The organism is Ruegeria sp. D6, assembly GCF_056534365.1.
Window position 1 is genome coordinate 1 of the sequence record NZ_JBQFPH010000005.1, and the last position, 57,671, is coordinate 57,671.

The following is a 57,671-nucleotide window of genomic DNA, read 5'->3' on the forward strand; positions in this document are numbered from 1 at the left end:
CTGCGGTCAGCGTGGTCTTGCCGTGGTCAACGTGGCCAATCGTGCCGATGTTGACGTGCGGCTTATTACGCTCAAACTTTTCCTTTGCCATGATGGCCTCCTTTTTCGGTAATGAAGGGAGCGCGTTAGCCGCGCTCCCTCAAATCTTCGCTTATGCGTATTTCGCCTGAATCTCGTCCGAGATGTTCTGCGGGACCGGATCGTAGTGATCGAACTGCATGGTGAACTGGGCACGGCCCGACGACATCGAACGCAGAGTGTTGATGTAGCCGAACATGTTGGCCAGCGGAACAAACGCGTCGATCGCGATTGCGTTGCCGCGCGGTTCCTGACCAGACACCTGGCCACGACGCGAGGTCAGGTCGCCGATGATACCGCCGGTATATTCTTCCGGGGTGATCACTTCGACCTTCATGATCGGTTCCAGCAGTTTCGCGCCAGCTTTGCGCATGCCTTCGCGCATACACATCCGCGATGCGATTTCGAACGCCAGAACGCTCGAGTCAACGTCGTGGAACTTACCGTCCAGCAGGGCAACCTTGAAGTCGATCACGGGAAAGCCGGCCAGCGGGCCGCTATCCATGACCGAGTTGATGCCTTTTTCAACACCGGGGATGTATTCCTTCGGAACGGCACCACCAACGATGCGGCTTTCAAACGAATAGCCTTCGCCTGCTTCGGTCGGCTGGATCTCCAGCTTGACTTCCGCGAACTGACCCGAACCACCCGACTGTTTCTTGTGGGTGTAGGTGTGCTCGACCGGCATCGAGATGGTTTCGCGATAGGCCACCTGAGGTGCACCGATGTTCGCTTCAACCTTGAACTCGCGCTTCAGACGGTCAACCAGGATGTCCAGGTGAAGTTCGCCCATGCCCTTCATGATGGTCTGACCCGACTCCAGGTCGGTTTCCACGCGGAAGGACGGGTCTTCGGCGGCCAGACGGGCCAGACCCTGGGACATCTTCTCTTGGTCGCCCTTGGTTTTGGGCTCGACCGCGATTTCGATCACCGGGTCGGGGAAGGTCATGGTTTCCAGAACCACCGGATCCTTCGCGTCACACAGAGTGTCGCCGGTGGTGGTGTCTTTCAGACCCGCCAGCGCGATGATGTCGCCTGCAAACGCTTCTTCGATCTCTTCCCGGTTGTTCGAGTGCATCATCATCATACGACCGATGCGCTCTTTCTTACCTTTGGTCGAGTTCAGGATCGAGTCACCCTTGTTCATGGTGCCCGAGTAGATCCGGGTGAAGGTCAGAGAGCCAACGAAGGGGTCGTTCATGATTTTGAACGCCAGACCCGAGAAGGCCATGTCGTCGTCTGCACGACGGGCGATGTCACGAACTTCTTCCTCGTCGCCGGGTTTGAAGCCCATGTAATCGACAACGTCCAGCGGGCTGGGCAGATAGTCGATCACAGCGTTGAGCAGCGGCTGAACGCCTTTGTTCTTGAACGCCGAACCACCCAGAACCGGAACGAACGCGATTTCCAGAGTACCTTTGCGCAGCAGAGCGCGCAGGGTCGGAACGTCGGGCTCATTGCCTTCCAAGTATTCCATCATCGCGTCGTCGTCCATTTCGACGGCCGCTTCGATCATCTTGCCGCGCCATTCGTCAGCCATGTCTTTCAGGCTGTCGCGGATAGGAGCTTTGATCCAGCTTGCGCCCAGATCTTCGCCCTGCCACAGCCACTCTTCCATGGTGACCAGGTCGATCAGACCTTCCAGCTCGGACTCGGCACCGATCGGAATACCAACCGGAACAGCGCGTGCGCCGGTGCGGTCTTCGATCATGTTGACGCAGTTGAAGAAGTCAGCGCCGATCTTGTCCATTTTGTTGACGAAAACCATACGCGGAACCTTGTAGCGGTCAGCCTGACGCCACACGGTTTCGGTCTGGGGCTCAACACCGGCGTTTGCGTCCAGAACGCAGACAGCACCGTCGAGAACCGCCAGCGAACGCTCAACTTCGATGGTGAAGTCAACGTGGCCGGGGGTGTCGATGATGTTCAGGCGGTGCTTAGGAGTTTCTGCGGTCTGACCGTCCTCGGTGCGTTCCCAGAAAGTGGTGGTCGCAGCCGAAGTGATGGTGATGCCGCGTTCCTGCTCCTGCTCCATCCAGTCCATGGTGGCTGCACCATCGTGCACCTCACCGATGTTGTGGGATTTACCAGTGTAATACAGGATACGCTCCGAGCAGGTGGTCTTACCTGCGTCGATGTGCGCCATGATACCGAAGTTACGGTACAGTTCGAGCGGATATTCGCGTGCCATTGGTCTAAGCCTCTCGGATTACCAACGATAATGGCTGAAGGCTTTGTTCGCCTCGGCCATCTTGTGGGTGTCTTCGCGTTTCTTGACGGCAGTACCGCGGGACTGAACGGCGTCCAGCAGCTCGCCTGCAAGGCGCTCTTCCATGGTGTTTTCGTTGCGGCCGCGCGCAGCAGTGATCAGCCAGCGGATGGCCAGTGCTTCGCGGCGCTCAGGGCGCACTTCGACCGGAACCTGATAGGTTGCACCACCAACCCGGCGCGAGCGAACCTCGACCGACGGTTTGATGTTGTCGAGCGCTTCGTGGAACACTTCGACAGGAGCGCGCTTTACCTTGTTCTCAACGCGGTCAAACGCGTTGTAAACGATGCGCTCTGCGACCGACTTCTTGCCGTCGATCATCAGGTTGTTCATGAATTTGGTCAGTACCTTGTCGCCAAATTTGGCGTCAGGCAGGACTTCGCGTTTTTCGGCGGCGTGACGACGTGACATATCAGCCTCTCCTTCTTACTTGGGACGCTTCGCGCCGTATTTCGAACGACGTTGCTTACGATCTTTGACGCCCTGAGTATCCAGAACACCGCGCAGGATGTGGTAACGCACACCGGGAAGGTCTTTTACACGGCCGCCACGGATCAGAACAACCGAGTGTTCCTGCAGGTTGTGGCTTTCACCCGGGATGTACGAGATGACCTCGAACCCGTTGGTCAAGCGCACTTTGGCAACCTTACGCATAGCCGAGTTCGGCTTCTTCGGTGTGGTGGTGTACACGCGGGTGCAGACGCCGCGTTTCTGCGGGCACTGCTCCAGGTGCATGGACTTCGAGCGTTTTACTTTGGGCTGCCGCGGTTTGCGGATCAGCTGTTGAATAGTTGGCATTCCGGTTTCTTCCCCGTTTTGCAACACACATGACATGCACGCGCGTTGCGTGCGGTTAAATTCGCTGCACTCATGCGTCCACAAGCGCAAAACCCGCGAGCGTTCCCATTCCGAGGTGAACGTCGCGGTTTGTTATCAGAGGGCGCGAACGATAAAAGTGTTCGGGCCTTGACCAGTTCATTACTGAAATCGGTTATGGGGCGGCCCCCGGTACCGAGATGTCGCGCGTATTAAGGGGAGTCGGCCCGAGTGTCAACAGCCCAGCGGGAAAGGCGTGTTGTACATAAGAACTCCGGCGGTCTATCAGGAACTAATGAAGATTCCCACTGCGCCGACGCATTGCAGCACTTCGGCACCGTATGCATTGTGAACATGCCCTGCAAACCATTGGATGCCCCATGCAAGTCTTTGGCCTGTGTCGATTTTCATTCCCTGCTCTGGGCGATTTCCAGATCGAACATGACACGGTCGCAGATCGGCGCGCCCATCTCTACAACCCTGTTCGTCTGGAAGAGCGGTTCCGCTTGTTCGAATCTGTGACGTTGCCCAGCTTTCGCGCGCAGACAGATGGGGACTATCAGCTTCTGGTCGTTGTTGGGGACTGTCTGCCGCAAAAGGCGCTCGACCGGCTTAAGGACCTCACCGCTGACATCAAGCAGGTACGAATTGTCCAAAGACCCGTCGAACCAAGCCATAAACACCGGCAGGTCATGAAACGAATCCTTCAGGAAGCGCGTTCAAACCCGGACCGGCCCTGTCTTCAATTTCGCCATGATGACGACGACAGCATTTCGATTGATTTCATCGAAAGACTGCGCGAGTCCGCCGATGATGTTGCCGGGCTGATTGGAAAAAATCAGGCCATAGGCCTCGATTTCAACAACGGATACCAGGCCAGCTTTGGGCCGAATGGGGTTCGGGCGGCACAAATCTACAAATCTCTGCTTGGGGTGGGCTTGGGCATGCTTATCGCGGGCGGGTGCGACCACACGATCATAAGTTTTACCCACAACCGGATCGGGCGTTTCATGCCAGTGGTCAGTTATCCTGATCGCCCGATGTGGATCAGGACATTGAACAACTCCAACGACTCGCCGCGCGCTGAAAAGCAGAAGGCGCAGCTTGCGCCGATCACGCCCGAAATCGAGACCGATTTTGCCACGCGTTTCGCGCTAAACCCCGGTTTCGTACGTTTGCCTCACTTCTCCGCTTGACGCGACCGTTCGCGAAACAGAGTGAACATCCCTGCCCCAACTACCAATGCACCACCCAGCATTGTGATCGCGTCCGGCCAGTCACCAAACACAGCCCACCCCAGTCCCAGTGCCCAAATCAGGCTGGAATAGCGAAATGGCGCAACAAAACCGACCTCGCCCACGCGCATCACCATGACACTGAACAGATAGCCTATCAGAACAAAGACCGCAGCGCTGGCGATCATCGCTCCAGATGCGGTCGAGACCGGCACCCATCCTTCAAACGTGGAGACGATGATCGCTGCCAATGTGATAGTGAGGGATGTCGCCAGTGTTACCACCATAGAAGGTACTTCAGCTGACATTCGGCGGGTGATCAAATCGCGAACTGTAACGGAAGCAACCGCAATCAATGCGTAAATCGCATAGATGCTGAATCCTTCAGGACCGGGCCGAACGATCAACAACATACCGACGAACCCAAGCGCAATTGCAGCAATACGTCTCCATCCAATTACTTCACCGAAGAATAAGGCAGCACCCAAAGTCACGGTCAGCGGCAACGCCTGTAGAACTGCCGTAACGTTGGCAAGCGGCATGTGCATCAGAGCCGTTAAAAAGAAGATGGTCGCCGCCAACTCTGCCAGGCACCGTAATGCGATAAGCCATTTGTCATGGAGGGGAAAATTCAGGTGAAGCGCCCCAAGATAACGGGCCATTATCAACACAAGAACTGTCGCCAAAACTCCGCGCATGGTCACAAGTTGGAACAGAGGCAGATCTTGCCCCACCACTTTCACCAACGCATCATTGACGGTAAAGGCCGCCATGCTGCCCATCATCAGCAGCGCGCCTTTAACGTTAGGACTCATTTAATCAACACCCGGCCTTCAATATATCGTCGTACTAACTGTTCAATCGATCACGAAGTCAATTTGCGCCTGACAATCCTACAGTAATAGTTCCGACGAGCTACACAAACTGTCGACTTTTCAGTCGTTTCAATCTGTCATCTGGGCGGAAGGCGTAGATTTCGAGATCTCGATCTCATCATCCGTCATCTCCTCTTCTACGCCATCAAACAATGGCGTCGAAAGGTAACGCTCGCCCGTATCTGGCAACATTACCAACATGACGGAACCTTCCGGAGCAGTCTCCGCCAGTTTCATCGCGACCGCAAAGGTCGAGCCACCAGAAATACCGGTAAAAATCCCCTCTTCCGCGGCCAAACGGCGCGACCATGCAATACCGTCGCTACCGGGAACGGGAATCAACTCATCGTAGTAGGAGTTATCAATGGCCTCCTGCAGAACCCACGGAATGAAATCAGGCGTCCAACCCTGTATCGGATGCGGTTCGAAGTTCGGGTGGCTCTCGGTCGGCTGGTTTATTTCGTTGCGGGTGTTTACATACCCCGACGACACAATGGCTGCATTGGCAGGCTCGGTCAGGATGATCTTGGTCTCAGGGCGCGCTTTCCTCAGCACCCGGGCCACGCCCGAGACCGTCCCGCCAGTGCCATAGCCCGTAACCCAATAGTCGAGATTCTGCCCATCAAAGTCACCCAAGATTTCCCTCGCGGTGGTATTTTCGTGAATATCGGCATTGGCTGCGGTTTCAAACTGGCTGGCCAGGAACCAGCCGTTCTGCTCGGCCAATTCCTTGGCTTTTGTATACATGCCGAACCCCTTTTGCGCGCGCGGTGTCAGGACAACTTTTGCCCCCAAAAACCTCATCAGCTTGCGCCGCTCGACCGAGAAACTGTCGGCCATCGTCACAACTAAGGGATAGCCTTTGGCCGCGCAGACCATCGCCAGCCCGATACCGGTATTCCCCGAGGTCGCCTCAACTACTGTCTGACCGGGTTTTAAGCTACCGTCGCGTTCTGCCGCTTCGATGATGTTGAGGGCAAGGCGATCTTTGACAGAACTGGCCGGGTTAAACGCTTCGAATTTTACGTAAACCGTCACGTTTGAGGGCGCGATCCTGTTTATTCGTATGCTTGGCGTGTCTCCAACGGTGTCCAAAATACTGTCATACAGGCGCTTTCGCCCATGCGTTTGACGGGTTGTCATTGCGGCCCCCTCCTCTGTTGACGAAAGCATGCCACAAACCGGGTCACATTAGTAACTATCTTTGTGAGAGTTCGCCTCGGAGCGCTCACAACAAGAAAGGCCCCGCGAAATCGCGGGGCCTTTCTTAGTTATTGAGGGTGCCTATTCGCGGCTTTCCGGTGTTTCCACCAGAACGTCCAGCTCATCACCGACCATGTCGTCGTCGAAGGTCGGAGCGGCCAGAGCAGCGGCTGCTTCGGCCTCTTCCCTGCGCGCTTCGATAACCACGTTGTCACGCGACTGCGCGATGTGGCGGACGGCCTGAGTGGCCCCACCGGTCCCGGCGGGGATCAGACGACCAACGATTACGTTCTCTTTCAGGCCAACCAGCTTGTCTTTCTTGCCCTGAACCGAGGCTTCGGTCAGCACGCGGGTGGTTTCCTGGAACGACGCCGCCGAGATGAACGAACGCGTCTGCAGCGAAGCTTTGGTGATCCCCAGAAGGATCGGCTCACCCTGAGCCGGACGACCGCCACGCGAGATAGTCTTCTCGTTGGCTGCGTCGAACTCTTGCTTGTCGACATGTTCGCCTTTCAGCAGGGTGGTGTCACCTGAATCCAGGATCTCCCACTTCTGCAGCATCTGGCGCACGATGACCTCGATGTGCTTGTCGTTGATCTTAACGCCCTGCAGACGATAAACGTCCTGCACTTCGTCGATCATGTAATCCGCCAGCGCTTCGACACCCATGATGGACAGGATGTCATGCGGAGCCGGGTTACCGTCCATCAGGTATTCACCCTTCTGGATGAAGTCCCCTTCGGCGACCGGGATGTGCTTGCCCTTGGGTACCATGTATTCGATGGTCTCCATGGACTCGTCAGCCGGTTCGATGCTGATGCGGCGCTTGTTCTTGTAGTCGCGGCCAAAGCGCACGTAACCATCGGCCTCTGCGATGATCGCGTGATCTTTCGGACGACGGGCTTCGAACAGTTCGGCCACACGTGGCAGACCACCGGTGATGTCCTTGGTCTTGGCGCCTTCACGCGGGATACGCGCAACAACGTCACCGGCTTCGATGGTCTGACCATCTTCGACGGACAGGATCGCATCCACCGACATCGGATAGTGAACCGGGTTGCCCGCATCGTTGCGGACCGGCTCGCCATCTTCACCGACCAGAATAATCTCGGGCTTGAGGTCGCTGCCTTTGGGGGCCGCGCGCCAGTCGATCACGATCTTCTGGGTCATACCGGTTGCGTCGTCGGTCTCATCCCGGACCGCAAGGCCCGAAACAAGGTCGACATATTTCGCGGTACCGGCTTTCTCGGCGATGATCGGCAGGGTGTAGGGATCCCATTCGAACAGCTTGTCACCACGAGCAACCTTGGTGCCGTCCTTGACAAACAGCTTGGAGCCATAGCCCAGCTTGTGGCTGGCACGCTCTTCGCCGTGTTCGTCGCTGATCACCAGCTTCATGTTCCGGCCCATAACGAGGCTTTCGCCTGCGGCATTGACCAGAATCTGCGGGTTCTCGAAGGAAACGACGCCTTCCTGGCTGGCTTCCTGGAACGACTGCTGACCACCTTGCGCAACACCACCGATGTGGAAAGTACGCATCGTCAGCTGCGTACCGGGTTCACCAATGGACTGCGCGGCGATGATGCCGACAGCCTCACCTGTGTTCACCATCGTGCCGCGTGCAAGGTCACGACCGTAGCAGGTGGCGCAGACGCCTTCCTCGGACTCACAGGTCAGAGGCGAGCGGATGCGCATCGACGCAACACCAGCTTCGTCAATGGTGTCCGCCATGCGTTCGTCGATCAACTGACCAGCGGCCACGATCACCTCATCCGTGCCCGGACGCAGAACATCGTCAGCCGCCACACGACCCAGCACACGTTCGGCCAGCGAGGCAACAACCTCACCGTCATTCACGGCGGCTTCGGCTGTGATCGCACGCTCAGTACCACAGTCGATCTCGCGAACGATGCAGTCCTGTGCGACGTCCACCAGACGACGGGTCAGGTAACCCGAGTTCGCCGTCTTCAGAGCGGTATCCGACAGACCCTTACGGGCACCGTGGGTCGAGTTGAAGTACTCGAGAACGGTCAGACCTTCTTTAAAGTTCGAGATAATCGGCGTCTCGATGATGTCACCGTTCGGCTTGGCCATCAGGCCACGCATACCGCCCAGCTGTTTCATCTGAGTGACCGAGCCACGCGCACCCGAGTGGGCCATCATGTAGACCGAGTTCGGCTCTTGATCTGACCCATCTTCGGCCTTGGCAACGTCCGAGATGGTGCTCATCATCGCTTCGGTGACGCGGTCGTTACACTTCGACCAGGCATCAACAACTTTGTTGTACTTTTCGCCCTGAGTGATCAGGCCGTCCATGTACTGCTGTTCAAAGTCCTTCACCTGACCGCGGGTGTCATCAACGATGCCCCACTTGTCATCCGGGATGACCATGTCGTCCTTACCGAACGAGATGCCCGCCTTGAAGGCTTCTTTGAAGCCCATCGACATGATCTGGTCACAGAAGATAACCGACTCTTTCTGACCGCAGTAACGGTAGACGGTGTCGATCACCTGCTGCACTTCTTTCTTCCGCAGCAGGCGGTTGACCAGCTCGAACGGGGCTTTGTTGTTCATCGGCAGCAATGCACCCAGACGCAGACGGCCCGGAGTGGTTTCATAGCGCTTCTGAACTTCGTTGCCTTCGTCGTCGATCTGCGTGATCCGCGCGGTGATTTTCGAGTGCAGATGCACCTCACCGGCGTCCAGCGCGTGCTGAACTTCTTCGATCGAACCGAAGACCTTGCCTTCGCCCGGCATGCCTTCGCGTTCGAGGGTCACATAGTACAGACCCAGGATCATATCCTGCGACGGAACGATGATCGGTGCACCGTTTGCAGGCGACAGAACGTTGTTCGTCGACATCATCAGAACACGCGCTTCCAGCTGCGCCTCAAGGCTTAGCGGGACGTGAACGGCCATCTGGTCCCCGTCGAAGTCGGCGTTAAAGGCCGAGCAGACCAGCGGGTGCAGCTGGATGGCTTTACCTTCGATCAGAACCGGCTCGAACGCCTGAATGCCAAGACGGTGCAGCGTCGGCGCACGGTTCAGCATGACAGGATGTTCGCGGATCACCTCGTCGAGGATATCCCACACTTCGGGACGTTCTTTCTCGACCAGTTTCTTCGCTTGCTTAACAGTCGAAGACAGACCCTTGGCTTCAAGGCGCGAGTAGATGAACGGCTTGAACAGCTCCAACGCCATCTTCTTGGGCAGGCCACACTGGTGCAGCTTCAGCTCTGGACCGGTCACAATGACCGAACGACCCGAGAAGTCGACGCGCTTACCCAGAAGGTTCTGACGGAAGCGGCCCTGCTTGCCTTTCAGCATGTCCGACAGCGATTTCAGCGGACGCTTGTTGGCGCCGGTGATCACGCGGCCACGACGGCCGTTGTCGAACAGAGCGTCAACGGATTCCTGCAACATCCGCTTTTCGTTGCGGACGATGATGTCAGGCGCGCGCAGTTCGATCAGACGCTTCAGACGGTTGTTCCGGTTGATGACGCGGCGATACAGATCGTTCAGATCCGAGGTCGCGAAACGGCCACCATCCAGCGGGACCAGCGGACGCAGTTCCGGTGGAATGACCGGGATCACGGTCATCACCATCCATTCAGGCCGGTTGCCCGACTCGAGGAAGGATTCAACAACCTTCAGACGCTTGATGATCTTTTTGGGCTTCAACTCGCCGGTTGCTTCGGCCAGATCAGCGCGCAGCTGCTCGGCTTCGGCTTCCAGATCGATCTGGGCCAGCATCTCACGGATGGCTTCAGCGCCGATATTGGCGGTGAACGCGTCCATGCCATAGGCATCCTGCGCGTCCATGTACTCTTCTTCGGTCAGCATCTGGCCGTAGGTCAAGTCAGTCAGACCGGGCTCGATGACGACATAGTTTTCAAAGTACAGAACGCGTTCCAGATCACGCAGCGTCATGTCCAGCATCAGACCGATGCGAGACGGCAGCGATTTCAGGAACCAGATGTGTGCGACGGGCGCGGCCAGTTCGATATGGCCCATACGCTCACGGCGGACTTTCTGCAGGGTGACTTCCACACCGCATTTCTCGCAGACAACGCCGCGATATTTCATCCGCTTATATTTGCCGCATAGACATTCGTAATCTTTGATCGGGCCAAAGATACGCGCGCAGAACAGACCGTCACGCTCGGGCTTGAACGTGCGGTAGTTGATGGTTTCGGGTTTCTTGATCTCGCCATAGGACCAAGACAGGATCCGCTCGGGCGACGCCAGCGAGACCTTGATCTCGTCAAAGACCTTCGGGGGCGTCAGCGGGTTGAACGGGTTGTTGGTGATTTCCTGGTTCATTTTGATACCTCAAATTTTGCGGAAGGGGGGACGGGAGGAAGGGCCGAGGCCCTTACTCCTCAACCTCCGCATCCAGGAGTTCCATATTCAGGCCGAGGCCACGGACTTCTTTAACCAGAACGTTGAACGATTCCGGTACGCCCGCTTCAAAGTTATCCTCGCCCTTGACGATGGACTCATAGACCTTGGTCCGACCGGCGACGTCATCCGATTTCACGGTGAGCATCTCCTGCAGAGTGTAGGCGGCGCCGTAAGCTTCCAGAGCCCAGACCTCCATCTCACCAAAGCGCTGACCACCGAACTGCGCCTTACCACCCAGCGGCTGCTGGGTAACCAGGCTGTACGGCCCGGTCGAACGCGCGTGGATCTTGTCGTCCACCAGGTGGTGCAATTTCAGCAGGTACTTGATGCCCACGGTGACCGGGCGCGCGAATTGCTCACCGGTGCGACCGTCGAACAGAACCGACTGACCGCTTTCCGAGAAGCCTGCACGCACCAGCGCGTCGTTGACGTCAGCCTCTTTGGCCCCGTCAAAGACCGGGGTCGCAATCGGAACACCGCGGGTCACGTTGCCCGCAGCCTCGATCAGGCCATCCTCGTCCAGACCTGTGATGCCTTCTTCGTAGACATTTTCACCATAGGCCAGCTTCATCGCTTCGCGTACCGGGGTCAGATCGCCGGACCGGCGGTATTCACCCAAAGCGTCGTCAATGTTCAGACCCAGACCGCGTGCGGCCCAACCCATGTGGGTTTCAAGGATCTGACCGACGTTCATACGCGAAGGCACACCCAGCGGGTTCAGACAGAAGTCAACCGGAGTACCATCGGCCAGGAACGGCATGTCTTCCATCGGAACAACCTTGGAGATCACACCTTTGTTCCCGTGACGACCGGCCATCTTGTCACCCGGCTGCAGCTTACGCTTCACGGCGATGAAGACTTTGACCATCTTCATCACACCCGGCGGCAGGTCGTCGCCACGACGGACTTTCTCGACCTTGTCCTCGAAACGGGCGTCCAGAGCACGCTTTTGCACTTCGTATTGCTCGTTCAGAGCTTCAACGATCTGTGCATCCTGCTCGCCTTCCAGCGCCAACTGCCACCACTGACCGCGGGTCAGGGTTTCCAGCAGATCCTCGGTGATCACCGACCCTGCCTTGACGCCTTTCGGGCCTTTGACAGCGGTTTTACCCAGGATCAGACCTTGCAGACGCGCGTAGATGTTGCGGTCAAGAATCGCCAGCTCGTCGTCCCGGTCACGGGCCAGACGTTCGACTTCCTCACGCTCGATCTGCAGCGCACGCTCGTCTTTCTCGACGCCGTGACGGTTGAAGACGCGGACCTCAACGACCGTACCGTAGTCACCCGGCTTCACGCGTAGCGAGGTGTCGCGCACGTCAGATGCTTTTTCACCAAAGATGGCGCGCAGCAGCTTTTCTTCCGGGGTCATCGGGCTTTCGCCCTTCGGAGTGATCTTGCCGACCAGAATATCGCCCGGCTCAACATCCGCACCGATGTAAACGATGCCTGCCTCGTCGAGGTTGCGCAGCGCTTCTTCACCGACGTTCGGGATGTCGCGGGTGATCTCTTCCGGGCCCAGCTTGGTGTCACGGGCGGCGACTTCGAATTCCTCGATATGGACCGAGGTAAAGACGTCATCACGCGCGATACGTTCCGAGATCAGGATCGAGTCTTCGTAGTTGTAACCGTTCCACGGCATGAACGCGACGACCACGTTCTTACCAAGCGCCAGTTCACCCATATCGGTCGACGGACCGTCGGCAATGACTTCGCCCTTTTGGACGGTGTCACCCACCTTGATCAGCGGACGCTGGTTGATGCAGGTGTTCTGGTTCGACCGCTGGAATTTGCGCAGACGATAGATGTCAACGCCAGCGTCGCCCAGTTCCAAATCCTCGGTGGCGCGAATAACGATACGCTGGGCATCGACCTGGTCAATGATACCGGCGCGTTTCGCCTGAATCGCAGCGCCCGAGTCGATCGCAACCTTTTCCTCGATCCCGGTACCGACCAGCGGCGCTTCGGCGCGCAGCAGCGGAACCGCCTGACGTTGCATGTTCGAGCCCATCAGAGCGCGGTTGGCGTCGTCATTTTCAAGGAACGGGATCAACGATGCAGCAACCGAGACCAGCTGTTTCGGCGACACGTCGATCAGGTCCACATTCTCGCGCGGGGCGAGGGTGTAGTCACCGGCCTGACGGGTCGAAACCAGATCGTTGATGAACTTACCATCGGCATCCAGCGTCGCGTTCGCCTGCGCCACGGTGTGACGCATTTCTTCGGTCGCGGACATGTAGTGTACCTCATCGGTCACCTCGGCGTCTTTGACGACGCGGTAGGGTGTTTCGATGAAACCATACTTGTTCACGCGGGCAAAGGTGGCCAGCGAGTTGATCAGACCAATGTTCGGACCTTCGGGCGTTTCAATCGGGCACATCCGACCATAGTGGGTCGGGTGTACGTCGCGCACCTCAAAGCCCGCACGCTCACGCGTCAGACCACCCGGGCCAAGCGCCGAGAGACGGCGTTTGTGGGTGACTTCCGAAAGCGGGTTGGTCTGGTCCATGAACTGCGACAGCTGCGACGAGCCAAAGAATTCACGAACAGCAGCCGCAGCCGGTTTCGCGTTGATCAGGTCCTGCGGCATGACGGTGTCGATTTCGACCGACGACATGCGCTCTTTGATCGCGCGCTCCATGCGCAGCAGACCGACGCGGTACTGGTTTTCCATCAGTTCACCGACCGAACGCACACGGCGGTTGCCGAGGTGGTCGATATCGTCCACGTCGCCTTTGCCATCACGCAGCTCAACCAGCGCCTTGATGCAGGCCACGATGTCTTCGCGACGCAGGGTGCGCAGGGTGTCCGGCGCGTCCAAAGCCAGACGCATGTTCATCTTCACACGACCAACGGCGGACAGGTCATAGCGCTCGCTGTCGAAGAACAAGGTGTCGAACAGAGCCGACGCAGCCTCGACGGTGGGAGGCTCGCCCGGACGCATGACGCGGTAGATGTCCATCAGCGCGCTTTCACGGTTCAGGTTCTTGTCCTGAGCCATGGTGTTGCGCATGTAGGGGCCAACGTTGACGTTGTCGATGTCCAGAACCGGGATGTCGGTGATGCCCGCATCCATCAGGTCCTTGACGGTGCCGCCGATCAGGTCGCCGTCTTTATCATACTCCAGGGTCAGCTCATCACCGGCTTCGACATAGATCGCGCCGTTTTCTTCGTTGATGATGTCCTTGGCGACATACTTGCCGACGATGTTGTCGAAGGGCACCAGCAGGTCGGTAACAGCACCTTCGTCGATCAGCTTCTTGACCGCGCGCGGGGTGACTTTCTTGCCCGCTTCGGCAATCACTTCGCCCGATTTCGCGTCGATCAGATCATATGTCGGACGGGTACCGCGCACACGCTCGGGGAAGAAGGGCGTGACCCAGCCTTTCTTCTTGTCCAGCTTGTAGGACACGGTGTTGTAATACGCGTCCATGATCGCTTCCTGATCCAGACCCAGCGCGTACAGCAGGGTTGTCACAGGCAGTTTGCGACGACGGTCGATACGGGCGAACACGATGTCCTTGGCGTCGAACTCAAAGTCCAGCCAGCTGCCGCGATACGGGATGATGCGGCAGGCAAACAGCAGTTTGCCTGAGGAATGGGTCTTGCCCTTGTCGTGATCAAAGAACACACCGGGCGAACGGTGCATCTGGCTGACGATCACACGCTCGGTACCGTTCACGATGAACGTGCCGTTCGGTGTCATCAGGGGCATGTCGCCCATGAACACGTCCTGTTCTTTGATGTCCTTGACCGATTTGGCGCCGGTGTCCTCATCGACATCAAACACGATTAGACGCAGCGTGACCTTCAGCGGCGCGCTGTAGGTCATGTCGCGCTGCATACACTCTTCAACGTCGTATTTGGGTTTTTCCAGATCGTATTTCACGAACTCCAAAACGGAGGTTTCGTTGAAATCCTTGATCGGGAAAACCGACTGGAACACGCCTTTGATGCCTTCGCCGTCTGTGGGCTGTTCTGCATCGCCGGAGCGCAGGAAAAGATCATAAGAAGATTTCTGCACCTCAATGAGGTTCGGCATCTCCAGCACTTCGCGGATTTTGCCGTAATATTTACGAAGACGTTTCTGGCCAAGGAACGTTTGAGCCATGTCAGATGTCACCTTTCGATGTTCTCAGCGGGCAAAGATACCGTCGGGCCCCGGCATCTTGCACATTCGAGACGACACGTCCGGATCAATTCGTGGCCACCGTCCCGAAGGTGGCCTCCCGATCCGAAAACCGTGTCTTAGAAAACGCCCCAGTATTTGAGACCCTTTCTAAGACAGGTTCGGCTGGACCCGGATTTCTCCGGGACCAGCCAAATTCTGCGGTGCATCAGCGATGCACCTGTCGAATGGCTTAGGCCAGCTCGACTTCGGCGCCAGCTGCTTCCAACTTGCCTTTGACTTCTTCGGCTTCGTCTTTCGACACGCCTTCTTTGATCTTGCCGCCAGCTTCGACCAGCTCTTTGGCTTCTTTCAGGCCCAGACCGGTGATGCCGCGAACTTCTTTGATCACGTTGATTTTCGAAGCGCCAGCGTTCTTCAGAACGACGTCGAATTCGGTTTTTTCTTCCTCAGCTGCGCCACCGGCGTCGCCACCAGCTGCGACCATGACGGCGCCACCAGCTGCGGGCTCGATGCCGTATTCGTCTTTGAGGATGGTTTTCAGTTCTTGTGCTTCCAGCAGGGTCAGACCCACGATGCTTTCTGCGAGTGCTTTCAGATCAGCCATTGTATTAGCTCTTTCCGTTTTACAGTGTGTGTTCCAACGTCAGGGGTATTCCCCTACGCAGATCATTCAGTGCCAACCGCTTACGCAGCTTCCGCCTTCTCTTCGATGGTGGAAAGGATGCTTGCGATGTTGCTTGCAGGTGCGCCAATCGCGCCGGCGATGTTCGAAGCAGGTGCGCCAATGCAGCCAACGATCGAAGCAATAAGCTCTTCACGAGACGGCATTTTCGAAACTGTTTCGACGCCTTTGCGGTCCAGAGCGTTCTCGCCCATTGCACCGCCGAGGATCTCAAAATTCTTGTTATCCTTGGCGAAGTCCTCGGCCACCTTGGCTGCTGCCACGGGGTCCTCGGAATAGGTCAGAACGGTCATCCCTGTCAGCAGGTCGGCCATGCTTTCACACGGCTTACCCTCAAGGGCGATTTTGGCGAGCCTGTTCTTGGCAACACGCACGGCACCACCCGCGTCACGAGCACGTGCGCGAAGGTCCTGCATCTCGGCAACTGTCAGACCGGCGTAGTGCGAAACCACTACGACGCCAGAGCTTTCGAAGATTTGGCCGAGTTCCTCGACCACTTTCTCTTTCTGGGCTCTATCCACAGTTCTCTCCAAGTTAGGGGCGATATCTCACCCCGGCTCATATTTGCCGCAGCTTTCGCTCCGGCGTTCAGGTCCGTTGTTACGGGATGGGCCAAAATGCGCCCGAGGATCGTGACCCTCAGAATTCTTTGGTCTTACCCGTCTCAGGCAGGGAATTAAGGGGCCACATGGCACCACCCACCGTCTTGGACGAAACAAAATAAAGCGCACGACGAATCGCACGCTTTATTCCGTGGCTCTACTTAGGACAGATAGGCCGGGTTTCCAAGAGGTAAATTTAGGCGGCTTGCACCTCCCGCGCAGGGGCTGCCACATAGTTGAAACTGTTCTGAGACATCTCGGTTTCCAGAAAACGAGCCGACACTGAGGCTTGCGGATTTCGCTACGCGCACCATAGCTACACGCCTGCTAAGACATCGCTCAATATCTGTGCGCAGAGCTGGCCAAGCATTCTGCCAACTAACCGCTATCGTGCAAATGCGGTCGCTGCTTGAGGGCACTGCGGCGGGGCGCTTTCAACCGCCGGTAAAGTCGTGCCGAAGCATAGGTGCAAACCTGCGGCGCGCAGTCCGCCAACGGAAATGAAAAAGCGGGTCCGGTATTCGCCAGTTTTCACCGTAACTCTGAGCCAGCAATGCTGGCGCGTCCTGCGGCAGCATGATTTCCCCACCATTAAGTGGTTTTAGCGGGAAAATCGCGCTTTCCGGCAAGTCGTTGAGTGAGTACGGGTACACGCTAAAGCGCCCGTTTTCCGTCCACGCCGGAAATAGATCTATATCAATACCCAAATTATTTTTAACTTTGAAGATTGGTATATTACGCTTTAACGAATTGGTATCCAGGCACTCATTGGCGAGCAACTCTCGCTGATAATCAATCCATTTTTCAGCGACGCCTTCAAGCGTAGACTCACCCAGATGCACTGCAAAATCGACATCGTCGTCGTGACCAATCAATCCACCCTCTCGAACGAGACCCAACAACGCGCCAGCGTATAGAATGATCGGCTTCCCTAAACGAATTACGGGTTCAAGCTCGGCGTCAAGTTTTGAAAAGATATCATCGCCAGCCTTTTCTCCGAATGTTCTGTTATAGCCATGTGGTGTAATGTAATCTGGGTGTAGCGTCTGCTTCACGCGCTCAAAAAACGAGGCAAAGCGCGCCTCCATACCCTGTTCTGCATAGCGAATTTCCATATGCTTCAGCCTACCGTGCGTCCGGGCAGGCTTTAATCTTCTGTGGCAGCACAAAAGAAGAAATGTCTCTTCCCAATCATCATAGAGCGACTGGTTCTCCAAGCGCATTATGGGATCCTTTAGCGCCTCAACCGCAAGGCGCGTTTTGCGAGGTCGTGGTAGTGCCGTTTGGGCCGCAGCATGCGTAAAAACATGCTCGCGAAGCGACGCGAGCTCCTTGATCAATTCTGCTTCGGTCATGGTGTTTTTTCATAGATCGCGCGGGCGACGATCGCATCTTCTGTTTTATATTTTGCGAAACCACTGCCTTCGACGCCATAACACTTTCGGAATTCTGAGGCTTCCATTTTTGAATCCAGATCCGTCGCACTTACGTATCGCCGAAAATGCGGCGCCGCAATTTTCGTTGTGGCTCGGTCCGCCAACGTTCGATATTCGAACGCTACGACATCGCCAGGCCTGCACCCGCTCCGCAGCGCCCGGATCAGAGCATCTTCTTCATCATCTGTGATCGCATGCAAAAAGAACCGAGCATAAACGCAAACGATTTCAGATCGTCGCTCGGACAACACACGCTCAACCAATCCATCTTCGAGATTGGTCTGAACAAATTCAAGATCGTCGCCGCCCTGCTTTTGTGCATGCTTTTGCGCTGACGCAATCGCTGCCTCAGACGCATCCATGCCGGTCACTTTGAACCCGTGTCGTGAAAAGAAAAAACTGTCACGGGCATTCCCACACCCTACGTCGATGACATGTGACTGCCGATCAATCTCATTTGCCACAAACGCTGCGAATTGCGACGGCAAGGTAAGCTCCCATGACCCTGCCGATTTCGCATAAAACTGGTCCCAAAAGGCGCGTCGATCTTCTGGAAGTGATTTCTGACGAATATTTTGGTTCATTGATGGGTATTCTCGAACAGCTACTACACGACAATGGGGGAACTGTGTCAGACCGCACCCCCTAGTTCAATCGCTTCTTTAGCCACCGCTGCTGAGGCATTGAATCTATGTTTGTGCGTATCGCTGCTTTTTAGTCAGCGTAGCTGTAACCGGGTTTGAAATTGGCAAAACTTCAAGATTTCAATTGAGGTGCAAGCAACCACGCTATCACACAGCTACAGCCTGTTTCTCATGTGGCACGCAATAAAAATCCCGGGCAGTTCTCACTACCCGGGATCAAGTTCTCACAGCTTAACGCTAAGGCTTATTCGCCCGCAGCAGCCGCCACGTCCAGAGTCACACCCGGGCCCATGGTCGAGCTCAGCGCGATTTTCTTCATATAGGTGCCTTTGGCACCCGACGGCTTGGCCTTGGCCACAGCCGAGATGAAGGCACGGACGTTTTCGACCAGCTTGGCTTCGTCGAAGGACGCTTTGCCAACACCGGCGTGCACAACGCCGCCTTTTTCCGCTTTGAACTGAACTTCACCACCTTTTGCTGCTTCCACAGCCGCTTTCACGTCCATGGTCACGGTGCCAACTTTGGGGTTCGGCATCAGGTTGCGGGGGCCGAGCACTTTACCCAGACGACCGACGATCGGCATCATGTCCGGGGTTGCAATGCAGCGATCAAATTCGATGGTGCCGCCCTGAATGGTTTCCATCAGGTCTTCCGCGCCAACGATATCTGCGCCCGCTTCTTTCGCTTCGTCTGCCTTGGGGCCACGAGCAAATACAGCGACGCGCATCGCTTTGCCGGTACCGTTCGGCAAGCCAACAACGCCGCGAACCATCTGGTCCGCGTGACGGGTGTCAACGCCGAGGTTCAGAGCGATCTCGATGGTCTCGTCGAATTTTGAGGTTGCGTTGCCTTTGACCAGGGAAACAGCTTCTTCGACCGACAGGTTTTCCTTGCCAGCGACAGCTTCGCGCGCAGCGCGGGTACGTTTACCGAGTTTTGCCATCTTACTTCACCTCGATGCCCATTGAGCGGGCCGAGCCCAGGATGATCTGCATTGCGCCTTCGACGTCGTTGGCGTTCAGATCTTTCATTTTGGCTTCGGCGATTTCACGAACCTGCTTCGAGGTTACGGTTGCCACGGTCTCACGACCTGGGTTTTCCGCACCACGAGGGCGGTTCCGCTTGCCGACCGGCTTCAGACCAGCCGCTTTTTTCAGGTAGTAAGACGCGGGCGGCGTCTTGATGTCCATGGTGAAGGACTTGTCCTGATAGTAGGTGATCACGGTCGGGCACGGGGCGCCGGGCTCCATGTCTGCGGTCTTGGCGTTGAACGCCTTGCAGAATTCCATGATGTTGATGCCGCGCTGACCCAGCGCCGGACCAACTGGCGGCGACGGGTTCGCCTGACCTGCAGGAACCTGCAGCTTCATTGTACCAGCAAGCTTCTTGGCCATTTGGTTTTCCTTTCAACTTAGGTGAAACGCGTTTCACCCAGACTATGTTGCGTGGTCCGATCCGGGATCGCGATCCCAGCAACCTCCCACGAGAGAATCTCGCCCGAAGACGATAGGGGCGGCACTTACAGCGGAACGGCGGGGTTGGCAAGTGGCCTGCCCTGCTCTCACACATCGAATCAAGCCCCCAAGTGGGTCTTATACGCTCACGGCGTACAGATCGTTACTAACAAGGTGCGACTGACAACTCTTAAGAAATTAATATCAATGCAGAATCTGCGCGGTGGTTGCGGGATGGTCGGGTTTCCGCCACCCCCCTCACCTCAATACTCGCAGCTGTGCTATACTCGACGAAATTAGTATTTTTGGTGGAGGTTAATTATGATCATTCGTTTATTAATAACAGTTGGCATCGCGCTGTCATTTGCGGCGTCTTCTCCTCAGACCGCGCGGGCCGATGCTGGCGAGATACTGGGCGGTGCTGTGGTTGGTGGCGTCATCGGCTACGCTATCGGCCGGGATCAGCAGAGAAAACAGCAGGCCCGGACGAGGTCAACAACAACACGCACCTATCGCCCCGGAATTCCGTCGACCACACAAGGGGCGCAAACCCAGACCGCGCTCAACTATTTCGGCTACAATGCGGGTCGCGTTGATGGTCAAGTCGGTCGTGGCACACGGTCTGCGATCGAACGCTATCAGGTCTCCATGGGCTACCCCGTGAATGGCTATGACTTCCAGCCCTATCAGCGCGACTTCCTAATGCAGGCCTATTACTGGGCGACAAGCGGCGGTCAGACGACAACTCAACTCGCAGGCCAACCGCTTTTGATGGAATACCGTCGGCAGATACAAACCGGCTCTGCCCTGGCTGCTGCCCCTCAGGCACCAGCACAAGCCCCAGCAACCACGATTCCGGTTGTGGTTCCTCAAGCTCAGGAACCAGAGCCCGAGGCCAATACAACTGAAACCGCCTCTGCCAGCCTGCCAAGCCTGTTTTCCGGCGGGACCGGCGGCCCATCGCTGGCCAATCGGTGTAGCGGGGTGATGCTGCAGACCTCGACAAACGGGGGCTACACGACGCTGTCAAATATGACGGATGCCGATTTTGCCCTCAGCGAACAGTTCTGCCTTGCTCGCAGCTATGCAATGGCGCGTGGCGAAGATCTGATGGCGGATATCCAGGGGCTGACGCCGGATCAGGTGAGCGCACAATGCGACTCGTACGGCGAAATGTTGGCACCGCAAGTTGATGCGCTGTCGATCAGCTCGAAGGCAGAAGCTGAAACCCAGGTACGCAAGCTTGCGCTGGACTCGGGCCTAAGCCCCGCTGATCTTGCAGCGACAAGCAAGGTTTGTCTGTCGATGGGCTACCGTCAGGACAACATGGACACGGCAGTCGGTTCTGCATTGATGCTAGTCGCGATGGGTGAGCCTGCCTATGGAGAGTTGATCGGCCACCACCTGCGCGAAGGCTTTGGTGTGCAACAGCGTCGCGATCTTGCGATGCAGTGGTACGATGCGAGCCTTTCGGCGTTGGATGCCGGTTCGCAGGCCGTCTTCCTGCCATCCCAGACCGACCGCCCGCAACTGTTGCGAGCCGCTATGGTTCAAGCGCAGTAAGTCGCGCACTCAGTCGTTTCAGCCTCTGCGAAGCTGATACAAATAACGCCGCGGTGTCAGTTTGCATCGCGGCGTTCTATATTGAGGGTGCCATTATGCCGACCCCACCGGAACCGATCTCAAAACATGACAAGATCGACGCTTTGATCGAGTGGATGGTTGACGGTGCCCGCCCAGCTGGAAATGCGGTCGATATCATCGAAGGTATCTGTACCCGTCTGCTGGATGCCGGTGTCGCCATCGACCGGTTCGGTTTGTTCATCTGGACGCTGCATCCCAATCTGATGGGTCGACGTTTCCTGTGGAAAGCGGGCGCTGGCGTTGATCGGGTCGACGCGCCGTCTCAATTGTTCACCGAGGCGATCTACACCGATAACCCCCTGCCGCATGTGATCGAGCGTCAGCAACCCATCCGCCGCCATCTGGAAGACCCCAACTGCCCCGAGGATTACATCATTGTCGGAGAATTGCGCGAGCAGGGCTTCACCGATTATCTGGCGCAACCGCTGATCTATCTCAACGGCGATACCCATGTCTGCACTTGGTCAAGTGCCACGCCCGGTGGGTTTTCAGAGAGTGATCTAGCGATCCTGAGCCGGGTTCGCGGTCCGCTCGCCCGCCTGACCGAGACCTATATGCTGCGGCTCGACGCGACCTACCTTCTGTCGACCTATGTCGGCCGTAACAGTGGCGCCCACATTCTGGACGGTAAAGTACATCGCGGTGATGGCAGCAAAATCGAGGCCGTTATCCTGTTTGCGGATCTCAAGGGATTTACCCGCCTTTCGAATTCGGTTTCCGGCGATACGCTGGTCCGGCTGCTGAATGACACGTTTGATTGCCTTGTCCCGTCGGTCATGGACCACGGCGGAGAGATTCTGAAGTTCATGGGCGACGGCTTTTTTGCCATCTTCCCAACCAGCACGAATCTTCCGCCAAAGGTGCAGATTCAGGCCGCCATCGCAGCGGTGCGCGAGGGTGTGGCGTCGCTGGCCGAGGCCGATTTTCAGCACAAGCTAGGCGTGCGCACTGCAATTCATCACGGTCGCTTCCATTATGGCAATGTAGGTGGCGGGGACCGGCTGGATTTCACGGCCATCGGTCCCGACGTCAATTTGGCGGCTAGACTTGTAGCGGCGGCCACAGACTTGGATTGCGACCATGTCCTTTCGGATACAGCCGCAGCATTTCTCCCGACACTCTGCGAACCGGTCGGAACTGTATCACTTAAAGGTTTTGGTGCGGATCAAACTGTCTGGCAGATGAGCACGCCCCAAACGTAAAAAGGGTGCCCATAAGGCACCCCAAACGATGGTTCGATGGGAACCAATCAGCTTTGCTTTGTGACCTGCGTAAAGTCCAGCTCGACCGGTGTTTCGCGGCCAAAGATCGAAACCGAAACTTTCAGTTTCTGGTTCTCGTCGTCCACACCTTCGACCATGCCGTCGAAATCCTCGAACGGGCCGTCGTTGACCTTGACCTTCTCGCCAACCTCGAAGCTGATCATCAGCTTGGGCGCTTCTTCACCTTCCTGAACGCGGTTGAGGATCTGGTTCACCTCGGCGTCGCGCATCGGCATCGGGCGGCCCTGAGGGCCCAGGAAGCCGGTAACGCGATTGATCGAGTTGATCAGGTGATAGCCCTGATCCGACATTTCCATGTGTACCAGCACGTAACCCGGCATAAAGCGACGTTCGGTGGTGACCTTCTTGCCCCGGCGCACTTCGATCACCTCTTCGGTGGGCACCAGAACCTCGTCGATATCGTCTTCAAGGCCCTGCTCAGCCACCGACGTGCGGATCTGCTCTGCGATCTTCTTTTCGAAATTCGAAAGAACGCTGACCGAATACCACCGTTTCGCCATGAACCTGTCGTCCTTGTTTGCCTTTGGGCTGCGACGCATCGCGCCCTTCGTTGAAATCCTATTGCGTCACCCGGAATAAAAAGCGGCGCGCAGCCCGATTCGCCGCACGCCCATTCCGAATAGTCATGTCACCTACTCTGACATCGCAAGCTGTGCAAGGGGGCAGTCGCGTTTCAGCTTGCCCAAACCGGCTTAGCTAAACGCGCCAAGCACGAGTTGCAGACCGCCACGAATGCCCAGATCGACCAGCGCAAAGAAGACAGCTGTCAGCGCCGCCATGATGAACACCATGACCGTGGTCAACAGCACCTCACGACGGGTCGGCCAGACGACCTTTGCGACTTCGGCACGGACCTGCTGAATGAACTGGATCGGGTTTAAGGTTGCCATGAGGCTACAATCTCTCTTCTAGCGGATGGGCCGGACATAGCCGGGCATTGCGGCAATTTCAAGGGCTGTTGACGCCTCTGTCAGGGCTTGGGCTTGTCATCCCATTCGTCGCTGAGGATACGGCGCGCATCGCCTTCCGGATCCTCATACTGGTTCGAGCGGACCGTGTAGATAAACGCAACCAAGCCAACCCCGCCCAAAAGCAGGGAAATCGGGATCAGATAGGCAAGCACTTCCATCAGAGTTACCTCAGCCGCAAGGCGTTCAGCGAAACAGTAATCGACGAGGTCGACATCGCCAATGCCGCAATAAGGGGTGTCGCCAACCCGGCAACGGCCAGCGGGACCGCGATGATGTTATAGACAGTGGCGATCCGGAAATTCTCGCGAATCCGACGCGTCGCCCTGACGGCTGTATCGCAAGCCTCAGCGATCGGGGACAGATCATTGCCCAGTAGCACGATATCCGACGCCACCCGCGCAGCATCCAAGGCGCTGGCCGGAGAAATCGAGACATGCGCCGCCGCCAATGCCGCCGTATCGTTCAGCCCATCGCCGACCATCAGAACGTGCCGACCCTGATCGCTTAGTTCCTGCACTTTGGCAGCTTTGTCTTGAGGCAAGGCCTGGGCGATCCAGTTCTCAATGCCAAGCTTGCCCGCCAAGGCCTGAACCGCGCCTTCCGTATCGCCGGAAATCAGGATGACGTCTTTGCCTGCCGCACGGAAAGCCGCGACCGCCTCGGCAGCGCCTGCGCGCAGACTGTCGGTAAAAGTAAAGCGCGATGGCGTCCGCGATTCGATTGCGAGCCAGGCTGCGGTCTGCTCACCATCTTCGCCGCCGACCCAGGCCGCTCGACCCAGCCGGACCTGCTGATCACGGTAAACGCCCTCAGTGCCATATCCCGGCACCTCAACAACATCGTGCAACTTGGCAGGCTTGATCCCGGCTTCACGCGCAGCCTTTGCAAGGGCAAGAGACAAGGGGTGCGAAGACGCTTCGGCCAATGCCAGAGCCACTTGCAAATCGGTACGCGAATGATCACCAAGATTGGTCAACTCAGGCGCACCGGATGTTAGGGTGCCGGTCTTGTCAAATACCACAGTATCCACTTCGGCCAGCCGTTCTAACGCGGTCGCGTGTTTGATCAGCATGCCACTGCGGAACAATCGGCCTGATGCTGCAGTGGTTACCGCCGGCACTGCCAAGCCCAGCGCGCAGGGACATGTGATGATCAAAACCGCCGCAGCGATATTCAGCGCCGTCCGGATATCGCCCGAATAAATATACCATCCTAAGAAGCTGAGCGCGGACAGTATATGCACCCCCGGCGCATAAAGCTTGGCCGCCTTGTCTGCCAGCGAGGTATACCGTGATCGGCCCGATTCAGCGATGGCTACCAGATCCGCCATACGGTGCAGCGAGGTATCTTCCCCGACTGCCGTCGCACGGATGGTCAGAGGGCCGGTCAGGTTAACCTCACCAGCACTGACGTTCAGCCCGGCCTCGGCAAAGACCGGGAGGGTTTCCCCGGTCAGCAGCGACCGGTCCAACTCGGACTGGCCCGAGATGATTTCGCCATCCACTGGCATACGCCCTCCGGGGCGCACCAGAATCAGATCACCCACGTTAAGGCTCGCCACCGCCACTTCCGCTTCGGTCCCATCCACTAGCCGGATGGCGCGCGGGACCTCCAGCGCGGTTAGTTCTTCGGCAGCCGAACGTGCCGCGGCACGGGTGCGATAGTCCAAATACCTGCCCGCTAGCAGGAAGAATGTCAGGGTCAAAGCCGCGTCGAAATAAGCATGTTCACCGCTGAGTGCAGTTTCCCAAAGCGACGTGACCAGAGCCAGCAGTATCGCCAAAACAATCGGCACATCCATATTCAACCGGCGTACGCGCAGAGCGCTCCAGGCGTTGGAAAAGAAAGGCTGGGCCGAGAATGCGATTGCAGGCAGCGCAATCGCCGCCGATATCCAATGGAACATGTCGCGCGTCGCATCGGTGGCGCCGGACCAGACCGACACCGATAACAGCATCACGTTCATCGAAGCAAAACCCGCCACTGCCAACCGCATCAGCAGATCGCGCCCGGCCTTATCGGTTTGCGTAGCCGAAAGCGCACCCGGATCCAGTTCGTGGGCTTCAAAGCCAGCGCGCTCCAACACCGGGATCAGATCATCGGCGCGCGTATCCGGTGCCGCCTTGATCATCGCGCGTTTCAGCGTGAGATTGACCCGCGCGTCTTCAACGCCGGGATGGGCATTCAACTCACGCTCGACCGTAGAGATGCAGGCCGAGCAGTGGATGCCTGGCAGCGACAGCGCGATCTGCACATCCTTTGGGATTGGCCGCGCCGCTTCCGCCGGGGCTGCGATGCAGCCAGGACAGGCTGCCCGAGATGGAGTGGCTTGCGCAACCATCTCTAACCTTTCACATACAGGGGCACACGTTGCGCGAACTCGGCACCATCTTTTGCTTTGGCCACAAGGCGAATGTTCCAGTTCCCTTCGCCCAGGGCAGCCGGAGCGGCATAGGCGATGCCATCAAAAGTAAAGTCCGGCGAGAAGTCTTCCTTCACATGGGTGGCGCGCCCCACCACGGCCTGCAGATCTGCCACTTCAACAGGGGAACCGGTCTGATCGGTTATGTATAGCACCAGCAGCCCTCCGGTCAGCTCTGCCTTGATGTTCCAACCCAGGGCCTGCTGTTCCTTCAAACGTTCATTGAACTCCTGGCTGGCTACATAGGAGTTCTTCACCTCAAGCCCCGGAAAGGTCTTGATTGCACTATAAGCCAAGACGAGGTTCACCGTGATGATCACGCCAAAGGCCGCGACAAATACCGCCAATGCGTGTTTGCCTGTGAATTGACGTTCTGCCATTCTCAGCTTCCTCGTCCGTTGAAACTGGTATCCTTGTAGGCCCGCTCACCACTTTCCAGATCTTCGACCCAGATGCGAACCGATGTGCTGTCAGCCGCTGCAGGGGCAGTACCCTGCGGAGCGGTGATATAGACGCGGGTCAATTGTGCCGTATCTGCAGTGACATTAACAGTCTCGCCTTCAACACCTTCGATTTCAATCTGCAGCGATGGATCGCCCGCAATCGTCAGTTTGAATGGCCGATCCTCGCCATGTTTGTTGCGCAGGCGTACATCATAGGTGTTACGGATCGTGCCATCTGAAAGGGTAACGAAAGTCGGGTTCCGCACCGGCGCAACCGTCAAATCGATATCCGAACGAATGAACAGCGCAAAGAGCAATGCAAATCCGACCAGTGACCATAGCGCCGTGTAGAGGATCGTGCGCGGACGCAGGATGTGTTTCCAAACGTTTTTGGGTGGCTGACCTTCGCGTTCGCGGGCCTCATCACTCAGCGCCATGTAATCGATCAGACCACGGGGCTTGCCTATCTTGGCCATCATGTCATCGCAGGCGTCGATGCAAAGCGCACACGTAATGCATTCCAGTTGCTGACCGTCTCGGATGTCGATCCCTACCGGGCAGACATTGACGCAAGCCATACAATCGATGCAATCGCCCAGCTCGCTGTCAGCCGTACGTTTGCCTTTGCCGCGTGGTTCACCCCTCCATTCGCGATATCCGACGACCAGGGTATCCTCATCCATCATCGCGGCCTGAATGCGCGGCCATGGGCAGGCATAGATGCAGATTTGTTCGCGTGCAAAGCCACCGAAGAAAAATGTGGTGCCGGTCAGAATCAGCATCGTCGTATAGGCCACTGGATGCGCGTTTCCGGTGACCAGATCACGCGCCAGAGTTGGTGCATCCGCAAAATAGAAAACCCAGGCGCCACCGGTTGCGAGCCCGATGAAGAACCAAGCGACCCACTTGGTCAGGCGCAGCCGCGCCTTGCGGAAATCTAACTTTTTCTGCCTGTGCAGACGCAGGCGCGCATTACGGTCGCCCTCGATCCAGCGCTCGACAAGGATATACAGGTCCGTCCAAACCGTCTGCGGGCAGGCATATCCGCACCAGACCCGCCCAAGCGCCGAGGTGAACAGGAACAGACCCAATCCTGCCATGATCAGCAGCCCAGCGACAAAATAGAACTCGTGCGGCCAAATCTCGATCCAGAAGAAATAGAATCGGCGGTTCGCCAGATCCAGAAGAACGGCCTGATCCGGAAGGCTTGGCCCGCGATCCCACCTGATCCAAGGCGTCACATAGTAAATGCCCAGCGTCACCGCCATGATGATCCATTTCAAATTGCGAAACGGGCCGGACACACGTCTCGGGAAAATCGGCTCTCTGGCGGCGTAGAGACTGGGGGTGGGATTGGAATCGCTCACAGGCTGGCTCCGCAACTGGCTATTCTGAGTGTGTGTTCTTCCAGATCACGAGGCAAGGGACTTTGACATGGGTCAAAACGCGCATCGTGCAGACACCTTTAGACGCGTGAGTTACTGCTGGCTTCGCGCTTCGCGCCTCAGCCAGTTGATGAAGATTTTCACGGATCTCCTAAGGGCTTGTTTTTGCGTAACTATATGATACCCGCGCGTATCCGGCTCGGCGAAGAGTTCGACGACGCGGCCCGCATTGATGTCCGCTTCGACGAATTGTCGCACAGTGACGGTGACCCCTTGCCCAGACCGCAAACCATCCAGCAGCAGGTTACCGGGAAGCTGCGTACGCCCCGCGCCGCGTTCGGGTCCGACACCTCGCTCAGTCAGCCATTTTGTCCCCTCAGTCGTGCCAATTTCCTCAAGCCACGGCAACTGCGCAAGTTCTGCCGGGGACCAATCGGTCTTGTTACCCAATAGTGTGGGTGAGGCGACGATGACCATCGGCGTCTGCAACAACATCTCACACTCCACCCCCGGCCAACCGCCGGCGCCATAACGGATCGCTACATCCACGCCACCCGGTTGCAGCTCGACCACCTCAAAGGTTGGATCTAGGATCAGGTTTACGTCGGGATGCGTCGCGCGGAAACTCGGCAGTCGCGGCATCAGCCAAGATGCAGCGAAGGAAGACGTCAGCGACACATGAACCGGGCGGTCCTGAGCCGAGCGAGCCAGATCACCCACAGCAGCCTCGATCGCACCAAATCCAAGCTGAAGGGCACGGGCCAGATGCTCACCTTCCGCGGTAAGTGTCAGCGCTTTGCCCGTTCGGTCAAGCAGAGCCGCGCCCAGATGTTTCTCGAGCGCGCGAAGCTGCTGGCTGATTGCAGCGTGGCTAACATTGAGCGCAGCACCGGCCTCGACAACACTTCGCTTCTCAGCGAAGGCTGCAAAGGCCCTGAGAGAGGCCAACGGCGGCAGTGATAGCCAGTCCATATGTAAACCTTACTTACACATTGAAATGGTAATTGAGTCGCATTCGGCGTGCGAAAGGTCAATCTTAAAGCTCAGAAACAACTCTGCACAGGAGGGAAACCATGCTGACCGTATTCGCCAGATCTTTTTTGAACGCGACACGCATCAATACGCCTCACATCTACGATGCGCCAAAGCCGGGCCGTCGCAAGCGGCGCTGGCTGCCCGAACATCATTGGTGGAGAGAAAACCCGCGCGATGTAAATCTGAACGATCTTTGATACTGGTTTGAATGCCGTATCTGGACCGGCAGAGATTACAGCCCTATTGTTTGAAAATCGGCACCGGCTGTTCTGGAAACGCGCGAACAGATGGAACAGCCGGTGCCTAGACCTTCGGGCGGGAGACCGCCCGGAGGTGTTCTTTTAACCCTTACTGACCGCCACCCAACTGGTGGACATAGGCCGTGACAGCGCGAATCTGCGCGTCGGTCAGGCGATTCTCCCACGGGGGCATCACACCAAAGCGGCTGTAGGTGACCGTCTCGGTCAGGGCCTCTTGGCTGCCGCCGTAAAGCCAGATCGCATCGGTCAGATTCGGCGCACCCTGGGAAACGTCGCCTTTGCCGTCATCACCGTGGCAAGCCGCGCAGTTGTCTTCGAACACAACCTTGCCTGCCTGCGCCGCCGCGTCATCGGTCTGGGCGTTAGTCAGGGACATGACGTATTGAACCACTTGAGTGATCTCATCTTTTTCGAGGATCTCACCAAAGGCCGGCATCTCGGAATAGCGCGCGTCGTCGCTTTCCTCGTTCCGGATGCCATAGGCGATGGTGTACTCGATATCCTCAAGCGAGCCGCCCCACAGCCAGGCGTCATCCAGCAGGTTCGGGAAACCCGGCGCACCCTGCGCGCCCGATCCGTGGCACTGCGCGCACCAGGTTCGGAACACAGCGCCACCAGAGTTAACTGCGTATTGTTGCAGCTCCGCGTCGGCCGAGATTTCTTCCAGCGGTGTTTCCACCAACTTGGCATTCCACGGCGCATTCGCTTCTTCGAACGCGACCATTTCCTGCTGTACCAGCTCGCGCGAGGACCAACCCAGCACACCGGCGGTTGCCGATTGAACCAAGGGCCATGCGGGGTACATGATCGTGTAGATCACGCCCCAAATGATGGTCGCGTAAAAGGTCCAAAGCCACCAGCGTGGCATCGGATTATCGAATTCCTCGATTCCGTCCCAGCTGTGACCCGTGGTGTTAGGATCGCCCGGCTGTTTTTCAGGTGTCTTACTCATTGCCGCGCCTCCTTGGATGTGGCGGGTTTGTCGTCGCCCCGACGGGGCGCTGGGGCATCAGCGTGCCGGAACGGGATGTTGGCGGTGTCCTTGTATTCCTTGCTGGCACCAGGGCGGAAAACCCAGATGATGATGCCAATAAAAAACGAGAACAGGAGCAGCAACATCCAGCTATCCGCGAACTGCCTTAGAATTGTGTATAGTTCCATCACACCCTCCTTTAACGGCTTGCGTCCGGGGTGAAGGTCGAGAAATCGACCAGCGTGCCCAGCATCTGGAGGTAAGCAACCAACGCATCCATTTCAGTCAGCTCGGGCTGACCGTCAAAGTTACGCACATTGACCTTGTCGCCATAGCGTTCCAACAATCCATCATAATCGCTGTCCGGATCGGCCTGCGCCCGAAAATCGGCCTGCGCCTGTTCAAGCATCTCGTCGGTATACGGGGTGCCGACCACGGCATTTGCCGCCATGATGTCACCGATATACTTGCCGTCTAGCTTGCGATCCTCAAGGAAGCCGTATTTCGGCATCACCGATTCCGGCACCACCGATTGTGGATCGCGCAGGTGGTCCACCTGCCATTGATCCGAATACCGGCCACCGACGCGGGCAATATCCGGCCCGGTGCGTTTGGACCCCCATTGGAACGGATGATCATACATGGATTCAGCCGCCAGCGAGTAGTGGCCATAACGTTCAACCTCATCCCGCATCGGGCGGATCATCTGGCTGTGGCAAACATAGCAGCCTTCGCGCAGATAAACCTCACGCCCCGCCAGTTCGAGAGGGGTGTAAGGGCGCATACCCTCCACCTTCTCGATGGTGTTCTCAAGATAGAACAGGGGCGCGATCTGTACGATGCCACCGATGGTCACGACCAGAAAGCTGAAGATCAGCAGGAGGGTCGCGTTGGTCTCGAGGATCTTGTGTTTGTCGAGAATTGCCATTGCTCCGGCCCTCCTTATTCAGCCGGGACCGCGACGGTCAGGCTGGCCTCTTTGGCCGGCGCTTTCCGTACAGTCATCCAAAGGTTGTAGCACATGATTAGCGAGCCAGCGACGAACATCACGCCACCCAGCGCACGCACCACATACATCGGGAACTTCGCGGCAACGGTGTCAGCGAACGAATTCACCAAGAAGCCATTGGCGTCCACTTCACGCCACATCAGGCCTTCCATGATACCGGTGACCCACATCGACGCCGCGTAGAGAACGATGCCAATGGTGGCGAGCCAAAAGTGCCAGCTGACCAGCTGCAGCGAGTACAGACGCTCACGCTTCCACAGAACAGGGACTAGGAAGTAAAGAGCACCAAAGGTGATCATACCGTTCCAGCCCAGCGCGCCCGAATGTACGTGACCGATAGTCCAGTCGGTATAGTGGCTGAGGCTGTTCACAGCGCGGATCGACATCATCGGACCCTCGAACGTGGACATGCCGTAAAAGCCGACCGAAATCACCATCATCCGGATCACTGGGTCAGTGCGTAGTTTGTCCCATGCACCCGACAGGGTCATCAGACCGTTTATCATACCACCCCACGAAGGCATCCATAGGATCACCGAGAATACCATGCCAAGGGTCGAGGCCCAATCAGGCAGCGCGGTATAGTGCAGGTGGTGCGGGCCGGCCCAGATATACAGGAAGATCAGCGCCCAGAAGTGGATGATCGACAGCTTGTAGCTGAATACTGGACGCTCAGCCTGTTTCGGGATGAAGTAGTACATCATACCCAGGAAACCGGCAGTCAGGAAGAAGCCCACGGCGTTGTGGCCATACCACCACTGGATCATGGCATCCTGAACACCAGACCAGACGATGACCGATTTCGATCCCCAGATGCTGACCGGGATGGTCATGTTGTTGACCAGGTGCAGCATGGCGACAGTCACGATAAAGGCCAGATAGAACCAGTTTGCCACGTAGATGTGCGGCTCTTTCCGCTTGATGATCGTGCCCAGATAAACAGCCAGGTAGGCAACCCAGACAACGGTCAGCCACAGGTCAACGTACCATTCAGGTTCGGCATATTCTTTCGATTGCGTTCCACCAAGTATATAACCGGTTGCCGCAAGCACGATGAACAGCTGATAGCCCCAGAACACGAACCATGCCAGGTTTCCACCCCAAAGTCGCGCAGCGCTGGTGCGCTGTACGACATAGAACGAAGTTGCGATCAACGCGTTACCGCCAAAGGCAAAGATAACCGCCGATGTATGTAACGGCCGCAAACGCCCGAAATTAAGATAGCCCTGCGCCCATTCGAAGTTCAGCGCCGGAAAGGCTAGCTGGAACGCAATAAAAGTCCCCGCCAGGAACCCGACTACCCCCCAGAATGCGGTTGCGATCACGCCGTAGCGGATCACGTCATCCATATACTCACCAGAGCGGTCGACGAGGATATCTGGCTCTTCCGTGTTTCTAAGCGTCCAGATGAACAGACCGCCGGCGATCAACATCACCAGAATCGCGTGCACCTGATACGCCAAATCCCGTGCGTAGCTAGAGCCGATGGCTGCGAACAGCACCACCAGCCCAAGCACGATCAGCTTGATGTAATTTGACATATTGCGTCCCTTTGCCATGCCTCGCGCGATTCTTCGTGTCACGCGAAACCTTTTTGACTGCATGCTGTAATGCAGCGAGGTCGCCTTTGACGCTTTGATCTGCATCAAGACAAGCCCCTGTTTTCTGTGAGAGGTATTTTGCAGAAACAGACACGCGCTGGCAACGGACAGCGCCGGAAACATGAGGTCGACATGGCATTTAAATCTCTTCTTACGGTCATGACGGAAACCAAGCTTTCTCAGAACGCACTGGCACAAATGGTGGCATTGGCAGAAGGGCAGGACGCCCATGTCGAAGCGTTGTGTCTTGGCGTCGATCGCAGTCAGACCGGTTATTATTATGCCGGTGCAAACGCTTTGATCCTGCAGGAGACCCTGAGCCGTGCCAATGCCGAGGCGGACGAGATACTCGCCTACGCTCAGGATTATCTGGGTAAGTCGGGCGTGCGCTGGTCCGCTGAAAACGGGGTAGCTCAGATCGCTGATCTCGGGCGACATGTCGCACGTCGCGCGCGCTTTTCGGATCTCGTGGTATTGCCGCGACCTTATGGAAAAGACCGCGACGCAGAAGCTGAACCCATCGTCGAGGCCGCCATGTTCGAAGGCCATTCGCCGGTGCTGTTAGTGCCCGATGATAACAAACCGATTTCGGCCCCAAAAACCGTCATGGTGGGCTGGAACGAAAGCGTCGAAGCGATGCGCGCCATCCGTCGCGCGTTGCCATTCTTGAAGCAGGCCGAACTCACACGGATTGTTGTGATTGATCCACCGCGTCATGGGCCGGATCGATCGGACCCGGGCGGTCTGCTATCTCAGATGCTGGCACGACATGGGGTGAAGTGCGAAATCGACGTGCTCAGCAAGACCATGACGCGCGTCTCAGACATCCTCAATCGCCACGCTGCCGATACCGAGGCCGATATGATCGTTATGGGGGCCTATGGCCATTCGCGCTTTCGCGAGGCCATTTTGGGCGGTGCGACCCGCAATATGCTGGAGCAATCAGAAATCCCCGTGTTTCTGGCTCACTAACGACGCCAACAAACGCAAAAGCCGTCCGTCTCTGGTGCGGCTTTATGTCTTGCGGCTCAGGCCGATCAGGAACAGCAGGATCACCGCGCCGATAGTGGCAAAGAAGATCGAAGAGATGAGCCCTCCGCCAACCGCAAAGCCCAGGGCGGGAAAGATCGTACCCGCCAGAAACGCACCGACAATCCCGACTATAATATTCCCGATCAGGCCGAACCCACGCCCTTCCATGATTTTCCCCGACAGCCAGCCAGCTATCGCGCCGATGAACAGCATGGCGAGTAAACCGCTAAATTCCTTAAGGGACTCCCAATTGTTCGAGGGCGGCGGGCTGAGGCATCAGACCAGAAATCCGCCATCGGTATCGTCGCCCGCCTCTTCCATTAGGCGCCCCATATCGGGGATTGTTACATGGCGTTTACCTTCCAGAGTAATGACCTGATCTTTCTTCAAGGCGGAAATCTGCCGGCTGACAGTTTCCAGGGTCAGCCCAAGATAGTCGGCCATCGCCTCGCGCGTCAGTGGCAGGTCAAAGACAATCGGAGCTACCATTCCGGCTTGATGAATCGATGCGTCCCGGCGCGCGATGATCGAAAGCAGGCTGGCAATCTTTTCCCGCGCCGTCTTGCGCCCAAGCACCAGCATCCACTCACGGGCCGCATCCAATTCGTCCAACGTCATTTCCAGCAGGCGCTGCGAGATGTGCGGCGTTGTGATCATCATGTCTTCGAACGGCTTTTTGCGGAAACAGCACATCATCAGATCGGTGGTTGCAACCACGTCGTATGGCGCGTTGTCCCGTCCGGGGCGACCCACGAAATCGCTGGGCAGCAGCAGGCCGACCATTTGCCTGCGCCCATCCTCCATCGTCTGTGTCAAAGACGCGATTCCCGACACGACCGAGCCGACAAAATTCATCGGATCGCCGGACCAGATGATCGTCTGCCCCGCCTCAAAGCTGCGGTAGTACTTGATGTTCTCAAGCTCTTCCAGCTCGTCCTTTTCGCAATGCGCGCACACCGCACGATGCCGGATCGGGCATTCTGCGCAATTGGTGTGGTCGAATTGGGCCTTGAGTGTCATTCGCGCTTCCATTTGATTTCGGTCAAAGTACCCTGGGCCCTCCAGCTATAGTCATATCTTTATGACACTGAAACCTCAACTGGCACGGCTTGGACTTTTTGACGCGAAAGTACCGCGTTACACAAGCTATCCCACCGCACCCCACTTCAGCAATGACGTCGGGGCTGATCTGTTTAGCGACTGGATTTCCGGGATTGCTCCGGGCAGTTCAATCTCGCTTTACATCCACGTACCCTTCTGCCGTCGGCTGTGCTGGTTTTGCGCCTGCCGGACACAAGGCACCCAGACGGATAACCCGGTCATCGCCTATGTCGACGTGCTAAAGGCCGAGCTGGATTTGCTGGCGGCACGCCTGCCAGAGGGTGTTACATTGTCGCGGCTGCACTGGGGCGGCGGCACGCCGACGCTGTTGAATGCAGACCTGATGCGGGATCTGGCCGCGCGAATCCTTGAGATTGTGCCTTTAGGCCCAGACGCCGAGTTTTCCGTCGAGATCGATCCAAATGAGATCGACGAAGCCCGGCTGGATGCACTGGCCGAAGCCGGGATGAACCGCGCATCGATCGGTGTTCAGGATTTTGACGACGAAATCCAGAAAACCATCGGTCGCATTCAAAGCTATGACACCACCCGCGAAGCAGCCGAGATGATCCGAGCGCGTGGTATATCCAGCCTGAATGCGGACATCCTTTATGGCCTGCCCCACCAGACCAAGGCGCGCATGACCGAAAGTGTGCAAAAGCTGTTGTCGCTGAACCCTGACCGGGTCGCACTCTATGGCTACGCGCATGTGCCGTGGATGGCCAAGCGCCAGCAGTTGATTCCATCAGATGCCCTGCCCACACCGGAACAGCGACTGGAACTTTTTGAAACCGCCCGGCGACTGTTCCTATGGGACAATTATGCCGAGATCGGGATTGACCACTTCGCGACGCAGGACGATGGGCTGACCCATGCGCTGCGCGCTGGACGATTGAAACGGAATTTCCAAGGCTACACGGACGATCAGGCCCCAATCCTGATTGGCTTGGGTGCCAGCTCGATCTCACGCTTCCCGCAAGGATATGCGCAGAACGCACCGGCAACCTCGGCTCACACGAAGGCCATTCGCGAAGGGCGGTTCTCGACGTCGCGCGGGCATTTGTTCAAAGGTCAGGATGTTCTACGGTCGCGTCTGATCGAAGCATTGATGTGCGATTTCCAAATCAACTCGGCCGAGATTCTGCGCGATTATGACATTTCAACTGCGGAACTGCAGCAAATGTACGCAACAGCAAACGCGGCCTTCGACGGGTTGCTACGCGTGGATGAAAACGGATTGTTCATACCGCCCGAAGCACGTGCGCTGACCCGCATGATCGCGCGCAGCTTTGACACGTATGATCTGAGTAAGGCTGGGCATAGTTCCGCGATCTGAACACTCTTCGGCAGGTCGTTTTTCGCGACCTTCCCTTACAAACCGGCACGGGGGCTTGACGCATGCCTTCGGTTTTCTCCACACTCAAGGGGTGGAGAGATCCACCTCTTCACAGCCTGAGGCAGGCAAACGCAGACAGTTCTTGCCGACGCGCATGCGTTCGACAGCCCTTTTCGTGCAGCCATACTGCAACCTGAAAGAGGGACAGCACTCATGCGCGTTTTCACCGTCCTCGGCCCCAGCCAATCGGGCAAATCCACCTTGGTCGAAGCGATCAGCCGCCTCGACGGGCGGCCCACCACATTCGATGTTGCCGGAACCGTGCATCTGCACGGTTTTTCTTATTTAAACGAACCGTGGTGCGCGGTGGACGTGGACGGAGGCGGCGATGCGCTAGCCTATGTCGGCCCGGCCATGGCGATCTCGGACGCAGCAGTTGTGGTTGTCCCACCCGATCCGGATGCCGCCGTTCTGTGTGCCCCGTATCTAAGGTTGGTCGAAGAGGCGGGCATTCCCTGCTTCTTGTTCATCAACCGCATGGACAGCCCCAATGGCCGCATCCGCGACATCGTTGCTGCGCTGCAGACCTATTGCACCCACCACATCGCTCTGCGGCAGGTGCCGATCCGGGACGGAGACACCATTATCGGCGCAGTCGATCTGATCTCGGAGCGCGCCTGGAAGTATCAGGAGGGGCAGCCCTCGGCCCTGATCGAGCTACCGCAATCAGCGGAAGACCGCGAACAGGAAGCACGCACCGAGTTGTTGGAGACCCTATCGGATTTCGATGACAATCTGCTGGAGCAACTGATTGAGGACAAACAGCCCCCAAGCGACGAGGTCTACGAGCTGGCCGCACAGGTCTTGCAGAACCATCAGCTTATCCCGGCCTGCCTCGGTGCCGCGAGCCATGGCAACGGTCTGACCCGTTTGATGAAAGCGCTGCGTCATGAAGCACCGGAATTCAACATTGCAGCTGACCGGGATGAGGCCGAAGAAAACGCACGTGCCATCGCAGGCTTTGCAGATGTGAAGAAGCATATCGGTAAGATCACCGTATTGCGTGGTCTGGGCGACGGTGTGAAAGCACATGAATCCCTTGGTGGCGAAACTGTGGGAAACCTGACAACCCTGGACGCCAAGACCCAAATCAGCGCGCTTGAGGCCGGGCAGATCGGCCTTGCTGTCAAATCCGACCACCTTAATCCTGGCTTTATCTATGACAGCGCGGCGGCAACGCCGTTGCCGGAATGGGCCTCATCCCATCCAGCCGCGCATCGTCAGGTCGTATCACCTGCGCATGAGCGAGACGACGTGCGCCTGTCGAATGCGTTGACCCGGCTGGTTGAGATCGACCCCGGCCTGCACCTGGAGCAAGACGAGCTGAGCGGTCATTCCATTCTGGGCTCACAAGGTCCGCAGCACATGCGCCGCGTGACCGCCAAACTCGCCGAGGATTTCGGCATCGAGATCGAGGCCGAGGCCGCCGGAACCGCCTATCGCGAAACCATTCGCACAAAGGTCGATCATCGCCATCGCCACCGCAAGCAATCCGGCGGTGCGGGGCAGTTTGCCGATGTGGTCATATCCATCGCTCCGCTGCCGCGCGGCTCGGGGTTCCAGTTCGAGGAAGTGGTGAAAGGTGGGGCCGTACCCCGGAATTACATTCCTTCGGTTGAACACGGGGCCAAGGACGCACTGGTCGAAGGCCCCGAAGGTTTCCCTGTGGTGGACGTTAAGGTGACGCTCAGCGACGGCAAGCACCATAACGTGGACAGTTCGGATTATGCCTTCCGCACCGCTGGCAAGAACGCGGTGCGTGAAGCGCTGCCCGAAGCGAAACCAGTCGTGCTGCAACCGATCCTGAACGCCGAGATCCATCTGCCGTCAACCTTCGTAGGCGATCTCGTTCCAACGATCAGCTCGCTGCAGGGACAAGTCCTAGGTTTCGAAGGCAACCCCAACGCCTCAGGCTGGGAAATCTTCAATGCGACACTCCCCGCCGTTGCGGAAGATGAACTGCACCGAACCCTCGCCAGTGCTACCCGCGGGACCGGTTGGGTCAAACTACAATTCGATCACTATGAAGAGCTACGCGGCCCCGTTCCCGCGTCAGCCAAAAACAAGGAAATAGCCTGACATCAAAGACGCGGGCTGCGTGTCAGCCCGCCGCCGCAATCAGCTCGCGGGTATAGTCGGTCTGAGCGTGTTCGAACAAATCTTCAGCAGCGCCCATCTCGACCACATCGCCGTTTCGCATGACGATGACGTTGTGGGACATCGCGCGCACGACCTTCAGATCGTGACTGATGAATAGGTAGGCCAGCCCGTACTTCCTTTGCAGCTCACGCAGCAGGTCAACGATCTGCACCTGCACGGTCATATCCAGCGCGCTTGTAGGCTCGTCCAGAACCAGCAGCTTGGGCCGCAACACCATGGCGCGGGCGATGGCGATCCGCTGGCGTTGCCCGCCGGAAAACTCATGCGGATAGCGGTCCATTGCAGAGGGGTCCAATCCGACCTCGTTCATCACTTCGGCCACCAGATCGCGCGGGGCGCGATGAGGATCGACCTTATGGATGGCCAGCCCCTCGGCGATGATCTGCATGCAAGTCATCCGCGGGCTGAGGCTGCCGAACGGATCCTGAAATACGATCTGCATGTCCTTGCGCAACCGCCGCAACTCGCGCGTTGACCAGCGGCGCACATTCTGGTCGCGGAAAGTGATCCCGCCCTCGGACGCGATCAGACGCATGATCGCCAGCGCCAGCGTCGTCTTGCCCGAGCCGCTCTCCCCCACGATCCCAAGTGTTTCCCCGGCACGGACGCTGAGGGTCGCGTCGTTTACGGCCTTCACATAGCCTACGGTCCGTTTCAGGAAACCGCGCTGGATCGGGAACCAGACTTTCAGGTGATCGGTGCGGGCTACCTCTTCGGCATCCGGGGCCACCGGGTCGGGGTGCCCGGACGGCTCGGCCTCCAGAAGCTTGCGAGTATAGGGGTGTTGCGGGTTGTCGAAAATCTCCGTTGTCACTCCGGCTTCGACAATTTCACCGTCCTTCATCACGCAAACCCGGTCGGCGATGCGGCGGACGATGCCAAGGTCATGGGTGATGAACAACATTCCCATGTTCTCGGACTTTTGCAGTTCGGCCAGCAACTCCAGAATCTGCGCCTGGATGGTGACGTCCAGCGCCGTTGTCGGCTCATCCGCGATCAAAATGTCCGGCTTGTTCGCCAACGCCATCGCGATCATCACGCGTTGACGCTGCCCGCCGGACAACTGGTGCGGATAGCTGTCCAGTCGTTCCTCGGGGTCTCGGATGCCGACCTTGGTCAGCAGTTCTACAATCCGTTCCCGCGCCTCATCGCCGGTAACGCCCTGATGCAGAGCCAGCGATTCCGCCATCTGTTTCTGGATCGTGTGCAATGGATTGAGCGAGGTCATCGGCTCCTGAAAGATGAAACTAATGTCGTTGCCGCGCACGTCCATCAACCTGTCTTCGGACGCGCCGATCATCTCTTGCCCTTCATAAGTGACCGAGCCTTCGACAATTGCGCTATCACCCAGCAGCGACACAGTGCTCAACGCCGTCACGGATTTGCCCGAGCCGGATTCGCCCACCAAAGCCACCGTTTCACCCCGGTCGACGGTAAAGGACACGCCTTTGACTGCCGCACTCACCTGCCCGTCCTGCCGGAACGAGACCTTGAGGTTGTTCACATCCAAAAGGCTCATGAGAAGGTCTTTCTGGGATCAAACGCATCGCGGACGCCTTCAAAAATGAAGACCAACAGCGACAGCATGATGGCAAAGGTGAAGAAGGCAGTGAAGGCCAGCCACGGTGCCTGAAGGTTCTGTTTCGCCTGCAAAGTCAACTCTCCAAGCGACGGGGCTGAAGACGGCAAACCGAAGCCAAGGAAGTCCAGCGAAGCCAGCCCACCGATGGTTCCGGTCACGATGAACGGCATGAAGGTCAGCGTGGCGACCATCGCATTAGGCAGCATGTGGCGAAACATGATCGTCATGTTACCCACGCCCAGCGCCCGCGCGGCACGGACATACTCCAAATTTCGTGCCCGCAGGAATTCAGCGCGCACGACGCCCACCAATCCGGTCCAACTGAACAGGATCATCAGAATCACCAAGAGCCAGAAACTTCGCCCAAGAATCGCGAACATGATGATAATGACATAAAGCGAGGGTGTCGCCGACCAGATCTCGATAATACGTTGGAAGATCAGATCCAGCCAACCGCCAAAGAATCCCTGAATGGCCCCGGCAAAAATGCCGATCAGACTGGCGACACCGGTGACCAATAAAGTGAACAGGATCGACAGGCGGAAGCCATAGATGACACGAGCCAGCACATCTCGCTTGGTGTCGTCAGTGCCGAGCAGATTCTGACCATTAGGCGGCAGCGGTGCAGCGCCCGGGCGGTCCACGCTGGTGTTGAAGGAATACGGGATTGGAGGCCAGATGGCCCAGCCTCGCTCAAACCCATCTGCTTCGAAAGTGCCCGCCTTGATTTCGTCGATGATACCTTCGGGGTCGTCGAAGCACTGATCCAATCCGCCGCTATCGATCAGGCACATGACCTCGGGGTCGCGATAGATCGCCTCGGTCTGGAAATCACCGCCGAACTCAGTCTCGGCGTAAAAGTTGAAGACTGGCGTGTAGATTTCACCCCGGTACTTTACCAGGATCGGTTTGTCGTTGGCGATGAACTCGGCAAACAGCGATAGGCCGAACAACACCGAGAAGATGATCAGCGACCAGAACGCCCTGCCATTGCGCCGGAAGTTGCGCCAACGGCGCTGATTGAGAGGGGAGAGTGCCATTTACCCCTCCCGCTTTTCGAAATCGATACGCGGGTCAACGAGCACATACATCAGATCGCTGATTATGCCGACGACCAGCCCCATCAGGCCAAATATGAAAAGCGTACCAAAAATCACCGGATAGTCGCGCGCCACTGCGGCCTCAAAGCCCAGACGCCCAAGACCATCGAGCGAGAAAATGGTCTCGATGATGATCGATCCACCGAAGAACACACCAATGAATACAGCAGGGAAACCTGCAATCACGATCAGCATCGCGTTGCGGAAGACATGACCATACAGCACCTTGCTTTCACTCAAACCCTTGGCGCGAGCGGTCATCACGTACTGCTTCTTGATCTCATCCAGAAACGAGTTCTTGGTCAGCAGCGTCAGCGTCGCAAAGGCCGAGATGGTCAGCGCGATTATCGGCAAAGCGATGTGCCAGAAATAGTCAGTAATCTTTCCAAACAGGCTGAGGCTGTCCCAGTTGTCCGAAGTCAAACCCCGTAGCGGGAAAATCTGCCAGTAAGAGCCACCGGCGAACAACACCAGCAGCAGAATGGCAAACAGGAAACCGGGGATAGCATAGGCCACGATGATCGCACCGCTGGTCCAAGTATCAAAGCTCGACCCGTCCTTGATCGCCTTGCGGATACCTAGCGGGATCGAGACCAGATAGGCGATCAGCGTCGACCACAGACCCAGCGAAATAGACACCGGCATCTTTTCCAGAACCAGATCAATCACACTGATCGAGCGGAAATAGCTCTCGCCAAAATCCAGCGTCAGGTAGTTGCCCATCATGCCCAGAAAGCGTTCCAGTGGCGGTTTGTCGAAGCCAAACTCTTTTTCCAGTTCAGCGATGAATTCGGGCGGAAGGCCACGCGCACCGACGTATTTGTCATCAAAGGCACCACCTGCGGGCTCGGCCCCGGCTCCGGCGTCGCCACCACCGGCGAACCCAGCAAAGACGTCGCCCTGCCCTTCGATCTGCGCGATGATCTGTTCAATGGGACCACCGGGCACGAACTGCACCAGCGTGAAGTTGACGATCATGATGCCCAGAAGAGTCGGAATGACCAGCAACAGGCGTCTTAGGATATAGGCGCCCATGTTATCGCAGCGCGCCTTTGGCTTTCAGGTCAGCCTCTTTCTCGGGGTTGATCCACCACAGATCGAGATACCCAAGCGAGAATGGAGGCAGGTTTTCAGGGTATTCGTACATGTCGTAATAAGCCGTCCAGTAATCCGCCACATACCCATCGGGAATGACGAAGAACTCATAACGCAAGACACGATCCAACGCCATCAGCGCAGCATCCTGTTCTGCCTGATTTGTCGTGTCGAATGACGCTTCGATCACAGCGTCAACAAGCGGGCTGGCAAGACCGGCAGGGTTGAACAAGCTAAACGCGGCTTCTTCCGAACCGTACATCTGACTGAGACCACCACCGGTCGACAGGAACGAGCCATAGCGGTTCGAATATACCATATCATAATCACGCTCACGCCGCCGCAGGGTGAATTGAGAAGGATCTACTTTCTCGGCCGAAGCATCCACACCGATCGACTGCAGGTTCTGCACATAGGTCTCGATCATGGTGGCGGTCGAGGTTGGAATGCTCGACGCATACGGAATATTGACCTTCAGCGTCTGCCCATCGGCATTGCGTCGCAGATTGCCGTCGCCGACGGGCCAACCAGCCTCGTCCAGCAGTTTCGAGGCTTGCCGCAAATTGCGACGGTCGTTCAACCGAGCTGGATTGGATTCGTGGACGACAAGCGCAGGCTCGCTGAACACCTCGGCCGGAACCACGTCACCCAGCGTTTCCAGAAACGCCAGTTCGGCACCCTCTGGCACGCCTGTCGCTTCAAGATGTGTCCCCTGCACAAATGAACTGCGCGGTGCGTTCAGACCGAACATCAGCGATTCATTTGCCCATTCGAAATTGAACGCCAGCGCCAGCGCTTTACGCACATTCTTGTCGGCAAATTGAGGCTTGCCCAGATTGAAAACGAAACCCGACGGCGTCGGTGGGCTACCATCCACGATCTCGTCCTGCACGACAAACCCTTCGCTGAGTTTCGGGAAATCGTAACTAGAGGCCCAGAGCTTGGGGTCATTTTCGATACGCATCGTGTATTCGCCCGCCTTGAACCCTTCGAAGGCGGCGGTTTGATCCGCGAAATACTCGATCCGGATAGTGTCGTAATTGTTGCGGCCTATGTTGATCGGCAGATCCTTGCCCCAATAATCGTCGCGACGCTTGTAGACTATACGACGGTTGATGTCATAGCTGTCCAGTTTGTAAGGACCTGAACCAACGGCGACCTCCAGCCGCGGTTCGTCCAGACGACGGCTTTCATCAGCCTCGAACCAGGCTTTTGAAAATACCGGGGTCGACCCGACGGTTTCGATCAACCCGCGCCGGGTGACATCCGGACTAAAAGTAAATTTTACAGTGTGGTCATCCAGAGCTTCAGCCCCTGTAACCATGCGCCCGACGGCTTGCGCATAAGACGGCAAACCCTGCTCAATGAACAACCGATGACTATAGACGACGTCTTCGGCAGTCACCGGGGTGCCATCCCAGAACATAGCTTCGGGGCGCAGATTGAAGATCACATAATTGCGCCCTTCGTCATATTCCATACTTTCCGCAACAACCCCATAATACTGCCCGACACTGTCCGCGGTACTTTCGATCAGCGGGTCATATTGAAGCGTAGTCAAAGCGCCTGCCCGCCCCTTGCGCGAATAAGGGTTCAGGGAATCAAACGTACCTGAGCCCGATAAAGACAGCTCTCCGCCCTTTGGTGCGTCTGGGTTGACGTAGTTCAAGTACGGATAGTCGGCCGGATAATCCAGATTTCCGAAATAGGAATACCCGTGGCTGCGCGTGACGCCCTCTTCATTGGCACGGGCAGGATCGCTGCTGCCCAGAACCAGTGTCGCCGAAATCCCAAAAGCCGCAGCCCAAGCGTGAATTCCGGTAAAGCGCATCTGGGGCAGAAGGGGTTTCATCAGGCTCGTCCTCTGAATTTCTGTCATCTTCATTGTCGTGCCCGCCAGCTAAAGGTCCAGCACTGTCAGTTGCAAGTTTAGAATGCGTGAACGCTTTGTGAAGTTCTTCTCAGACAAAAAATAAAGCCGCTGCGCAAGGCAGCGGCTTAAAATCCTGCAAATCTGATCAACAGATCAGTTGCCGATGGTCTGCAGATACGCAATCAGATCGGCGCGTTCTTGTGGTTTTTTCAGGCCAGCAAAGCTCATCGAAGTGCCCGAGATATAGGCGCTTGGGCGTTCCAGGAACGCGTCCAAGGCTTCGGGCGTCCAGTTGCCACCATGCGCCTGCATCGAGGCCGAATAACCGGTAAAGCCTTTAGCTGAGGCAACCGGGCGATCTACGACACCATAAAGGTAAGGACCTGTACCATTGGCGCCGTCTTCCAGTTTGTGGCAAGCGGTGCACTTGCGGAATACGCGCGCGCCTTTTTCAGGATCGGCTGCAGCCAACATATCTTCAAAGACTACTTCTTCGCCGTCCGCGCTTTCGCCCGAGCTTTCGGTTTCGATAATGTAAGCAGCTTCGGCAAGATGGCTGTCAGAGCTATAGAGGACATCCGCCCCCCATTTTGCCAGAAGCAACACCAGGAAGGTGCCAAACAAGCCGGCTGCGGCTTTGGTAACTGTCATCGTGTCGAACATTTTGATCGCGTGTCCATTTCAGCTGTCTGCGGGGTGTCTAAGGCTTCCCCTGAGAAGACGCAAGGTATAGACACCGCGACTAAACGCCCAATTCAAGAACTTGTTGCACGGAAACGACCAAATGACCAATCGCATAGCATTTCAGGGAGAACCCGGCGCATACAGTCACGAAGCCTGCCGGAACGCGCGACCGGATATGGACGCCCTGCCCTGCCGCACTTTCGAAGATGTGATCGAATCAGTGCGCTCAGGTGAGGCTGATCTGGCCATGCTACCGGTGGAAAATACCACCTATGGTCGTGTGGCCGATATTCACCGCCTGCTTCCGCATAGCGGGCTGCACATCATCGACGAAGCATTTGTGCGCGTGCACATCAACCTGTTGGGCGTACCGGGCGCGACTCTGGAGGATATCACTGAGGCGCATTCCCACCTCGTCTTACTTCCACAATGCGCAGGTTTCCTGAAGCAGCACGGAATTCGTGGCAGGGTCAGCCCCGATAATGCTCGTGCCGCACGCGAGGTCGCCGAGATCGGCGACCAACACTCCGCAGCGTTAGCCAGTGAGCTGGCAGGTGAGATTTACGGCCTCAACGTTTTGGCCCGTCACATTGAGGATCAGGGCGACAACACGACCCGTTTTCTGGTGATGTCTCGTGAGGCCGACGAATCGCGCCGTGGTGATCACGGCATGATCACAAGTTTTGTCTTTCAGGTGCGTAACATCCCGGCAGCGCTGTACAAAGCGATGGGCGGATTTGCCACCAACGGAATCAACATGACCAAGCTGGAAAGCTATATGGTCGACGGGTCCTTCACCGCGACCCAGTTCTATGCCGATATCGTGGGTCATCCAGGCGATCGAAATGTGCAACTGGCGATGGATGAGCTTGAGCATTTTACCACCAACGTAGAGGTCCTCGGCGTTTATCCGGCGGCGCAACCTCGTGGTTAGTGCAGGCAATCGGCTCGCCCCTTCAAAGGAACGGCCTGGATAGGCGGGGCAGCTACGCTTGCAGCTTAGAACGGTAGCTAGAGTCCTTCGGAGCGACATCCTGAAAGTGCGGCGGACTACGGGTTGGTCACTCCGGTCCCCATGCGAAAGACCTTGCATATCGCGCCATCCATCTGCCGGTACTCTCTGAATCCCATCGCCTCATAATAGCCAAGGCCGTCGGAATTATTGGCCCCGATCGTAGCATCGATAGCGGGCAATCCCTGCTGCCTAGCGGCTTGAAGAGAACGTTTGAACAACGCCCGACCGATACCACATCGCGCAGCGGACGGTTTGATATGCGTCCCAATGATGCCCCACCCGACCGCAACGCCATACGGGTTGTTTCGGGTGGCAAGCTTCAACGACTGGAAACCCAATATCTGTCCGTCCGGCGCAACGGCAAGGCTACACTGAATCCGCTCAGGGTCGCAGATGTAATGCGTCAGTGCAAAGGCGCTGTCGGCGGGCTTGGTCCGCTTTCCAGCCGCTACAAGCGCTGTTAGCACACCGGACAAGCCATCCGCATCGGCTTCGACAGCGTCGCGTATGATCGGTCTCGTTAAAGTGCTCATCTACTTCTCGGTTGTCAGACACCATGGAGGTGTCGTTCCTCCATATCGCGCGCGAATTCGCTGAGACGGGTCTGGAACTGCCGCCTGAATCGGGATTGCCCTAACTTCAGGGATTGAAGCAATAGGCGGGCGGGCAGCGTTTTCGCACCCAGCGATGTTTCAACGCGCAGCCGTGTCCGACGTTGGGAAAGCGCCAAAAGCTCGATCACCGTGTCGCCGTTCATTCCCTTGCTGCTGGACTGGAACCGCATCAAGGACGGGCGGTCGCATTCAGTCATCTCGATAATGATATGACGTGGCTTGCCACGTATCTTGAATTCGGTCTCCCAGCTTATTCCGGCCTGCGGCACAACCGACCCCGTGACCCGACGCACATCGACCCCGCGCCGCAAGGCTTTGCGTTCGAAGCGTTCAAAATCCGAGACCATGGTGAAGACCGTCTCGATTGGGACATCGATATCTTCCTGCGCTGAAAACTGCATGTTTGCTTTTCTCTGCCCTAGATTGGGTTCAGTTTCTCGTCAGTCCAACGTGTCTGCAAGCCAGTGTTGCAACAAAAAGTGCGCAATCGCACCTTTTCGGGCAGGCAACAGCTTAGGGTGATCCCCAGCGAAGGCCTGCATCATCTCTGTCCGGGTGACCCAGATCGCATCCTCGATCTCGACCGGATCGATCTGGATATCGCGCGATAACGCCTCGCCTGCGCATCCAAACATCAGGGATGCGGGAAAGGGCCAGGGTTGGCTTGCGAGATAGCTCACCGCACCCACGGGCACGCCCGCCTCTTCCATCACTTCGCGCCGCACAGCGGCTTCCAGCGTTTCACCGGGCTCAACAAAACCAGCCAAAAGCGAATACATGCCTTCAGGCCAGCCCGGAGAGCGCCCCATCAGCACCGAATTGCCATGGGTAATCAACATGATGACCACAGGATCGGTGCGCGGGAAATGCTGGCCGTCGCAGGCCGGGCAACTGCGCTGCCATCCACCCTGAGACATCTCGCTGCGGGCACCACATCGGGCACAGAATTGATGCGTTTCGTGCCAGCCGATCACCGCCTTGGCGGTTGCCGCAATCTCTGCGTCTCGTGGGTTGAGGCGTGTCATGATGCGGCGCAGCTCGGCAAAGACACACCCCTCGGGCAGATCAGGGTGCTGCTGTTCGCTGCGGTCGACAAAATCTCCGACACCGGATAAATCCAGCCCTTCAGCCGCCCAGCCCGAGATGTCCATGGCAAAAAGCGACGATCCATCCTCGGATTTTCCAAGGAAAATCGGTTGCTCGATCACACCGCCCGGGCCCTGTTCGAGAATCTTGTGCGTCATCGGAAGCCGGACGAGCCGGTCCAGTGCCTCACCCTCAACCAACAGTTTGCCGCGCCACAGCAACACACATGTTGCCAAAGGGTCACGATAAACCTGTGCCAGTTTGTCCGCGTCGCCGCGCAGCAAACCCGCCCGATCCAGTGCCGAGCCGCCAAATGTCACCTGTTCTGCGCGTTTCATGCCTGCCGTTCCTGACTGCCGCGCAAAGGGCTGCCACGTCTTACCTGATCGTGCAACGGGTATCGACCAAACATTTTTCGACCCTGCCGCGGAATGACCGCAGCATCGCCCCGGAAATTGCATTAAATCGACCCCATGGTGAAAACGTTGGCACACTGACAGCTAGAAGTTGAAGATATTGAAATCAAAGCATTTAATGCGACAACCAAGAGATGCAGATGATGGCGCACGGATTCGAATCCTTGCTACATCCGATCTACACATGCACCTAACGTCATATGATTACTATTCGGATCGCCCCGAACCCGCGATTGGTTTGACCCGTACCGCCAACCTGATTCACGAGGCGCGTAGACAGGCTGAACGCGATGACGCCCTTGTGCTGTTGTTTGACAATGGTGATAGCCTGCAGGGAACGCCATTTGGCAACTGGGCAGCTGAAAACGTGCCAGACGCCCATCCCCTGCCACGCGCGTTCAACACGTTGAACTATGACGCGATCGGATTGGGCAATCACGATTTCGGGTTTGGGCTGGAACTCGTCAATCGCATCGCTCGCCAAACCGCCTGCCCAATGATTTGCAGCAATATGCAAACCACTCAGACCGAACAAGGTTGGGATGCACACACGATTCTGCATCGGGTTGTCAGACTAAATGGACAGGACACCGCAATCCGCATCGGGGTTCTTTCTGTTTTGCCCACTCAAACCGCACAGTGGGAAGCACATCTGCTAACGGACCGGGTCGTGGTAACAGACATTCTGGCCGCTGCGTGGCGCGCTGCTGAAGATCTCAGCGTGCAAGGTTGCGACCTGATTGTCGCCCTTGCGCATACCGGACTGGGATCGGCAATGGCCGAGCCGGATATGGAAAACGCGATCATCCCGCTGGCCGAGATGCCGCTGATTGATGCCGTCGTCGCAGGCCACACCCATCTGACACTGCCCGGAAAGGCGCATGATGGTTATCCATTCGTCGACAGTACGCGGGGGTTTGTGCATGGAACGCCGGTTGTCATGCAGGGTTGGGCCGGGTCTCATCTTGGGATCATTGATCTGACACTGCAAAAAGATACCACCGGCGATTGGCGCATTACAGGCAGCCATGTCGAAGCGCGGGCAATCGCTCAATCGGGCACAGAAATACCCGAATGCCAAAGGATCACAGAGCTGTTTGCGACCGGCCACGCTGCGACGCGCAAAAGGGTGACCAGGCCAGTGGGCACAATCCCACACACGCTGCACAGCTACTTCACATATTGCGTACCGGATCGCGGTCTGGCCTTGGTTGCGGCGGCTCAGGCCGCTGCCCTACGCCCGCATTTGGTCGATACCGACTGGGCAGATTTGCATATCATATCGTCAGCCGCCCCGGCAAAGTTCGGCGGGCGCGCAGGAAGCAAGTACTACACGGATATCCCCTCAGGCGAGATTTCAGTTCGACATATCGCCGATCTCAGTGTCTTTCCTAATGAATTGCGCGCGGTGCTGGCCTCAGGTTCTCAGATTCGGGACTGGCTTGAGATGTCAGCCGGGCTGTTCCATCAACTTGGCTCAGACGCCCCGATCGATCTTGCCGATCCTCAGCGCACGGGCTTCAACTTCGATGTCCTGCATGGCGTCACCTACCAGATCGATCTTTCGCAACCGGCGCGGTTCGATACGCTCGGTCGAGTGATTGATCCGGCATTTTCCCGCATACGCAACCTGGAATTCGATGGGCAGCCGATTGCGCCTGACCAGAGTTTCCTTGTCGCCACCAATAACTACCGCGCCAATGGCGGTGGTCATTTTCCAATTGCGCGACAAGCCCGTATGATTGACCTGCCTCAGATCAGCATACAGGATATTCTATGCAAATACGTCGCGGGCACATTGCCCGCCGACCCACTCGCGCATGCACCGCGCCCCTTTTCTTTTGTACCAAACCAAAGGCAGGGCGCGATCCTGACAACGGGGCCGCGCGCGCTACACCATGTTGCAGAACTTGCTGAGTATCATCCACGCATTCTGCCCGACGATGCGGATGGTTTCATGCGTATTCATCTGACCTTCTGACGGGTTGCCATTTTCAGGGGATGCACCTATATCGGCTTTGAGAGGTTGGCGCGGGCGAGCGCCTCGCCAACCTGGTCAGGTCCGGAAGGAAGCAGCCACAACGAGCCCCGCTTGGGTCGATGTCCAACCTCTCACTTAGAACCTATCAGCCGCAGGAGGGCGTTTATGATTGTAACAAAAACCCTTCGGGCAGACCGGTTCTGATCCTTTCCGATCAACTGATTGCCTGAACACGTCGCCGGCGGATGCGCGATTGCCATTCGACGGGATTGCTGTTTCTGATCACAGGCAGACCAATGTTACTTTCCTTTTCGGACCTCGGATGGTCCTCTCATTTCGCGGCTCAGCATACGGCTGATCCGTCACTTCTTCCGTATCGCATCTCGGCCGTACACCGGGATCGACTGATCGGGCTGAGCCCTGAAGGTGAATCGCCTTTGTTATCTCTGGATCAATCAACCGGCGCATATGCCGTTGGGGATTGGGTTCTGGCGGATGAAAACAAACGCATACGCCGCGTGCTGGACCGGCGCAGCCTGCTGCAGCGCCGGGCCGCAGGTACAGGGGCAGCGGCGCAGCTGATCGCTGCAAATGTTGATGTGCTGTTCATCGTCAGTTCCTGCAACGCCGATTTCAATCTGCCACGATTGGAGCGGTATCTTGCGCTGGCGCATCAGGCAGGCTGCTATCCGGTGGTCGTTCTGACCAAGTCGGACATGTGCGATGATCCGAGCCTTTATGTAGATCAGGCCCAATCGCTCGCCCCGTTTCTGACGATACTTGCGGTCAACGCGCTGGATCACGGCGATCTCGAACAAGTTCTGTCGTGGTGTCCGAAAGGACAAACCAGCACCTTGCTTGGATCATCCGGCGTTGGGAAAACGACGCTCGCCAACGGGATGACGGGGCAGGATCAGGCCACCGCAGGTATCCGTGAAGATGATGCGCGCGGCAGGCACACAACAACTGCACGCGCCTTGCATCGCATGCGCAATGGCGGCTGGCTGATCGATACGCCCGGCATGCGCGCGTTGCGTCTGCTGGATGCGCAGGAGGGGTTGGATGAGGTATTTTCGGACATCTCAGACCTCAGCCTGGATTGCCGCTTCTCGGATTGTCAGCACGAGACCGAGCCCGAATGTGCGGTGCAGGCGGCAATCGACGCTGGTACGCTTGATCCCGCGCGGCTGGACCGCTGGCGCAAGCTGCGGCGCGAAGACCAACACAATTCCGCTTCGGTGGCGCAGGCCCGCGCCCGCGACAAGGCGTTCGGCAAGATGGTGCGCAGCGTGATGCACGAGAAAAAATCCCGTAAAGGGCTATAACGAAGCTGGGCACCGACCTACCGGTGCCCAGCGCTATCAGGCGATCAGTCTAGGCCAGACTGCCGCATTCCGTCTTGCGAATGCACCGATATGGCCGATCTTGGACACTCCGAATTCGCTTGGTGCAAGCAGATGGCGCCCGGCTTTGGGTCCATAGAGATCGGCAAGACGCCAGACAGCATCCGGCGGCACCATTTCATCATCTGCGAAGGTAAACAGATCGACACGTTTGCCCAAGTCTTTCCAGCGGGCGGCGGGCAGTGTCGTGCCGATCTCTGGCACATAGCTTTTGGGGGCGGTGCACCATTTGCGCCATTGCCAATAGACTTGGGCAGGCAGGTCCGATCCAAACCCGACCAACCGCCCGGGCAGGTAGCCAAGCGCCTTGACCACCAGCGGCGCGTGACCATACCAGAACAACGCCGCCAAAGCGCGATAAGGCCAAGGGTGATCCGCCAGCGTTACCAGACCCGAACAGACACAGATCATCCTGTCGATCTGATCGATATCGGGTTGGATCGGGCCAAACATTCCGCCCAAGGAATGACCGATGCTCCATAGCTTGGCCTGCGGAAACCGTCGGCGCATCTCGGCCCGGGCGGATGGAATGTCGATCAACGCCCAATCGGCCATGGTGACATTTGACCGCTTTTGCGAACCCACCAAAGAGTGACCAAAATCCCGGTAATCGTAAGTCAGGCAGGCCATGCCCTGTTCTTCGGCGAGCCATCGGGCGAAGTACTGATAGTAATCCCTCGGCACCCCAGTCGCACCGTTTATGACGACCACCTTTTCGGGGTCGGCAACCGGACGGTAAAGCCGCGCCGACAACATTGCCGGGCCGGACGGGATTTGAAAATCCTCGGTCACAACCGCCTGCTGCGTGTCCAACATGGTGCCCTCCAATACCGACTGAACTGATCAGTTCACCCGAAGCGCCTCAAGTCAAGGTTGACGTGACTGGACCATACGTCACTTGCCTGACGCAATCTTCTTGACTCGGGCACGGCGCAGCCGCTAGCCATGTCGCGATGGTTCTCGCGCCCAATCGGGCCGGGATGAAAAGGGAACACGGTGCGGTTCTGCCCGGATAAATCCGGAAAGAACCTAGTCCGAGACTGCCCCCGCAACTGTAAGCGGAGAGCAATGCCGAGATACCACTGGCCTTGAAGGCTGGGAAGGTCGGCAAAGCGATGACCCGCAAGTCAGGAGACCTGCCATCGGATGTAGAACCGAAACTCGGGCGGGGTGTCCGGGACGGGTTTGATCGTGCTCCGCAACGACCAACCTGTGCCACGCCCGCGCCTTGCGCGCGGAGGGCGCATTGATGATCTGGAAGACCAAAACACACGAATTCGCGGCGACCGTGTGCCAACGTACTGGCGCACCCTGCCCCGCATTGGCACAGATGGCGCGGGCTCTGACGCAGACCATGTCCGCCACAAAACCGGTCACGAAAACTGAGTTTGAGATTGAAGGCACCATAGATCTGTCGCACTGCCCGGAAGGATGCACCGCCCGCTTTCGCGCCCAATGCGACCAGATACGTGTATTCTGCGGAACCGATCCTGAAATCGATACCGGCCGGCTGGATGACTACGCAGACATGATGTTCGGAACCGAGTACCGCAGCCTACCCGCAGACCTGCTAAGGAATCCGCCTTGCGCCATGCTTGAGGCTTCGCTTCTGGTGCAGCACAACGGTGGCGAAATCTCGCCACATGTTGGTGTCTAAGCCGTCAAACGGCTTGAACACGGGCCGGTTCAACGGCCCAAAGCATCTGGGCATTTGTCTCGACTGCGCAAGGACGCACCGTACGCAATCGCTTCAATGCCGCCTCAGGCCGTTCACCGCATTCAACCATCAGACGCAGAACCACCATCCCGGATCGGCCACAGCCACCACGGCAATGCACTAGCACACGGCCACCACCTGACAACGCCTGACGTGCGGTCGCACCAACGCGGGGCCAGCGGTCCAAAATCTCTTTGGGTGGCGTGCCAAAATCTTCGATCGGCAAATGCACCCATCTGCTGGCACGCCCCTGAATATCAGCGCCAAAATTCCGCGCACCATCCTGAATCATCTCGACCTCAGTCGTCATCGAGATCACAAGTCCCGGCTTCCAGTCTGCTATAAGATCGAGGTCTTCGGTATAAGTGCCTCCGCGCCCGGGCATCGATGACAAGGCCAAGGTGCCTCCGCCAACCTGCAACGCATAAACCACCAGTTGCGACATAATCTCCCCCCAAACAAACTTCACCCAACAACATACTGGTCCAGTAAATAGAATAGAGTGGATTTTAGCCGCATACCCACGCATTCCAAAATGAAAATCGTCCCGGCCGGCTGTGGACGCGGGCGGCGGGGGCCTCTACGCTGCGGCGTAACGCGAATCCGACAGAGCAGACATGACCGAGACGCCCAGCCCCGCCTACAAGGTTCTTGCCCGCAAATACCGCCCCGAAACCTTTGCCGATCTAGTCGGTCAGGACGCCATGGTGCGCACTCTGAAAAACGCCTTCGAGGCGGACCGGATCGCGCAGGCCTTCATCATGACCGGCATCCGCGGTACCGGCAAGACGACGACCGCTCGGATCATAGCCAAGGGTATGAACTGCATCGGTCCCGATGGCAGCGGCGGCCCTACCACCGAACCCTGCGGTCAATGTGAACACTGCGTAGCCATCATGGAGGGCCGCCATGTCGATGTGATGGAGATGGACGCCGCCAGCCGCACCGGTGTCAATGACATCCGCGAGATCATCGACAGCGTCCGCTATCGCGCTGCGTCCGCGCGCTACAAGATCTATATCATCGACGAGGTTCACATGCTGTCGACCAGCGCTTTCAACGCGCTGCTCAAGACGCTGGAAGAACCCCCCGAACACGTGAAGTTCATCTTTGCCACCACCGAGATTCGCAAGGTCCCGGTGACCGTCTTGTCCCGTTGCCAGCGCTTTGATCTGCGCCGGATCGAGCCGGAGGATATGATCGGACTGCTTCGCAAAATTGCAGGTGCCGAAGGGGCACAGATTGCCGAGGATGCGTTATCGTTGATCACCCGGGCCGCCGAGGGATCGGCGCGCGATGCGACCTCACTGCTGGATCAGGCGATCTCGCACGGGGCCGGTGAAACCAGCGCGGATCAGGTGCGCGCGATGCTGGGGCTGGCCGATCGGGGCCGGGTGCTGGATCTGATGGATATGATCCTGCGCGGCGATGCTGCAGGCGCGTTGACCGAGCTGAGCGGGCAATATGCCGAAGGGGCTGATCCGCTCGCCGTCTTACGCGATCTGGCTGAAATCACGCATTGGGTTTCGGTGGTCAAGATCACCCCGGATGCCGCCGAAGATCCCACCGTTTCCCCCGACGAACGCGCCCGAGGTCAACAAATGGCCGAGGCTCTGCCCATGCGAGTCCTTACACGCATGTGGCAAATGCTGCTGAAAGCGCTCGAGGAAGTTTCCGCCGCACCCAACGCAATGATGGCTGCGGAAATGGCCGTGATCCGCCTGACCCATGTGGCCGACTTGCCTAGCCCGGAGGAGCTGATCAAGCGTCTGCAAGATACGCCTCCGCCGCCCAATGGTGGCCCCGGCAAGGGAATCGGTGCGCCGGGACATGCTCCTGCCGCGCCACAGGCTGTGGCCCGATCGGCCTATGCCGCATCGGGAATCGGCGGCAACGCAGGCGGGCCAACGGCCGCGCTGGCCCAGGATGTGCAGGCAGCGCTGGCACGCTATCCAACATTTGAACATGTGGTCGAACTGATCCGAGCCAACCGGGATGTGAAGTTGTTGGTCGAGGTCGAAAACGGCGTGCGTCTGGTATCCTACCAACCGGGCAGGATCGAGTTCGCCCCAACCGACAACGCCCCGACCGACCTGTCACAACGATTGGGCGCGTCGCTGCAGCGTTGGACGGGCAACCGGTGGGCCGTTTCTATTGTCGCTGAGGGCAACGCACCGACCATTGCCGAGGTACGGGACGCTGCAGACTTGGCACTGAAGGCCGAGGCTGAACAGCATCCTCTGGTGCAAGCAGTGCTGACTCATTTCCCGAAAGCGCGGATCAAGAGCATCGAAACCGCAGAACAACGCGCCGCTCAAGTCGAAACCGAAGCCCTGCCCGAGGTCGAAGACGAATGGGACCCGTTTGAAGAGGACTGACTTTCGAGCATAAGCGCACCTCAACCAAATGCTCCCGCACCCGCCACGGGCCATCGGCTGACGCCGATACCCCTGAGCGGCTTTGGGCCCGGGAGCGCGCCTTGCGCGCTGCCGGGGCCAACGGGAGGAAAGGGCTTGCCAAAGACCTTGACGACGGGCGGGAGTATCCTGACCTCTTGTGCCGCGCGGTTACGCTTCGTATCTAGGCCACAAATCGAGTGACAGGAGATTACCGATGCTAAAAGGTTTAGGCGGCCTGGGTGACATGGCCAAGATGATGAAATCCGCGCAGGATCTGCAGACCAAGATGACTGACATGCAGGAAGAGCTGAATACCATTATGGTTGTCGGCGAATCCGGTGCCGGGCTGGTCAAGGCCACCGCGACCGCCAAGGGCGAATTGAAAGGTCTGGATATCGAGCCGTCGATCTTTAACGGTGACGATAAGGAAGTAGTCGAAGACCTCATCCTCGCCGCGATCAAGGACGCCCAAACCAAGGCGCAGGAACGTTCGCAGGCAGAAATGGCCAAGCTGACCGAAAGCATGGGCCTGCCCGCAGACATCAAGCTGCCGTTCTGATACACCCTCCTGACGGATCTATGGCCGGGGCGTGTTTCTCTGGCCCAATTGCGAGGGTCTCACGGTGAGTTCGAACAGTGACATCGACAATCTGATCGACCTGATGGCCAAGCTGCCCGGTCTCGGCCCCCGCTCGGCCCGCCGCGCAGTCCTGCACCTGATCCGTAAACGCGCCCTGCTGCTAACGCCGCTTTCTGACGCCATGCAGCAGGTGGCCGTCACCGCCCGTGAATGTCTGAACTGCGGCAATGTGGGCACCACCGATATCTGCGACATCTGCAATGATGAGGCCCGCGCAACCGGAGAACTGTGCGTAGTCGAAGACGTCGCAGATCTTTGGGCGATGGAGCGCGCCGGGGTCTTCAAGGGCCGCTATCACGTTCTGGGCGGCACGTTGTCGGCTTTGGACGGAGTCGGCCCGGATGAATTGCGCATCCCCCGGTTGAAGGACCGGGTTGTGGCCGAGGGTATCACCGAGATCATCCTCGCCCTGAACGCCACCGTCGATGGTCAGACCACCGCCCACTACATCGCGGATCAGTTGGAGGGGCAGGTGCGCCTGACCTCGCTGGCACAAGGTGTGCCGATTGGGGGCGAGTTGGACTATCTGGATGATGGGACGATTACGGCGGCTTTGCGGGCGAGGAAGGAAATCTGACAAAGTGTGTTCGGCATGCACTGTCAATCTACACTAGAAATTAGCTTGTGGGTAATTCAGGAAACCGCATTGACCAAGTACCCCGATCTTTTTGTCCTAAGACATGGCGAAACCGAGTGGAATACCTTGGGCAAGTTTCAAGGCCGCAAGAACTCTCCGCTAACGGAAACCGGTATCTATCAGGCGCGGCAGCAGCGGGAGATACTTGGCCGTATCCCCAACCACCCTAAACGCGTGTTCGTCAGCCCGCAGGAGCGGGCGCAACACACCGCAAGGCTGGCGATTGCACCCCAGTTTGATTTCGCAAACGATGACCGGTTAACGGAAATCGCATTTGGCCAATGGGAAGGCGCGACGCGGGAATTCATTCGGACTCAAATCGATTGCCCATACGAGTCCTATCATTGGTATTTTCGCAGCCCGGATGGCGAAAGCTTTGACGAGATCTATGAGAGGGTACAATCGTTCTTAGACGAGCAAGACGAATCCGCAATCGTGGTGACGCACGGGGTTACGTCACTGATATTGCGCGGGATTTGGCTGGGCCTTGGCATCAACGATCTGTTAAAACTTCCCAGGACCCAAGGATGTGTTTTTCGCCTGTCAAACGGCACCGAGACGATCTTGACCAAGACGGGTAGTTTGCAATGATCTTGGCGGATAAGTGTTTTTGGTGTCCTTTAGATTCAAATCTCAAATTAGCTTGAAAAACGAACAGAGTTAAATTCCACTGAGCGAAAGACTTGGAGCACATAATGACCCGCCTTCTCGCACTCACCTTAGCCGCCTTCGCCGCCACTGCCGCCCTGTCGCAGGAACTTATCGACAAAGGTTTTGTCGAAGGCTGGAACATCATGATGGACCCCAATCTTGGCAATGGGTGCCTGATACAAACCGTGTATCAGGACCTCTCGGTGGTGCGGCTAGGCTATGACGCGTTGGATAAT

At 57.4% G+C, this 57,671-nt stretch carries 53 protein-coding genes, 1 other RNA gene and 1 riboswitch (1 of these 55 running past the window's edge); of the genes, 17 read left to right on the plus strand and 37 right to left on the minus strand.

All coding sequences use genetic code 11. The features are described 5' to 3' along the window. The 4 genes from ACR0A1_RS16005 to rpsL all read right to left on the minus strand — a co-directional run. The coding region (locus ACR0A1_RS16005) for a GTP-binding protein (RefSeq protein ID WP_036223564.1) at positions 1–91 on the minus strand (91 nt) is incomplete at its 3' end. A 60-nt stretch (positions 92–151) separates the two neighbouring features. Beyond that, complete coding sequence (fusA, locus tag ACR0A1_RS16010; protein WP_170328783.1) at positions 152–2,269, minus strand: elongation factor G; 2,118 nt, start codon at positions 2,267–2,269, stop codon at positions 152–154. 18 nt (positions 2,270–2,287) lie between these two features. Next, entirely contained in the window at positions 2,288–2,758 is a 471-nt protein-coding gene (rpsG, locus tag ACR0A1_RS16015) for a 30S ribosomal protein S7 (protein ID WP_010441203.1), read from the minus strand. Between the two features lie 15 nt (positions 2,759–2,773). After that, the gene (rpsL, locus tag ACR0A1_RS16020) at positions 2,774–3,145 is read right to left on the minus strand and encodes a 30S ribosomal protein S12 (RefSeq protein ID WP_005621086.1); all 372 of its coding nucleotides are present in this window, start codon (positions 3,143–3,145) and stop codon (positions 2,774–2,776) included. A gap of 398 nt (positions 3,146–3,543) precedes the next feature. On the opposite strand from rpsL, the gene ACR0A1_RS16025 reads away from it, so the two are divergent. After that, on the plus strand, positions 3,544–4,359 hold the full coding sequence (locus ACR0A1_RS16025) for a glycosyltransferase (protein WP_480868338.1): 816 nt from the start codon (positions 3,544–3,546) through the stop codon (positions 4,357–4,359). Here the strand turns inward: ACR0A1_RS16025 and ACR0A1_RS16030 are convergent. From ACR0A1_RS16030 to rplK, 10 genes are all read right to left on the minus strand, one after another. Then, complete coding sequence (locus ACR0A1_RS16030) at positions 4,344–5,213, minus strand: DMT family transporter (RefSeq protein ID WP_480868340.1); 870 nt, start codon at positions 5,211–5,213, stop codon at positions 4,344–4,346. The two genes, ACR0A1_RS16025 and ACR0A1_RS16030, sit on opposite strands and share 16 nt — an antisense overlap. A gap of 129 nt (positions 5,214–5,342) precedes the next feature. Continuing rightward, entirely contained in the window at positions 5,343–6,416 is a 1,074-nt protein-coding gene (locus ACR0A1_RS16035; RefSeq protein WP_480868342.1) for a PLP-dependent cysteine synthase family protein, read from the minus strand. 141 nt (positions 6,417–6,557) lie between these two features. After that, positions 6,558–10,799: a DNA-directed RNA polymerase subunit beta' gene (rpoC, locus tag ACR0A1_RS16040; protein WP_170406489.1), complete on the minus strand. Its 4,242-nt coding sequence runs from the start codon at positions 10,797–10,799 to the stop codon at positions 6,558–6,560. 52 nt (positions 10,800–10,851) lie between these two features. Continuing rightward, complete coding sequence (gene rpoB / locus ACR0A1_RS16045) at positions 10,852–14,988, minus strand: DNA-directed RNA polymerase subunit beta (protein ID WP_170611190.1); 4,137 nt, start codon at positions 14,986–14,988, stop codon at positions 10,852–10,854. 250 nt (positions 14,989–15,238) lie between these two features. Next, positions 15,239–15,613: a 50S ribosomal protein L7/L12 gene (gene rplL, locus ACR0A1_RS16050; protein WP_010441182.1), complete on the minus strand. Its 375-nt coding sequence runs from the start codon at positions 15,611–15,613 to the stop codon at positions 15,239–15,241. 80 nt (positions 15,614–15,693) lie between these two features. Further along, positions 15,694–16,212 (minus strand): 50S ribosomal protein L10, encoded by a 519-nt coding sequence (rplJ, locus tag ACR0A1_RS16055; protein WP_010441181.1) that lies wholly within the window; start codon positions 16,210–16,212, stop codon positions 15,694–15,696. A 515-nt stretch (positions 16,213–16,727) separates the two neighbouring features. Next, on the minus strand, positions 16,728–17,648 hold the full coding sequence (locus ACR0A1_RS16060) for a hypothetical protein (RefSeq protein WP_480868345.1): 921 nt from the start codon (positions 17,646–17,648) through the stop codon (positions 16,728–16,730). Beyond that, positions 17,645–18,313, minus strand: coding sequence for a class I SAM-dependent methyltransferase (locus tag ACR0A1_RS16065; protein ID WP_480616354.1), 669 nt, complete (start codon positions 18,311–18,313; stop codon positions 17,645–17,647). Before ACR0A1_RS16065 ends, ACR0A1_RS16060 begins: the two co-directional genes overlap by 4 nt. A 304-nt stretch (positions 18,314–18,617) precedes the next feature. Continuing rightward, on the minus strand, positions 18,618–19,316 hold the full coding sequence (rplA, locus tag ACR0A1_RS16070) for a 50S ribosomal protein L1 (protein WP_010440987.1): 699 nt from the start codon (positions 19,314–19,316) through the stop codon (positions 18,618–18,620). Between the two features lies 1 nt (position 19,317). Then, positions 19,318–19,767, minus strand: a complete 450-nt coding sequence (gene rplK, locus ACR0A1_RS16075) for a 50S ribosomal protein L11 (protein WP_010440985.1) — start codon at positions 19,765–19,767, stop codon at positions 19,318–19,320. Between the two features lie 381 nt (positions 19,768–20,148). Here rplK and ACR0A1_RS16080 point away from each other — a divergent pair, with 381 nt between their 5' ends. Together ACR0A1_RS16080 and ACR0A1_RS16085 are read left to right on the plus strand one after the other, a co-directional pair. Further along, entirely contained in the window at positions 20,149–21,390 is a 1,242-nt protein-coding gene (locus tag ACR0A1_RS16080; protein ID WP_170398593.1) for a peptidoglycan-binding domain-containing protein, read from the plus strand. A gap of 95 nt (positions 21,391–21,485) precedes the next feature. Further along, entirely contained in the window at positions 21,486–22,673 is a 1,188-nt protein-coding gene (locus tag ACR0A1_RS16085) for an adenylate/guanylate cyclase domain-containing protein (RefSeq protein ID WP_480868347.1), read from the plus strand. Between the two features lie 47 nt (positions 22,674–22,720). On the opposite strand, the gene nusG is transcribed toward ACR0A1_RS16085, so the two are convergent. The 7 genes from nusG to ACR0A1_RS16120 all read right to left on the minus strand — a co-directional run bounded on the left by nusG (position 22,721) and on the right by ACR0A1_RS16120 (position 28,947). Beyond that, on the minus strand, positions 22,721–23,254 hold the full coding sequence (gene nusG, locus ACR0A1_RS16090; protein WP_152459924.1) for a transcription termination/antitermination protein NusG: 534 nt from the start codon (positions 23,252–23,254) through the stop codon (positions 22,721–22,723). 192 nt (positions 23,255–23,446) lie between these two features. Next, entirely contained in the window at positions 23,447–23,644 is a 198-nt protein-coding gene (secE, locus tag ACR0A1_RS16095) for a preprotein translocase subunit SecE (protein WP_170398600.1), read from the minus strand. 80 nt (positions 23,645–23,724) lie between these two features. Further along, a complete protein-coding gene (ccoS, locus tag ACR0A1_RS16100) occupies positions 23,725–23,883 on the minus strand; it encodes a cbb3-type cytochrome oxidase assembly protein CcoS (RefSeq protein ID WP_074737762.1) in 159 nt (52 codons plus the stop codon). A gap of 5 nt (positions 23,884–23,888) precedes the next feature. Continuing rightward, positions 23,889–26,066 carry a heavy metal translocating P-type ATPase gene (locus ACR0A1_RS16105; protein WP_480868350.1) on the minus strand — a complete coding sequence of 726 codons (2,178 nt, stop codon included), beginning with the start codon at positions 26,064–26,066 and terminating at the stop codon, positions 23,889–23,891. Positions 26,067–26,068: 2 nt separating this feature from the next. Then, the gene (locus ACR0A1_RS16110; protein ID WP_170406514.1) at positions 26,069–26,527 is read right to left on the minus strand and encodes a FixH family protein; all 459 of its coding nucleotides are present in this window, start codon (positions 26,525–26,527) and stop codon (positions 26,069–26,071) included. A gap of 2 nt (positions 26,528–26,529) precedes the next feature. Then, positions 26,530–27,957, minus strand: a complete 1,428-nt coding sequence (gene ccoG, locus ACR0A1_RS16115; RefSeq protein WP_170398610.1) for a cytochrome c oxidase accessory protein CcoG — start codon at positions 27,955–27,957, stop codon at positions 26,530–26,532. 111 nt (positions 27,958–28,068) lie between these two features. Further along, positions 28,069–28,947 (minus strand): LysR family transcriptional regulator, encoded by an 879-nt coding sequence (locus ACR0A1_RS16120; protein WP_170562453.1) that lies wholly within the window; start codon positions 28,945–28,947, stop codon positions 28,069–28,071. A 101-nt stretch (positions 28,948–29,048) separates the two neighbouring features. Between ACR0A1_RS16120 and ACR0A1_RS16125 the strand changes: the two genes are divergently transcribed. After that, positions 29,049–29,207 carry a hypothetical protein gene (locus tag ACR0A1_RS16125; protein ID WP_170398617.1) on the plus strand — a complete coding sequence of 53 codons (159 nt, stop codon included), beginning with the start codon at positions 29,049–29,051 and terminating at the stop codon, positions 29,205–29,207. Positions 29,208–29,358: 151 nt separating this feature from the next. Here ACR0A1_RS16125 and ccoP read toward each other — a convergent pair whose 3' ends face one another. Genes ccoP through ccoN form a run of 4 tightly spaced genes read right to left on the minus strand, consistent with a single transcriptional unit; the run spans position 29,359 to position 32,793 of the window. Beyond that, positions 29,359–30,222 carry a cytochrome-c oxidase, cbb3-type subunit III gene (gene ccoP / locus ACR0A1_RS16130; protein ID WP_170398621.1) on the minus strand — a complete coding sequence of 288 codons (864 nt, stop codon included), beginning with the start codon at positions 30,220–30,222 and terminating at the stop codon, positions 29,359–29,361. Then, entirely contained in the window at positions 30,219–30,431 is a 213-nt protein-coding gene (locus ACR0A1_RS16135; RefSeq protein WP_170398624.1) for a cbb3-type cytochrome c oxidase subunit 3, read from the minus strand. The genes ccoP and ACR0A1_RS16135 overlap by 4 nt, the downstream gene beginning before the upstream one ends. A gap of 11 nt (positions 30,432–30,442) precedes the next feature. After that, on the minus strand, positions 30,443–31,171 hold the full coding sequence (ccoO, locus tag ACR0A1_RS16140) for a cytochrome-c oxidase, cbb3-type subunit II (protein WP_170398627.1): 729 nt from the start codon (positions 31,169–31,171) through the stop codon (positions 30,443–30,445). Between the two features lie 14 nt (positions 31,172–31,185). Next, entirely contained in the window at positions 31,186–32,793 is a 1,608-nt protein-coding gene (gene ccoN / locus ACR0A1_RS16145; RefSeq protein ID WP_480868353.1) for a cytochrome-c oxidase, cbb3-type subunit I, read from the minus strand. Positions 32,794–32,985: 192 nt separating this feature from the next. On the opposite strand from ccoN, the gene ACR0A1_RS16150 reads away from it, so the two are divergent. Then, on the plus strand, positions 32,986–33,825 hold the full coding sequence (locus ACR0A1_RS16150; RefSeq protein WP_170398633.1) for a universal stress protein: 840 nt from the start codon (positions 32,986–32,988) through the stop codon (positions 33,823–33,825). Between the two features lie 42 nt (positions 33,826–33,867). Here the strand turns inward: ACR0A1_RS16150 and ACR0A1_RS16155 are convergent, their stop codons facing one another. Together ACR0A1_RS16155 and fnrL are read right to left on the minus strand one after the other, a co-directional pair. Further along, positions 33,868–34,098: a GlsB/YeaQ/YmgE family stress response membrane protein gene (locus tag ACR0A1_RS16155; protein WP_480868356.1), complete on the minus strand. Its 231-nt coding sequence runs from the start codon at positions 34,096–34,098 to the stop codon at positions 33,868–33,870. 63 nt (positions 34,099–34,161) lie between these two features. Next, the gene (fnrL, locus tag ACR0A1_RS16160; RefSeq protein WP_170406526.1) at positions 34,162–34,905 is read right to left on the minus strand and encodes a transcriptional regulator FnrL; all 744 of its coding nucleotides are present in this window, start codon (positions 34,903–34,905) and stop codon (positions 34,162–34,164) included. Positions 34,906–34,966: 61 nt separating this feature from the next. Between fnrL and hemN the strand changes: the two genes are divergently transcribed. Together hemN and ACR0A1_RS16170 are read left to right on the plus strand one after the other, a co-directional pair. Continuing rightward, complete coding sequence (gene hemN / locus ACR0A1_RS16165; protein ID WP_170398643.1) at positions 34,967–36,322, plus strand: oxygen-independent coproporphyrinogen III oxidase; 1,356 nt, start codon at positions 34,967–34,969, stop codon at positions 36,320–36,322. 213 nt (positions 36,323–36,535) lie between these two features. Further along, complete coding sequence (locus tag ACR0A1_RS16170; protein WP_480868358.1) at positions 36,536–38,461, plus strand: elongation factor G; 1,926 nt, start codon at positions 36,536–36,538, stop codon at positions 38,459–38,461. A gap of 22 nt (positions 38,462–38,483) precedes the next feature. Here the strand turns inward: ACR0A1_RS16170 and ACR0A1_RS16175 are convergent, their stop codons facing one another. The 5 genes from ACR0A1_RS16175 to ACR0A1_RS16195 form a co-directional block, all read right to left on the minus strand. Beyond that, positions 38,484–40,061, minus strand: a complete 1,578-nt coding sequence (locus ACR0A1_RS16175; RefSeq protein ID WP_170425759.1) for an ABC transporter ATP-binding protein — start codon at positions 40,059–40,061, stop codon at positions 38,484–38,486. Beyond that, positions 40,058–41,164 (minus strand): ABC transporter permease, encoded by a 1,107-nt coding sequence (locus tag ACR0A1_RS16180; RefSeq protein ID WP_170398652.1) that lies wholly within the window; start codon positions 41,162–41,164, stop codon positions 40,058–40,060. Before ACR0A1_RS16180 ends, ACR0A1_RS16175 begins: the two co-directional genes overlap by 4 nt. Further along, positions 41,165–42,259 carry a microcin C ABC transporter permease YejB gene (locus tag ACR0A1_RS16185; protein WP_170398655.1) on the minus strand — a complete coding sequence of 365 codons (1,095 nt, stop codon included), beginning with the start codon at positions 42,257–42,259 and terminating at the stop codon, positions 41,165–41,167. A 1-nt stretch (position 42,260) separates the two neighbouring features. After that, positions 42,261–44,171: an extracellular solute-binding protein gene (locus ACR0A1_RS16190; RefSeq protein WP_480868360.1), complete on the minus strand. Its 1,911-nt coding sequence runs from the start codon at positions 44,169–44,171 to the stop codon at positions 42,261–42,263. Between the two features lie 174 nt (positions 44,172–44,345). Next, positions 44,346–44,855 (minus strand): c-type cytochrome, encoded by a 510-nt coding sequence (locus ACR0A1_RS16195; protein ID WP_170398660.1) that lies wholly within the window; start codon positions 44,853–44,855, stop codon positions 44,346–44,348. Between the two features lie 121 nt (positions 44,856–44,976). Here ACR0A1_RS16195 and ACR0A1_RS16200 point away from each other — a divergent pair, with 121 nt between their 5' ends. Further along, the gene (locus ACR0A1_RS16200; RefSeq protein WP_480616339.1) at positions 44,977–45,810 is read left to right on the plus strand and encodes a prephenate dehydratase; all 834 of its coding nucleotides are present in this window, start codon (positions 44,977–44,979) and stop codon (positions 45,808–45,810) included. A 116-nt stretch (positions 45,811–45,926) separates the two neighbouring features. On the opposite strand, the gene ACR0A1_RS16205 is transcribed toward ACR0A1_RS16200, so the two are convergent. From ACR0A1_RS16205 to nudC, 3 genes are read right to left on the minus strand one after another with little or no spacing between them, the layout of a single operon-like run. Further along, positions 45,927–46,424: a GNAT family N-acetyltransferase gene (locus ACR0A1_RS16205; RefSeq protein WP_170406540.1), complete on the minus strand. Its 498-nt coding sequence runs from the start codon at positions 46,422–46,424 to the stop codon at positions 45,927–45,929. A 14-nt stretch (positions 46,425–46,438) separates the two neighbouring features. After that, entirely contained in the window at positions 46,439–46,906 is a 468-nt protein-coding gene (locus ACR0A1_RS16210) for an SRPBCC family protein (RefSeq protein ID WP_170398669.1), read from the minus strand. A gap of 39 nt (positions 46,907–46,945) precedes the next feature. Further along, entirely contained in the window at positions 46,946–47,929 is a 984-nt protein-coding gene (gene nudC, locus ACR0A1_RS16215) for an NAD(+) diphosphatase (protein WP_480868363.1), read from the minus strand. 196 nt (positions 47,930–48,125) lie between these two features. Here nudC and ACR0A1_RS16220 point away from each other — a divergent pair, with 196 nt between their 5' ends. From ACR0A1_RS16220 to rsgA, 3 genes are all read left to right on the plus strand, one after another. Continuing rightward, positions 48,126–49,988, plus strand: a complete 1,863-nt coding sequence (locus ACR0A1_RS16220; protein WP_480868365.1) for a bifunctional 2',3'-cyclic-nucleotide 2'-phosphodiesterase/3'-nucleotidase — start codon at positions 48,126–48,128, stop codon at positions 49,986–49,988. A gap of 38 nt (positions 49,989–50,026) precedes the next feature. Beyond that, an RNA gene (ffs, locus tag ACR0A1_RS16225) (signal recognition particle sRNA small type) lies at positions 50,027–50,125 on the plus strand. A gap of 159 nt (positions 50,126–50,284) precedes the next feature. Further along, the gene (rsgA, locus tag ACR0A1_RS16230; RefSeq protein ID WP_480868367.1) at positions 50,285–51,313 is read left to right on the plus strand and encodes a ribosome small subunit-dependent GTPase A; all 1,029 of its coding nucleotides are present in this window, start codon (positions 50,285–50,287) and stop codon (positions 51,311–51,313) included. A 36-nt stretch (positions 51,314–51,349) separates the two neighbouring features. Here the strand turns inward: rsgA and ACR0A1_RS16235 are convergent, their stop codons facing one another. Beyond that, positions 51,350–52,207, minus strand: coding sequence for an alpha/beta hydrolase family protein (locus ACR0A1_RS16235; RefSeq protein ID WP_480563111.1), 858 nt, complete (start codon positions 52,205–52,207; stop codon positions 51,350–51,352). A gap of 121 nt (positions 52,208–52,328) precedes the next feature. Beyond that, a riboswitch (cobalamin riboswitch) is annotated at positions 52,329–52,549 on the plus strand. 91 nt (positions 52,550–52,640) lie between these two features. Here ACR0A1_RS16235 and ACR0A1_RS16240 point away from each other — a divergent pair. Continuing rightward, entirely contained in the window at positions 52,641–53,048 is a 408-nt protein-coding gene (locus tag ACR0A1_RS16240; RefSeq protein ID WP_170562413.1) for a hypothetical protein, read from the plus strand. A 4-nt stretch (positions 53,049–53,052) separates the two neighbouring features. On the opposite strand, the gene ACR0A1_RS16245 is transcribed toward ACR0A1_RS16240, so the two are convergent. Continuing rightward, on the minus strand, positions 53,053–53,553 hold the full coding sequence (locus tag ACR0A1_RS16245; protein ID WP_170398687.1) for a phosphatase domain-containing protein: 501 nt from the start codon (positions 53,551–53,553) through the stop codon (positions 53,053–53,055). A gap of 172 nt (positions 53,554–53,725) precedes the next feature. Between ACR0A1_RS16245 and ACR0A1_RS16250 the strand changes: the two genes are divergently transcribed. The 5 genes from ACR0A1_RS16250 to ACR0A1_RS16270 all read left to right on the plus strand — a co-directional run. Beyond that, a complete protein-coding gene (locus tag ACR0A1_RS16250) occupies positions 53,726–55,486 on the plus strand; it encodes a DNA polymerase III subunit gamma/tau (RefSeq protein ID WP_480868370.1) in 1,761 nt (586 codons plus the stop codon). 235 nt (positions 55,487–55,721) lie between these two features. After that, positions 55,722–56,066 (plus strand): YbaB/EbfC family nucleoid-associated protein, encoded by a 345-nt coding sequence (locus tag ACR0A1_RS16255; RefSeq protein WP_170611252.1) that lies wholly within the window; start codon positions 55,722–55,724, stop codon positions 56,064–56,066. Positions 56,067–56,130: 64 nt separating this feature from the next. Beyond that, positions 56,131–56,724, plus strand: coding sequence for a recombination mediator RecR (gene recR, locus ACR0A1_RS16260; RefSeq protein WP_170609198.1), 594 nt, complete (start codon positions 56,131–56,133; stop codon positions 56,722–56,724). Positions 56,725–56,793: 69 nt separating this feature from the next. Next, a complete protein-coding gene (locus ACR0A1_RS16265) occupies positions 56,794–57,375 on the plus strand; it encodes a histidine phosphatase family protein (protein WP_170398699.1) in 582 nt (193 codons plus the stop codon). A 104-nt stretch (positions 57,376–57,479) separates the two neighbouring features. Next, a protein-coding gene (locus ACR0A1_RS16270; RefSeq protein ID WP_170406567.1) for a hypothetical protein crosses the window boundary here: on the plus strand, positions 57,480–57,671 show its 5' portion. 297 nt of this gene lie beyond the right edge of the window; only the first 192 of its 489 coding nucleotides appear in the window; it begins with the start codon at positions 57,480–57,482; its stop codon lies off the right edge, out of view.

Excerpts from the sequence above, each read along its gene's own strand:
- fusA (WP_170328783.1), bottom strand. The coding sequence starts at position 2,269 with ATGGCACGCGAATATCCGCTCGAACTGTACCGTAACTTCGGTATCATG.
- rpsG (WP_010441203.1), bottom strand. The coding sequence starts at position 2,758 with ATGTCACGTCGTCACGCCGCCGAAAAACGCGAAGTCCTGCCTGACGCC.
- rpsL (WP_005621086.1), bottom strand. The coding sequence starts at position 3,145 with ATGCCAACTATTCAACAGCTGATCCGCAAACCGCGGCAGCCCAAAGTA.
- ACR0A1_RS16025 (WP_480868338.1), top strand. The coding sequence starts at position 3,544 with ATGCAAGTCTTTGGCCTGTGTCGATTTTCATTCCCTGCTCTGGGCGAT.
- ACR0A1_RS16030 (WP_480868340.1), bottom strand. The coding sequence starts at position 5,213 with ATGAGTCCTAACGTTAAAGGCGCGCTGCTGATGATGGGCAGCATGGCG.
- ACR0A1_RS16035 (WP_480868342.1), bottom strand. The coding sequence starts at position 6,416 with ATGACAACCCGTCAAACGCATGGGCGAAAGCGCCTGTATGACAGTATT.
- rpoC (WP_170406489.1), bottom strand. The coding sequence starts at position 10,799 with ATGAACCAGGAAATCACCAACAACCCGTTCAACCCGCTGACGCCCCCG.
- rpoB (WP_170611190.1), bottom strand. The coding sequence starts at position 14,988 with ATGGCTCAAACGTTCCTTGGCCAGAAACGTCTTCGTAAATATTACGGC.
- rplL (WP_010441182.1), bottom strand. The coding sequence starts at position 15,613 with ATGGCTGATCTGAAAGCACTCGCAGAAAGCATCGTGGGTCTGACCCTG.
- ACR0A1_RS16060 (WP_480868345.1), bottom strand. The coding sequence starts at position 17,648 with ATGACCGAAGCAGAATTGATCAAGGAGCTCGCGTCGCTTCGCGAGCAT.
- ACR0A1_RS16065 (WP_480616354.1), bottom strand. The coding sequence starts at position 18,313 with ATGAACCAAAATATTCGTCAGAAATCACTTCCAGAAGATCGACGCGCC.
- rplA (WP_010440987.1), bottom strand. The coding sequence starts at position 19,316 with ATGGCAAAACTCGGTAAACGTACCCGCGCTGCGCGCGAAGCTGTCGCT.
- rplK (WP_010440985.1), bottom strand. The coding sequence starts at position 19,767 with ATGGCCAAGAAGCTTGCTGGTACAATGAAGCTGCAGGTTCCTGCAGGT.
- ACR0A1_RS16080 (WP_170398593.1), top strand. The coding sequence starts at position 20,149 with ATGATCATTCGTTTATTAATAACAGTTGGCATCGCGCTGTCATTTGCG.
- ACR0A1_RS16085 (WP_480868347.1), top strand. The coding sequence starts at position 21,486 with ATGCCGACCCCACCGGAACCGATCTCAAAACATGACAAGATCGACGCT.
- nusG (WP_152459924.1), bottom strand. The coding sequence starts at position 23,254 with ATGGCGAAACGGTGGTATTCGGTCAGCGTTCTTTCGAATTTCGAAAAG.
- secE (WP_170398600.1), bottom strand. The coding sequence starts at position 23,644 with ATGGCAACCTTAAACCCGATCCAGTTCATTCAGCAGGTCCGTGCCGAA.
- ccoS (WP_074737762.1), bottom strand. The coding sequence starts at position 23,883 with ATGGAAGTGCTTGCCTATCTGATCCCGATTTCCCTGCTTTTGGGCGGG.
- ACR0A1_RS16105 (WP_480868350.1), bottom strand. The coding sequence starts at position 26,066 with ATGGTTGCGCAAGCCACTCCATCTCGGGCAGCCTGTCCTGGCTGCATC.
- ACR0A1_RS16110 (WP_170406514.1), bottom strand. The coding sequence starts at position 26,527 with ATGGCAGAACGTCAATTCACAGGCAAACACGCATTGGCGGTATTTGTC.
- ACR0A1_RS16120 (WP_170562453.1), bottom strand. The coding sequence starts at position 28,947 with ATGGACTGGCTATCACTGCCGCCGTTGGCCTCTCTCAGGGCCTTTGCA.
- ACR0A1_RS16125 (WP_170398617.1), top strand. The coding sequence starts at position 29,049 with ATGCTGACCGTATTCGCCAGATCTTTTTTGAACGCGACACGCATCAAT.
- ccoP (WP_170398621.1), bottom strand. The coding sequence starts at position 30,222 with ATGAGTAAGACACCTGAAAAACAGCCGGGCGATCCTAACACCACGGGT.
- ACR0A1_RS16135 (WP_170398624.1), bottom strand. The coding sequence starts at position 30,431 with ATGGAACTATACACAATTCTAAGGCAGTTCGCGGATAGCTGGATGTTG.
- ccoO (WP_170398627.1), bottom strand. The coding sequence starts at position 31,171 with ATGGCAATTCTCGACAAACACAAGATCCTCGAGACCAACGCGACCCTC.
- ccoN (WP_480868353.1), bottom strand. The coding sequence starts at position 32,793 with ATGTCAAATTACATCAAGCTGATCGTGCTTGGGCTGGTGGTGCTGTTC.
- ACR0A1_RS16150 (WP_170398633.1), top strand. The coding sequence starts at position 32,986 with ATGGCATTTAAATCTCTTCTTACGGTCATGACGGAAACCAAGCTTTCT.
- ACR0A1_RS16155 (WP_480868356.1), bottom strand. The coding sequence starts at position 34,098 with ATGCTGTTCATCGGCGCGATAGCTGGCTGGCTGTCGGGGAAAATCATG.
- fnrL (WP_170406526.1), bottom strand. The coding sequence starts at position 34,905 with ATGACACTCAAGGCCCAATTCGACCACACCAATTGCGCAGAATGCCCG.
- hemN (WP_170398643.1), top strand. The coding sequence starts at position 34,967 with ATGACACTGAAACCTCAACTGGCACGGCTTGGACTTTTTGACGCGAAA.
- ACR0A1_RS16170 (WP_480868358.1), top strand. The coding sequence starts at position 36,536 with ATGCGCGTTTTCACCGTCCTCGGCCCCAGCCAATCGGGCAAATCCACC.
- ACR0A1_RS16175 (WP_170425759.1), bottom strand. The coding sequence starts at position 40,061 with ATGAGCCTTTTGGATGTGAACAACCTCAAGGTCTCGTTCCGGCAGGAC.
- ACR0A1_RS16180 (WP_170398652.1), bottom strand. The coding sequence starts at position 41,164 with ATGGCACTCTCCCCTCTCAATCAGCGCCGTTGGCGCAACTTCCGGCGC.
- ACR0A1_RS16185 (WP_170398655.1), bottom strand. The coding sequence starts at position 42,259 with ATGGGCGCCTATATCCTAAGACGCCTGTTGCTGGTCATTCCGACTCTT.
- ACR0A1_RS16190 (WP_480868360.1), bottom strand. The coding sequence starts at position 44,171 with ATGAAACCCCTTCTGCCCCAGATGCGCTTTACCGGAATTCACGCTTGG.
- ACR0A1_RS16195 (WP_170398660.1), bottom strand. The coding sequence starts at position 44,855 with ATGTTCGACACGATGACAGTTACCAAAGCCGCAGCCGGCTTGTTTGGC.
- ACR0A1_RS16200 (WP_480616339.1), top strand. The coding sequence starts at position 44,977 with ATGACCAATCGCATAGCATTTCAGGGAGAACCCGGCGCATACAGTCAC.
- ACR0A1_RS16205 (WP_170406540.1), bottom strand. The coding sequence starts at position 46,424 with ATGAGCACTTTAACGAGACCGATCATACGCGACGCTGTCGAAGCCGAT.
- ACR0A1_RS16210 (WP_170398669.1), bottom strand. The coding sequence starts at position 46,906 with ATGCAGTTTTCAGCGCAGGAAGATATCGATGTCCCAATCGAGACGGTC.
- nudC (WP_480868363.1), bottom strand. The coding sequence starts at position 47,929 with ATGAAACGCGCAGAACAGGTGACATTTGGCGGCTCGGCACTGGATCGG.
- ACR0A1_RS16220 (WP_480868365.1), top strand. The coding sequence starts at position 48,126 with ATGCGACAACCAAGAGATGCAGATGATGGCGCACGGATTCGAATCCTT.
- rsgA (WP_480868367.1), top strand. The coding sequence starts at position 50,285 with ATGTTACTTTCCTTTTCGGACCTCGGATGGTCCTCTCATTTCGCGGCT.
- ACR0A1_RS16235 (WP_480563111.1), bottom strand. The coding sequence starts at position 52,207 with ATGTTGGACACGCAGCAGGCGGTTGTGACCGAGGATTTTCAAATCCCG.
- ACR0A1_RS16240 (WP_170562413.1), top strand. The coding sequence starts at position 52,641 with ATGATCTGGAAGACCAAAACACACGAATTCGCGGCGACCGTGTGCCAA.
- ACR0A1_RS16245 (WP_170398687.1), bottom strand. The coding sequence starts at position 53,553 with ATGTCGCAACTGGTGGTTTATGCGTTGCAGGTTGGCGGAGGCACCTTG.
- ACR0A1_RS16250 (WP_480868370.1), top strand. The coding sequence starts at position 53,726 with ATGACCGAGACGCCCAGCCCCGCCTACAAGGTTCTTGCCCGCAAATAC.
- ACR0A1_RS16255 (WP_170611252.1), top strand. The coding sequence starts at position 55,722 with ATGCTAAAAGGTTTAGGCGGCCTGGGTGACATGGCCAAGATGATGAAA.